This is a genomic window from Neobacillus sp. Soil_C_43, from assembly GCF_057656715.1.
Map to the genome: position 1 here is coordinate 32,166 of NZ_JBDGJV010000002.1, position 57,308 is coordinate 89,473.

Here is a 57,308-nt window from a genome sequence, read left to right on the forward strand (position 1 = left end):
TCTGTATTTTTCGCTAACTCTGTCCAAAGTTCCTTTGCCTTCTGACAATGTTTCTGTATTTTTCGCTTACTCTGTCCAAAGTTCCTTTGCCTTCTGACAATGTTTCTGTATTTTTCGCTTACTCTGTCCAAAGTTCCTTTGCCTTCTGACAATGTTTCTGTATTTTTCGCTTACTCTGTCCGAAGTTCCTTTGCCTTCTGACAATGTTGCTGTCTTTTCCGCTTACTCTGTCCAAAGTTCCTTTGCCTTCTGACAATGTTTCTGTATTTTTCGCTTACTCTGTCCAAAGTTCCTTTGCCTTCTGACAATGTTGCTGTCTTTTCCGCTTACTCTGTCCAAAGTTCCTTTGTCTTCTGACAATGTTTTTGCTTTTTCCGCCAACTCTGTCAGAAGTTGCCCTGCCTTCTGACAATCGTGCTGTTTTTTCTGCTTACTCTGTCCAAAGTTCCTTTGTCTTCTGACAATGTTGCTGTCTTTTCCTCTTACTCTGTCCAAAGTTCCTTTGCCTTTTGACAATGTTGCTGTCTTTTCCTCTTACTCTGTCCAAAGTTCCTTTGCCTTTTGACAATGTTGCTGTCTTTTCCGCTTACTCTGTCCAAAGTTCCTTTGTCTTCTGACAATGTTGCTGTCTTTTCCACCAACTCTGTCCGAAGTTAAAACAGGTTCTATCAGCATCGGATTTAAATTCACTCATATGTCCGCCGTTGCTTTTGAATCAGGAACAAAAGAGTACTGAGAGCAACAAAGTTTACGATAAGAGCCTAATTTATAAACAATAAATAATTTTCAAGAGAATCTATTAGAGGTGCTTATTTTGTTTCGATTAATTTATCAAATCATCCTGGTAGGATTATGTTCCATGCTTTTTGGGTTTGCTTATAACACGTTTCTTATCCCGCATAAATTGGCATCCGGGGGCGTTACCGGGATGGCTTTTTTTATTCATCATTATTTACACGTCAATACAGGTTTGATTGTATTGATAATTAATATTCCGCTTTTGATTTTGGGTATTAAATATCTGGGAAAAAGATTTATCCTGTATACCATATATTCAGTTGTTGTTTTGTCAATCAGTTTGAAAGTAATTCCAATTCACGCAATATCTAATGATATTTTACTCTCATCAATAATCGGCGGTGCTCTATATGGAATTGCCGTCGGACTTGTCATCAAGACTGGCGGTTCAACAGGCGGAACGGATATCGTCAGCCTTATTATTTCTCAAAAAAAGAACATGCAGGTTGGTTTTTTAAGTGCATGTATGAACCTTCTTGTTGTTGGCACTTCAGGCTTTATATTTGGATGGGATATCACTTTATATACAGTCATCGCCATCTATGTAGCAGGTCGAGCAGTCGATATGGTTTACACAAACCAAAACAAATTAACCTTAAGGATTGTCACTGAGAAAGGGGATGAACTAATAGACGCCCTTATCCATTTACACTCCAGAGGGATTACGGTACATAACGCAGAAGGCGCCTACGCCCATAAACCAAAAAAAGTCCTAACAACTGTGATAACAAGATTTGAATTGAATGAAACAAAACATACCATCAAAATCACCGATCCAAATGCTTTTGTAAACATCTCACAAACCCTGGAAGTAATGGGGCGGTTCAGAAAAAATTAGGAAAGCAGTCTGACCGTCCCAACAACTGTCTATGGCGGAGGACATGATTACAGATGGTGCCTGACACCATCTTAGCGAAACGATTGATAATAGAGTCGAGTGATAAGTGTCATTAGGTAAGCGGAATGTTGGGGATTCGGTTTTCTTTTCTTGTTTAGGAAGTTGATGATGGTGCTTGCATTTCTGATTCCGATTCCATGTCCTTGGTATAGGTCATCTCCAAAGTAGATGACGTTTTCTGCACGCCAATGGGGTTCTTTTGGGTTGAAATCTGGATTGTTGAAATGAAGAATGTCACCGGGTAAATAGTCGTCCCCAACTTTTTGATACATTTTCATATCCTCATCAAATTGCCAATCCATTAAATAAAGATTGCTAAAGAGAATGTCAAACCTTGAGCTTCCTATAGAGTAAAGTGTGGCAATGTATAAAACAATGGCAACTGCTGTGGAACATTCGAAGGCATAGAGAGGCCCATTTTTTATGACATCTAAAATAGCTACCGAGGGACTGATGTTGGGTTTTATGAGGAAGCCTCCATTATTCAGACGATTCCAATACTGTTTATTGCAAAAGGCATACTGAAAGGTAGTAAACTTGGCACCGCTTTTATCTTGTTGACGGGCAGCAGTCATAGTATTCGTTCGGAACATCAATTCAAATTTAAGTTGATCTAGTGTGGCATACTCATAATTCCCACTATATTTCTCCATATATTCAATAATTGTTCTTTGTTCTTTATTCGTAATATGAGGAAATAAATCCATTGGTTTCACACGCTGGTGATTAATAATAATCATATTTACCTCCTGTTCTTATTTCCGCCAAACCACTTCCTTTTAAAAATATGAAACTTTGCCACGACAAATGACAGCAATAAATGGCACAACAAAAAAGGGTTGGATTTTATCCAACCCATATCCTTTAATTAGCTTTTTAGTAGTGCATGCTTTTGGTTTTTCATAAATTTGATGTACATAAGTAAAAATACGAATGCACTGATTAGTCGAAGCACAGTGCTAATCTCCATTGATTTCTGCATGCCGGTTGTTTCTAATAGCCATATGCCAATTTGAGGGGCGATAAAGGCAACGAATGACAGGAGAACATTATAGGTGGTAATACAATAGGTTCTCTTTTCCTTTGGCGACTGCTCCAACAAAAGATTGAACAACAGGAGCATTGTACCTGAAACAAAAAATCCAGATGTCATGGCAACAAATGTTAAGTAGTACAAGTTCGTTGACAATACATTTAAAATCGGTGCCGTTGCCATACCGACTGCTACCCAAACGAGCATAAGTGTATTGGATTTTTGTTCGGCCCATTTTTTCCATAAGGGAAACGAAAAGATTTGTACCAATTGGTTCGCCACAGAAAAGATACTGATCCAAAGAATCGTAGCATGAGCGTATTTTACATTATAGATATTGAATAATCCCCAAACCAACTGCCAGGTGAAATTAAAGCACAGGGCAGATACGAGAAACCATTTATACCCGTTATCCTTAAAAATCGACCAATCCATAAACGAATTTTGCTCTTTGTTCTTCTTCGGCTCCGCCTTTTCTTTATGCTTTAGTAAGAAGAACACTTCAAACAGTCCAAAAACAAAAGCAATGAAGAATAAACATTGATAGGCGAGTGCATTGTCTGTTTGCTTTTTCATGACGATACCGATAATTAGGGTGGTAACCATCCCAACAATGGTTAATAGCCGATTTCTGTCACTAAAAAATGAACCTCTTCGTTCTTCGCTAATCATTCCACTTATTAGGGTTTGCCAACCAATGTTAGAAATTGTTCCTGGGATATTCATTAAAGCAACAATAATTAAAAATGCCCAGGCTTGATGGTCAGAAGCAACGAAAGCCACTCCAATCAACAATAAAAACATAATTCTCGCCCAAAAAACGGACATTGCTACCGTTCTTTTTTGCTGCTCCAGGCGATTTAATACAATTGCAGCAGGAATGGTGGTTAATAGGGCAACAAGTGGGGGAAGTGAACTAATCAACCCAACCTGATAATTAGTAGCACCAAGAATAGAAATTGCAAAAATAGGAAAAAAGTTACCCGCAAGATTCACAGCAATGGTTGACACCATTCCATGATAAATACTAATTTTTTCATTATATGTTCGCATGTGTCTTCACCGTTTCATATTTAATTATCTTTGTTATTATACAATCGATCATGGTTAATTTGATGAAAATAATTTAATATTTTAAAATAATTTTATTGAGCAGCGTTGGAAACCTCAAAAGACAATGTTTGTTAGCTTTTTTTATCTAATTTCGAAGTACTATATTTTAAAAAAGTTTATATTCGTTTGCTTTATCCATTTATTTCTGTTATATTTAAGAAGAATTATTTTTGTGGATCGGCAAGAGTGTTAAGTGAACAGCTTTCTGTCTTGAAGATTTGAGCAAGGATAGTACCAAAATGTGTGCACAGCACACAGCAGGAGGATACACAAATGGAACAAGGTAAAGTAAAATGGTTTAATGCAGAAAAAGGTTTTGGATTCATCGAGCGCGAAGGTGGAGACGATGTATTCGTACACTTCTCAGCTATCCAAGGCGAAGGCTTCAAATCTCTTGACGAAGGCCAAACAGTAACTTTTGACGTTGAGCAAGGTCAACGTGGACCACAAGCTTCTAACGTTCGTAAAGCTTAATAAAAGCTTTATATAAATGAAAAAGACTCTCTTGTAGAGTCTTTTTTTTGTATGGCTGTGTTAAAGAACATTGTTGATTTTTATACCCTGTTGATTGGAGCGGAAGACGCGAAGACTCCTGTGGGAGTACGGGTCAGGGGAGACCCCGCAGGCGCTTTTTTGGCCGAGGAGGCTCGCCGAAACGCCCACGGAAAGCGAAGCATCTGGAGCGGAAATCAACAGGCAATTTTAACAGAGACATTTGTATACATATGAAAGTAGTAGAAAGAAATAAAGACAAACAAAAACCCCCGTTCTCATCGAAAGAACAGAGGTCATGAATCAATAAAGCAAATGGTAAAATCAGTATAACATAGAAAATAGAAAAGACCTACTTTTTCAGTGGAAAAATAAAATTCGTCTAAGTCATTTTAAATTATGCCCATATTTGGCATCGCGATTAATGTTTTTCATATGAAATGATATAATCTACACATATACATAACGGAAGGAAGTGTGGAGTGGTGATCGAGCGGCCGCAAATAGAACAATCTGAGCTAACACAATATATTCCGCCAAAGGGTGAGTTCGATACCTTTCGGGATGAGGACCATTATAAGGAAAAGCTCAAGGAATGGGGACTTTCCTCAGCAAAAGAAGCAAAAAGGGAATTCTGGTACAAAGACCGGCACTCCCAGCGTCTTGTATCCATTAAAGGCTATGAAACCTACGGGAGTGCGGCTGAATTAAATACGGTTGTCATTGAATTTAACGATGGCCATTTGAGTTGTATCCACCCAGCCTATTTTAAGGAAATGCAGCAATCAAGCTTTGGAAAAGAAAGCTTGTTGAATCTTGAGGATAAGGACATACCGACAGTAGAGAGTGGGGACAAAGTAGAAAGCAACAATGTAGAAGATAGTTCGCCTGCTGCCAAAGAACTTCCGAAAAAAGAGGACGAGCCAAAGCCGAAGCAAGCAAAAGTGAAAGAAGCAAAGCCGAAAAAAGAGAAGGCTCCCAAGCTCGAGTTGCCGGCTGATAAAGTACACTTTGCTGCAACGGTTAAACAGTTTGCCTTGACTTACAATCCGTTCAATGAAGAAAACGATGAAGTAGTTGTCTTAGAGAATGTAAAAATCATTCAAGACAATCCACTGGAAATTGGTTTTGCGTGGTGCAGTCACAGTAAAACCCTTAAAAAGTTTGAACTGGCTGTTGGAGATCAACTCGAATTCGACGGAAAAGTAGCGGCTAAGAAGTTAGCGAAGGGAAAAGATGTAGAGGAAGAATTTCTTGTCGATGTGCCAGTACTATACAAAGTGAATAATCCTTCAAAAATTGTAAAGAACTAGGTGGGACACTGAGGGTTCCTGTTATATACAATAAAGGAATAGACGTGCGAATGTTGGTGCACGTCTATTTTTTGGGGATATTAAGGTTATTGGTAGGTTTTTGATCTATATTGATTATAGCAGCAGGTGTGAGATCCTCGAAAATTCTATCGCATTTCCTTCGTACGGTGCTGATTCCATTCAAAGTCCTATGGAAAAAGCAAGGTATCACGTCTACGTGCCCGAAAGCGTTGAGTGAATGGGGACACGGTAACGTAGAAGCAGTCTACGTTACCGAAAGTGTTGAGTGAAAGGGGTCCCGGTAACGTATAAGCAGTCTACGTGCCCGAAAGTGTAGTGTGAAAGGGATCCCGGTAACGTAGAAGGAGTCTACGTGCCCGAAATGGCTGTTGGGAAGGGGCTCCGGTAATGTAGAAGGAGTCTACGTGCCCGATAGTGTTGTGGGAGAGTGTCCCCGGTAACGTATAAGCAGTCTACATGCCTGAAGTGACTACAGAAAAGGGAAAGCGGTAACGAAATCAAAAAAGACGCCTAATGGAAGCGTCTTTTTTGCTGAATATAGTACTTGGTCAAACCAAGTCAAGTAAAATAAATCTCCAAGAGATCCTCACCATTCCGCAAAATAAAGAAATTCGGAAACTGGGTATTAATGACAGCAGTTTTGTATTCATATATGGGAACCGATATTGTGCTGCCGTTCTCCTTCAAAAATAGCAGATGCTCGCTTCCAAATTGGATAGAATCAAAGTGAAAGCCCTCTCTTTTCCATAAAAAATCTTCATCCTGATAGTAGTTAAGAATCACTTGTCGATTGCGGTAGCTCTCGAAAATAGACAAATCGGACAATTGTTTTTCCATACGCAGAACCCATCTCCCTTTAACTATATTTTAAAAAAAGCAAGAAGAAGAAGAGGTGATGGGTATCACAGGCGGAAACTTATTTAGAGGAAAATAATTCGAAATAGAGTATAATAAAGGTTCGGATTTTTATTCTCAAGGAGCACACAGTTATGAACCAGACCTTTACAATCAGGGAAAAGACAAAACAAATAATTGTCTTATTAATTCCCATTTTAATTACACAGCTTGGCATGTTTTCGATGGTATTTTTCAATACGATCATGTCAGGAAAATATCATTCTTCCGATTTAGCAGGAGTGGCGATTGGCTCCTCGGTTTGGAGCCCTATTTTTATGGGAATCAGCGGCATTTTACTAGCGGTTTCACCCATTGCGGCACAACGATTCGGTGAAAAACGAAATAATGAAGTATCCACTGTTGTGAAACATGGCATGTATCTTTCCTTTTTAATTGCTATCGTGGTTATTATTCTGGGAGCCTTTTTATTAGATCCCATTTTAGACAAAATGAAACTGCCTAATGATGTCCAAGAAACGGCATTTGATTATTTAGTTGGTCTAAGTTTTGGAATTGTCCCTCTGTTTATTTTTAACGTCCTAAGGTCGTTTATTTACGCTCTTGGGAAAACACGTGTGATTATGGTGATTATGCTAGCGTCTTTGCCGCTTAATTTCTTCTTGAACTACGCGTTTATCTTTGGACATTTTGGTTTTCCAGAGTTAGGGGGCTCTGGGGCAGGGTATGCGACATCGATCACTTATTGGGCCATCATGGGGATGACGATTTTTATTGTAAAAACACAAGACCCATTCTCATCCTATCCGGTTTTCAGTAATAAGAAGGAATTCTCGTGGGAAGAATGTAAGGAAATTTTAAAGATTGGTGTCCCAATGGGGCTTTCCACCTTTTTCGAGACAAGTATGTTTGCAGTGGTCACGATTCTATTAAGTAAATTTAACGTCACAACGATAGCGGCTTATCAATCGGCTTTAAATATCGTGTCATTCTTGTATATGATTCCCATAAGTATCTCCACGGCGCTGACCGTTCTTGTCGGCTTTGAAGTCGGATCACGGCGTTATAAAGATGCCAAACAATACAGCTGGCTTGGTGTATATCTGGCCATTTTCATTGCCCTCTTTACGGGATTGTTAGTGGTTGTGTTCCGTTATCAAGTGGCTGGTTTATATTCGAACGAAACGGCCGTTATCAACTTAACAGCGAACTTTTTAATCTTTGCGCTGTTTTTTCAAATATCTGATGCCATCCAGGCGACAGCACAAGCAGCATTAAGAGGGTATAAGGATGTCAATCTCGCTTTTATCATGACGTTAATTGCCTACTGGCTAATCTGTCTCCCAGTCGGCTTCGTGCTGGCCCATTACACAAACTTAGAGGCAAGGGGCTATTGGATAGGACTAACCGTAGGACTACTTGCAGCAGGAATTGCCTTATCCCTTAGACTTATCTACATTCAGAAAAAGAAATTCGTGACTATAGAGGGGTAGATCCTATTTGGGTGTCAGGCATCCTTGTGGACATTTGTCTTCTTGAGGTGGACAATTTGCTAGTGCTAAATACGATCAAAGATTGGACTGACTTGAGGGTTGGTCCTTTTTTTGTTTTTGTAAAAGGAATGGTTTACTGAATATTCCAGTGGTAAAATAAAGGAAAATGGGTGATCGAAATCCGCTTTTGGGGTGATCTTAGTGGGGAGAAAAGTAAGCTTTACCAAGGATGAATTTGTGCTTAGGTTAAACGGGCTACTAAGTGTGTTTGCACTTAAATGGCAATTGAGAATTCCTTACAAGGCAATTAAACGTGTCTATATAGATGAATTCGATCCACCGATGTGGATGCTTAAAATGCCTGGCACTGCGATTGCGCCACTGAACATTTTTGAAGGTAGTTTTAAGTTCGGAAATGAGTGGTATTTTATATCATGTGAACACAATGTTCCCCTAGTCCACCTGGAAGTAGACGGGTTCGGAAAATATAAATATATTATTTTTGAAATGGAGAACCCGAGAGCCGTAATGATTGAATTACGGAAAAAACTAAGAGAGATAGATGAGTAAACGACGTTACGAATAAGGTCAAGGAGCTTGTTAAATATATAAAAAAGTAATGGCCGGAATCCATTACTTTTTTTCAGCTTTCTTTTTCAGTTTGCGTTTTTTTGCAATTCTTCTAATCAAATAGACTCCAGCAATTAAAGCTAATACATTCAATGAATCTCCAAAGTTAATCGTTAAACTGAAGTTGTTATTTACTGTCACGTCATTTTTATTATTGTTACTTGTTGAACGTGATGGTTTTACTTTATCCTCAATTTCCATTGCCATACCACACACACCTCCGTTGGATAATTATACCATATATTAATAATACCTTTGCTATTAATCGTATAAAATAGCAAATAAATGACGCCATTCTAAATAGAATGGCGTCTAGTCGTTAAAATAAGTTTTTCATGCCTAACCATTTGGAAAATAGACTTTGTTGTTTATCAGTGATTTTTAATTCGTCCATTATTATTTTTTCACGATTAGTAGAAATCCAGTTCTTCAATTCTTGTTTGTCTTTACAACGCGTATAATATGTTTCCCCACCTTTTCCAAGTGCGTTGACAACATACCTACATGTGTTCCCCATAGTGTCCACCTTTAAATGTAATAATGTATTCTATTTGGATTATATCAGGCTTATAAAAATAGTCCACTATTATTTTTCTGCAAAAATCTCCAATTTTCCGCACGTGAACAAAATGAACAAAATGGTTTATAAGTTTTTAATGCTGTTTAAATACATAACCTTTTCAAGGGCAAAAGATTTTGTAAAATTAAGAAAACGTTTACAAAGGGGGAAACAAAATGTTTTCTATTAAAAGAATTTCAGCAGTCATGTGTGCAGGTGCATTGGCATTAAGCCTTGGTGCTTGCAGCAGTAAAGAAACAGCTAGCTCTGGTAAAAAGGAAGAAAGTACAGGCTATCCTACGAATGCCATTACCGTTGTAGCTCCATCGGGTGCTGGTGGTGGTTGGGATCTAACCGCACGTTCCTTTACAAAAGTACTTAGCGAGACAAAACTAGTAACGCAGCCATTGACAGTAGAGAATAAGCCAGGTGGCGGTGGAGCTGTATTTATGGCGGAATACGCAACCCAACATGTGGCAAACAACGACATGCTCTTTGTTAGTTCACCGCCGATCATTATTAACAACCTGAAAAAGGAAGGAAACAGCCCTTACGGCTACAAAAACACCACTCCATTAGCGCAGTTGACGAAGGATTTTGGTGCCATTGTCGTAAAAGCCGATTCAAAATATAAGGATCTGAAATCCGTCTTAGAAGACGTGAAAAAGGACCCTACTAAACTAACATTTGCAGGTGGTTCCGCACCAGGTTCGATGGACCACTTGATCTCCATACTTCCAGCGTATAAATACGGTGTGGATCCTACGAAAATTAAATATGTCTCCTATGATGGCGGCGGGGAAGCGATTACTGCACTTCTTGGAGGAAATGCAGATGTGATTGGGACTGACGCTTCTAGTGTAAAGGAATTTTTAAAGGCAGGTAAAATTAGAGTGCTGGCTGTTACTTCAACTGATCGCTTAACAGGTGATTTCAAAGATGTACCGACTGCAAAGGAACAAGGAGTTGACGCCGAATTTACCATTTGGCGCGGAGTATTCGGTCCTGAAAAGATGTCTAAGGAAGCAAAAACATATTGGGAAAATACGATTGATAAGCTAGTCAAGACACCTGATTGGAAGAAGGAAGTAGAAACTCAAGGCTGGGAGTTACAGTACAAAAACAGTGGCGATTTCAAAAAGTTTTTAGAAGAACAAGATAAACAAGTCCAGCAATTATTAGAAGCATTGGGTATGCAAAAGTAATAGTGTGGGAAGGAGTGGTCTCTCTCCTTCCCCTATTAGTTAAGGAGGGGGTATGAAGATGGATATCAAATTCGATCGTGTTGCATCAGTCATGTTTCTTGCGGTTGGTGTGTTATTTATAGTTGGTAGTAAGCAGCTATCAAGCTCGTCATACGGTAGTGTAGTAGGTCCTGATATTTTCCCATTTATTCTTGGTATTATCCTTGTATTATTAAGTATTCGCTTGTTTTATGAAACCATCATCTCAAAGGGAGAGCATAGTGCAAAGGGAAAATTAGAATATAAGCCGTTTTTAATCATTTTCGTTGCTACATTGGCTTATATCTTAACCTTGGAAACAATAGGGTATGTGATTACTACTTTTGTCTTTTTATTTATTTGCTTTCAAACAATGGAACGTTCGAAGTGGGTGTCATCCCTTATCATATCTGCTGCTTTTTCAGGAATCGTTTACTATTTATTTGTTGAAGTGTTAAAGGGAACACTTCCAGGTTGGCCTGTTTGGTTTTAACCACAGTAATAGAAGAAAGGAGGAAAGATCATGAGTACATTAGATTATTTAATTCAAGGTTTTGGAACGGCCCTTATTTGGTATAATATCATTTTTGCTTTTGTTGGGGTTTTGATAGGGACCGCTGTTGGCGTATTGCCAGGTATTGGCCCAATGAGTGGTGTAGCTCTTCTTATTCCGGTAACGGCATCCATTACAGGCGGACTGCCGCCAGAACAGGCTGCAACAAGCGCAATCATTTTATTAGCAGGAGTTTACTATGGAGCAATGTATGGGGGGTCTACCACTTCTATTCTATTAAATACACCAGGAGAATCGTCCTCTGTCGTCACAACATTGGACGGATATCAAATGGCAAAGAAAGGAAGGGCCGGCAGCGCACTATCCATCGCAGCAATTGGATCGTTTGTAGCTGGAATCGTGACACTGATAGCCTTGATTGCCCTAGCAAAGCCGTTATCCGACGTAGCCCTAAAATTTGGTCCGGCAGAATATTTTTCCTTAATGCTATTAGGACTGGGTGCCGTTAGCGGTTTAGCTGGAAAGTCAGTAACAAAAGCCTTAATCATGACTGTTTGTGGGTTGTTACTCGGAACAATTGGAATTGACAGTGTTTCCGGGATTGCTAGATTTACATTCGATGTGCCATGGCTTTTCCAAGGAATTGAGTTTCTAACTTTAGCGGTAGGATTGTTTGCGCTCGGTGAAGTATTCAAGACCATTCTAGAAAAAGAAGAAGAAGAGGTGGATATTGCAAAAATTAATAACTTGCTGCCATCCAAAGAGGAATTAAAAGAATCGGCTGGACCGATTGCCCGCGGAAGTATCCTTGGCTTCTTTGTTGGAATCTTACCGGGAGCTGGGGCAACACTTGCATCCTTCTTCTCTTATATTCTTGAAAAAAAGATTTCCAAAACTCCTTCGAAATTTGGAACAGGAACGATCGCAGGGGTGGCGGCACCAGAATCAGCGAATAATGCGGCGTCTGGCGGTGCTATGATTCCATTATTAACATTAGGGATACCAGGTTCTGGCACCACAGCTATCCTAATGGGTGCTCTGATGATGTACAATGTTCAACCAGGTCCATTGTTATTTGAAGACCATCCACAGGTTGCCTGGGGATTAATCGCCAGCATGTTCATAGGTAACATCATGCTTTTAGTCTTGAATCTTCCATTAGTGAAGGTATTTGCAAAAATCATTCAAACACCGAAGAAATACTTAATACCGATCATTATTGCCATTTCCATTTTTGGCGTCTATGCTGTTCAAGTATCGACCAACGATCTTCTACTATTATTGGGCTGTGGAGTCCTGGGGTATTTTTTTAATAAAAATGATTACCCCATTGCCCCGATAGTTCTTGGTCTAGTCCTCGGACCGATGATCGAAAATAACCTAAGAAGAGCCCTAACCATATCGAATGGTGATTACAGTGTATTTTTTACACGGCCAATTTCTTTAGCATTCCTTCTTATCACAGTCCTTTGGCTGGTAGTTCCGTTCATGATGAAACGAAGAGGGAAAGAAGTAATCATAAATGTAGAAGGGTAAAATTCTGAAGATTGAGAAAAAACTCCTTTTTAATAGGAGTTTTTTTTTATATGATAGAGTTAGAGGTGTTTGAATGCGACTACATACAAAGCTAATGCTGGGAATTTCCATACTTATCATTGTACTTGGAACAATTATAGAATTTACCTTTAAAAATATTATGGAATCAAATTTGAAGCATGAAATCGGGTCAAAGGCGTTATCAGTTGCTCAATCAATTGCCAATATGCCGGAAATTCAGGCAGCCTTTCGGACCAACAATCCTTCAACGATTATCCAGCCTATTGCAGAAAATATTAGAAAACAGGTGGGGGCAGAATTTATCGTCATAGGGAACAGGAACGAAATCCGCTACTCGCATCCCAACCCGGCTCGTTTGGGCCAAAAAATGGTAGGGGGGGACAATGGTCAAGTATTTAAAGGAGAGTCTGTTATTTCCGAATCGACGGGGACGTTAGGTCCTTCCTTGAGGGGAAAAGCCCCCATTTTTAGTAACGGCGAAGTCATTGGCGTCGTTTCTGTTGGGTATCTGCAAACGGATATTGAAAAAGAGATTTCGAAGTTACAGAAGAAAATTTTTGTTGCCACATTAATTATATTAATAGGAGGGTTATTGGCAGCTCTATTAATCTCGTTAAATATAAAAAGAGCTATTTTTGGACTAGAACCAAAAGAAATCGCATGGATGTACCAAGAGAAACATGCGATATTGGAATCTATTCATGAGGGAATCATTGCCATCGATACCGAGGGAAGAATTACGGTCGTGAATGAAACCGCTCATACAATCCTGAAGGTGCCCAATCATATCCTGCTTAGGGGAAAAAGAATTGAAGAAGTGCTGGTTAATACCCATCTACTTGAAGTGGTGCGGACGGGACAAGCCGAGTATGACCAGGAAATTATCATTATGGACGAGGTGTATTTAGCCAATCGTATTCCTATTTTTAATAATAAAAGGGAAGTGGTTGGCGCTGTTGCCAGTTTTCGAAATAAGTCGGAGCTCACCCAGCTACTACAGGAATTATCCCATGTTAAAGCCTATGCAGAGGGATTGCGCGCACAAACCCATGAATATTCAAATCGTCTCTATACATTACTTGGTCTGATTCAACTGGGGTCCTACCAGGAAGCCATTGATTTTATTTCAAAAGAAGTGGATGTTGCCCAGGGGTTCATTCAATTCTTAATGAAAGAAGTACCAGATCCTATTATTGCAGGGTTTATCTTAGGAAAAGTTAGTTTAGCAAGCGAGTTAAAAATACATTTTACAATCGATAGAGAAAGCAGTTTCAAAGATATTCTACCTGAGTTAAGCAGAGAGGCATTAGTAACGGTTATAGGAAACCTCATCAATAATGCCTTTGAAGCCGTAAAAGAAAATGAAAAGCAAGAAAAGAATGTTTCCTTATTTCTGACCGATTTGGGTAAAGAACTGATTATTGAAGTAGAAGACAACGGCATAGGGATGAATCCAGACACGAGTGAACAGATTTTTCAAGCAGGTTTTACCACAAAGAATACAGGCAGTAATGCTGGAATCGGACTTAGTTTAGTACAAAAAGCGCTAAATGAATTAGGAGGAACGATTACATTTTCTTCGAATGCGGGAGAAGGCTCCATTTTCACAGTAGCAATACCAAAAAGCAGGGGGAATATGTATGAACAGGGGTCAAACAATCACCGTATTAATTGTGGAGGATGACTTACGAGTAGCGGAAATCCAAAAGCGGTTTCTTGAACAAATAGAGGGGTTTGAGACAGTTGGGATTGCCGCCAGTTATATTGAGGCAAAAACGTTAATCGAGATCCTCCAGCCAGACTTACTTATACTAGATGTGTATTTTCCAGATATGAATGGATTAGACTTACTAAAGGAAACAAAACAGCAGACCAAACAAATGGATGTCATCATGATAACGGCAACAAAAGAGATTCACAAAGTTCAGGAAGCCATTAGTATTGGTGTATTTGATTATATTATTAAACCCGTCGTGTTTGAACGGTTCAAACAATCATTGTTACGATATAAAGAGTATCATACCAAACTGATCCAATTAGGCAAAGAAAGTCTTCATGTCACACAGCAGCAGGTGGATAAGCTGTTGCGTAAAGAGAATGAAAATGGAGGGAACGAAAGGGTGTATCTACCTAAAGGAATCGATCCACTGACACTCGAAAAGGTATTGGAGGTCCTTGGCAGGGAAGGTAGGGGGCTAACGGCCGAGCTGGTGGCTAAGGAAATTGGTGTTAGCCGAACGACTGCAAGACGATACTTAGAACATTTGGTGTCAGAAGAAAAAATTGAGGCTGATCTCTCATATGGGACAGTTGGCCGCCCTGAGCGGGTCTACCTAGTGCATTAATAAAGGATGGACATGGTTAATTCCAATACGAGCCACATATAGTATCACTAACAAAAAAATTTTTTGACCCCGTATCTTTTCACCCTCCTTGAATCGTTTATAGGGTAGAGAGTGCAAAGGAGTGAAATCAATGTCACACAAACTTAGACAGGACAGCGTAGAAAATTCAGAGGACGAAAATAGGTTTGACGATGCCTTTTGGAGGGAGTATTATCCGAAACTTCAGCGATATTGTCACTTTTTAACCCAAAATAAATGGGATGGAGAGGATGTCGCCCAAGACACGTATCTTAAGGCATTAAGATATTCGAATCAACCGCAAAAGATGACTTCGGCTTTGTTAAATAAAATGGCTTACAATCATTGGATTGATGTGCTTCGTAAAAGAAAGAAGGAAACACTAGAATCAGATTCTGATTGTGCAAGTCATGCTATTACTAATCAACTGGATGGTCTAAATGATTCAGTGGAATTGCTTTTGAAAAAATTCACTCCAAAGCAAGCGGTTATCTTTCTTTTAAAAGAGTCTTTTCAATACCAACTGAAGGAAATAGCCGATATCCTTGATGTAACAGAAATAGCGGTGAAGTCCAATCTCCACCGAGCTAAAAAGCGCCTGGAAAAAGCAATCGAAGAGGAACAGTCCTTTGATTTAGAATCCTTTTGGGATGTAGAGGAGCAGGAACAGCTCTCGGAACTTTTTTATGAGGCATTGAAAAATCAAGACCCAACCATCCTAATTGATGTGATTCCTTCGTTAAGAAGTATTCGAACTGAACCTACGCTTATTTCTAGAAGCTTCCAAAAGGCCCGTCCCAACATCTCTCCTTCAAGCACTCTCTGTATGGCTGCATAGCCAATCATCGCTTCAAGGAGGAATAAAGAATGAGTACAATACCATATGTAATAGAGCAGTCAAATCGAGGAGAACGTTCCTATGATATTTATTCACGTTTATTAAAGGACAGAATTATTATCATTGGAGATGAAATAAACGACCATACGGCGAATAGTGTGGTAGCCCAATTATTATTTTTAGCAGCCGATGCTCCTGATAAAGAAATCTCACTTTATATTAATAGCCCCGGTGGTTCTACCTCTGCAGGCTTTGCCATTTTTGATACGATGCAATACATTAAGCCTGACATTCGAACCATTTGCACGGGGATGGCGGCCTCATTTGGAGCTATGTTGCTTCTCGCAGGGACCAAGGGAAAACGGTACGCTCTGCCAAACAGTGAAATCATGATCCATCAGCCTCTAGGTGGAGCGCGAGGGCAGGCTACGGAAATAGAAATATCCGCACGAAGAATCTTAAAACTCAGAGAGCATATTAATGAAATCATTTCAGAACGTACCGGCCAACTGATTGAAAAAGTCGCGAAGGATACAGACCGAGATTATTTTATGAGTGCAGAAGAAGCAAAAGAGTATGGGATTATTGATGAAATACTGTATCCGAAGTGAAAATTGGTGTAAAAGAGCAATGTGAGTCCAATCGCATTGTTCTTTTTTAATGGCTATGTAAAAGCCTGTTTAATTTAGTGAATATTTGTAGAAAACTACAAATAAATCTTTTTTATATTGATACGAGGTGTATGTATGGGGATTATTTCACTAATTAAGCCTTTAAGGAATTATGAAGACTTTGTAAATAGAGCTAGTACGTATGAAAATTTTTTCTTAAGAAATAAGGCAATTCAAATTATGACTTCAGCAATAAAACAACAACACTTTAGGAAAGAAGAAATTTCAAGTGGATACTTTTATCTGGGCTTACTATATTCCAAATCAAAAGAATCCAAATTAGCTTCGGGCAGCTTTCATCGATGTCTAGAATTAATGAAAGATGAAAATTTTCGATACAATAGCAATCTTAAAAAAGCCATTGAAGCATTTATAAAAATAGGGGATAAAGAAAAGGCAAAGTTCTGGCTTAATAATCTACTTGAGCGACAAAGTTATGATAAAAGATTTAAGAAATTAGCTATATTAAAAAGCAAAATTGGGTAAAAACACCTATTTTAGTACAAAGGCGATTCTTTAATAAACGTAAATTGAATAGGCCCTTGTAGGTATGTGACATGCGCTCATCTCATACATATTATCTTACAGATGAATAAGTTAAAGGCATCATTAGCTACTAGCTTTATCAGTACAATGCACCTGCTGCAGAGATCCAAAGAGAACCTTGAAAAAACAGGAGGGGCTGAGTATGAAATTTACGATACAGTATATACCATTGAACAAAATTAAACCTGATCTATCGCTAAAAATTACGGAGCATATTAAGAAACTCCAGAGAATAATGTGGGACTGCATGTTTGTTTTAGTTGTTAAAAAAAACCGGAAGGATGGAAGCTACATTATAGTAAGTGGGCAGGATCGATTCGAATCCTTAAAAAAACATACTAAAAATATTTATGCCCCGTGTATAGTCGATAAAAGTAGTTCAACCGGAATGATATCGTGGTTTCATCGTTTACGGAATAAACAACCCCTTGATGACTTTCCTTTAATGCCACCCAGCTGGTCAATCGTCCGTTCCTTTTTGAAACAAGAGCCTCGTTTTAAAAATTTATCCCGATCCGAACAAATAAGAGTGCTGCTTATAGCCGCATGCTACAAGAAAACGGTCATTTATTCCATGAGATCAACCGTGAACGAGATTCTAAGTAGTCAAAAATAATAATTAGATAAATATAAAACATAGAAAAATGGCTTGGGATTCCCAAGCCATTAACTAATTAGATTGCTTCATGAATGAAGGCATAGTCTCTTAGATAAACCGGAAGCTGTAAAAGGGATTCGAGTTCGGCGAAGGTTCCATTTGGTTCAATTTCTAAATCAATGATATTATAACTCCATTCAAAATCTGACGGTATATGAATCGCATTGATGCCTAACTCGATAGCAGGTTTTACATCCGTTTTGAGTGAATTTCCAACCATCCAGGTAGATTTTTTTTCACACTCTATTCGATTTAGTACTTTTTTCAACGTAGTAGAATTTTTATGTTCATGGATAAACACCCGGTCCTCAAAGTAGCAATCTAATCCTAACTGATTAATTTTCCTTCTTTGATTTTTTTTATCTCCGCCTGTAAAAAGGTACAACCTATGACCATCCTCTAGAAGACTATCCAAGACATCATATACATAAGGAAAGGGCTGTACTTCAAGTTCAAACACTTCTTGACCCATTCTACGTACAAGCTCGATTTCACTTTTCTTTAAGGCTCTACCATATTTGACGCTAAAATATTTGTAGGTTAATACGAATGATTCTGGGTAAAGGGAAGAATGTAAACCGTGTTTATCCACATTTTTAACGTCAATTTCTAATTGTTTTTGTAAGATTTCATCCTTTGAAAGGAAATCGAACCAGTCTTGCATCTGTTCAGCAAATTGGTTTTTTGATCTGATAAAATACTTGCTGCAGTGGATGAGGGTATCATCTAAATCCAATATTAAAGTTTGTTGATTCATATAATCAATTCCCCCTTTAATATGGTGTAAAATAATTATATGGGTAAATACTGTTACAATGCTAAAAAAACAATGTCCATAGGTAAATTACGCCTTAGGTAGTAATCCACTATACTTGTTCTCAAAAATAATCGTGCCGTTACACCTAGTAATAAATAAAGGTTCTTTTCATAAACTTTGTTGTTCTCTGTCCCTTTTGTTCCTGATTAAAAAGCAACGTCGGACAGGTTGAGTGAATTTAAATGCAATCCTATCTTACCCTGATGCAACTTCGGACAGTGTAGGCAGAAAAGAAATAAACATTGTCAGAAGGCAGGGGAACTTCGGACAGAGTAGGCGGGAAAAACAGAAACAGTGTCAGAAGGTAAGGCAACTTTGGACAGTGTAGGCGGTAAAAACAGAAACATTGTCAGAAGGCAAAGGAACTTCGGACAGTGTAGGCAGAAAAGAAATAAACATTGTCAGAAGGCAGGGGAACTTCGGACAGAGTAAGCGGAAAAAACAGAAACATTGTCAGAAGGTAAGGCAACTTCGGATAGTGTAGGAGGAAAAAACAGAAACATTGTCAGAAGATAAGGCAACTTCGGACAGTTTAGGCAGAAAAAACAGAAACATTGTCAGAAGGCAAAGGAACTTCGGACAGTGTAGCCGAAAAAAACAGTAACATTGTCAGAAGGCAAAGGAACTTCGGACAGTGTAGGCAGAAAAGAAAGAAACATTGTCAGAAGGTAAGGCAACTTCGGACAGTTTAGGCAGAAAAAACAGAAACATTGTCAGAAGGCAAAGGAACTTCGGACAGTGTAGCCGAAAAAAACAGTAACATTGTCAGAAGGCAAAGGAACTTCGGACAGTGTAGGAGGAAAAAACAAAAACATTGTCAGAAGGCAAAATAACTTCGAACAACTTGGATGATTTCAAAGTGTACTACTGTCAGAACCTGAGGTAAGGTTGGACAGTATGGATGAAATTAATTGTAATCAAGTCAAAAGATGTGAGACTTTATTGGGAAAAATAAGTATAAATAACAACAATCTTTGTGAAAACAGCAAAATAAAAGACATACATTTGGGGAACTAAATAATTTATTCACAAAATAACAAGCTCAAGATGGGCTCGACTTTTATTAAGAAAGAAGGAATATCATGAAAAATGCGGGAGCAAAGATAAATGCCATATTAATAGCGGATCAACCAGAATCATTTTTGACTAGAAGGATTGCTAATACCGCACTTGAGTTTGGCGGGATAAGAGGGGATCGTCATTTCGGTATGGTCGTACCATCCGATTCACGGCAGCCGATGTATCCAAAAGAGACGGACATTTTTAATCGTCGTCAAATTACCATTGTTTCGGAAGAAGAACTTGTAGAGATAGCTGAAGGCCTCGGAGTAGAATATGTTCTACCGGAATGGTTAGGTGCGAACCTCTTATTGAACGGATACCCTGAACTAACGAAGCTTACGATGGGCTCACGAATTCTCTTTCCAAGTGGTGCCGGTTTGATCTGTATGGGAGAAAATCAACCTTGTATATTTCCTGGTGAGATGATCCAAAAACATTACGAAAACCACCCAAAACTGGCCGCGAAATTTGTCAAAGCCGCCTACAAACGCCGTGGAATCGTCTGCGCCGTCGAACGCCCGGGAGAAATGAATGAAGGCGACGAAGTTCAAATCCTAATAAACGACTTCATCAATCCCATGCAATAAAAGTAAAAGTGGTGTCAGGCACCATAAAAAGACAGTATCCACCTTAGACGGACACTGTCTTTTTATGAAAAATATTATTTAGACTAAATAGTCTTTTTTAAATAGGCCATCTATGTTTTAATTAAATTTAAGAAACTTGTAAATGTTTTCATTTAATTTTTTTAGAACGGAGGTAAATAAATGCCGCCAATTGTTTCAGACTCACATAAAGAGAAGAAAAAAAAGGAAATTTTGGCAAGTGCTCTAGTTTGTTTTGCAAAAAAGGGTTTCCAAGTGGCAACAATCGATGATATTGTGGGACATTCAGGTATAAGCAAAGGGGCAATCTATAACTATTTTAAAAGTAAAGATGAGATATACTTAGAATTAATGAATACAGACACTAAAGAAACGTATGAAAGTTTAGTGAAAGATCTTGTAACTTACGGTAGTGCCATTGAAAAAATCGACTTTTTATTTAACTTATATTTATTGGTTGACTTTTCTAATAAAGAAATTAAGGGGAAATTTATCGTTCATGATGAATTTAAGCTCCATGCCTCAAGACACCCCGAATTAGCAGAAAAATTAACGGACCGTAGAAAACAATATTTTGTCGACCTGCTTGCTGGGATTATTAAAGAGGGCCAAGAATCAGGTGAAATCAAAGAAGACCTTCAGCCCGAAGTGATGGCAGACTTATTTTGGTCAATGATTAATGGAGTCACGGTACAGTCCGTTTATACTGATTACCCTTTTAAACAAGTGTTAACCGAAATGAAACAAATGTTTTTAGAAAAAATAAAAGCATAAAATTAGAAAAGACAAGAAACCTATCTTGTCTTTTCTTCGTCTAAAGCAATGGAATTCCATCATGGGGTTCTAAAATTCAGTAAATAGTAAAAATATTTTTCAATTGTAGGCTATTAAATTGACAATTATACAAGAAGGTAAATATAATAAAATAAACTGACTGGTCGTTTTAAAATTGCGACTAAAGACTGAAAATAAATGGGTCTAAGATTGTAGGGAATTTTCGGCTTGCGTATGATTAAATTTTTCCAAAGTTTTTCTATACTAAGGACATTAAATAAAAGAAAACAATTTTAGAGTAGAGGAGTGATAGAAATGACCATCAATATTTTATTCCTTTCGATAACCATAAAAAAACGGACGCTCAGTATACAAGAAGCTTGTCATCAAGAAGAAGTTGAAAAGCTCTACGACAAAAATAGAGACCAACAAATTTCCATGCATCGTTTTTTTAGATAAATTTTTACAAAAAGGTCTGGTTTAAATGACCAAACAAATTAAGGTCGAGGTGACAATACATGAAAAAAAGACAAGAAAACTCTTCCGATAAGAAAAAATCCGTTAGCCTCAACCTTGAGTGTTGGATGTGGGAATTAGTTGAGGAGCTAGAGACCAATAGATCTAAGTTTTTTAGAGATTTATTCCTAGAAAAGATAAAGGTCGAATTGATTAACGAGAAATTAATGTCTGAAACAGATACCGTTTCTGAACTGTTAGGTGAGGTATACCTAAACATCATCCAATACAAGCGCCAATTAATGACTGCTACCACAGACCGTAAACCAATAAGAAGGTTAGGTATGAAGAATGTTTCGGAAGATTTAAGAAAAAAAGCAATCAGTATTCATATGGAGAATTGGTTATGGGACATAGCGGCTAAAATAGCTCCAAATCGATCGGTTCTGTTTAAAGACTTACTTTTGCAAAAAATGAAAAAGGACTTACTCATTGCGGGAATGGTAAAAGAAAATGTGATTATTGGTCGAGAACATGCTGAACAAATTGTTAAACTCACGGCATCAAGAAAGATTAATAAGAAGGTTAGTTAATATAAATGTATAGTTCGAAAGGATTAACCAACACTACCTTTTAAAGGATGGTGTTAATATGAATAAGGATGAAAAAATGTTACCACAAGAACTCCATAATAAGGTGAAGGAAAGCACGGCTAGTAAAACGGCCAACAAGGTAGAAGCAAACCTGGAAGATAATGATATTCAGACGGAAAGTTCGATTATTGTCGGGAAAGGCGACCCAAATCTTTCGCCAGATGCAGGGAAACCATTGCTTTAATCACCTAGGTCCATTCTCCCGTAAATCACAAAGTGAAAATCTAGTCATTAAGACATTCATAATAAGCGTCCAAAACGGTGTAAGATCGGATTTGGATGCTTATTTTTTTTTAGTTTTTGACTTCAATTACAAGGGGTAAAAAGGTGCAAAAATAAATATACAAAAAATTAAATTTTTTCATTTACATAAAACCTATAGGTATGGTAGGATTAATTTCAATAAATTATAAAATTATTAAATCAACAGGCAAGTTTAACAGAGCCAATTAATAAAATCTTCCTGGATTGATAAAGGGGGGCGAACCAACTGAAAGAAAACGAAAAGGAAGAACTCTTCGCTCAGCTTGAGAAAATGCTCGAAACCTTACAATTTGGTTCAATTACACTGGTTGTCCAGGATGGCAAGATTGTGCAACTTGAAAAAATTGAAAAGGTTCGTATCCAATCGAATAAAAATCGCTGACTAGACAAACTAGAGGCGGTCTCCACTATTTCTTAAAAGGAGACCGCCTTTTCCTATTGAAAAAGGCGGAGCAAAAAAGGATCAACTTATTTTTATGAATGAAAAGGAGGCCTGTAGCGATGACGACTACAGTAACTTATCAAAATTGGCGTGAACAATCAGATACATTTTCATATGAGGATGAAACCAAAGGAGCGCGTTCCGTTTTAGAGTGGGCATACAGCAGCTATCCTGAACAAGAACTTGTGTATGCATCAAGCTTTGGGGCAGAAGCCATCGTGTTAATTGACTTAATCCAGCAGATTAAGCCCGACGCCCATATCGTTTTTTTAGATACAGGTTTACACTTCCCGGAAACCTATGAAGTCATTGACAAGATAGAAGCCCGATTTCCTAGCTTGAAAATTGAGCGAAAACTCCCAAACCTTACGCTTGATGAACAAGCAGCACAATATGGATCAGCCTTATGGAAACGAGATCCCGGCCAATGCTGCAATATTCGGAAGGTCATTCCGTTACGAGAAACATTAACAGCAAAGCAAGCATGGATATCGGGGCTTCGCAGAGAGCAATCACCAACAAGAGCAAATACAGAGTTTATCAATAAGGATGACAAATTTCAAAATATTAAAATCTGCCCATTAATCCATTGGACTTGGGAGGAAGTTTGGAGCTACATCAAAGAAAAAGACTTGCCGTACAACACCCTGCATGATCATGGATATCCAAGTATCGGATGTTTTCCATGTACACAGCCGACTGGGACGGATGGAGATTCACGTGCTGGCCGCTGGGCGGGAAGCAGCAAGACTGAGTGTGGATTACACACGAAATAGGGAGGGCTTATCATTTGCTCACAATCATTGCCATTACTATTGGATTATTTTTCGCAATTAATATAGGGGCTAGCGGGGCTGCCGCTTCGATGGGAATTGCCTACGGAGCTGGAGTAGTTAAAAAGAGGCTAGCATTACTGCTTTGTGCCATTGCAGTGTTCTTTGGCGCCTGGCTTGGCGGTGGTGAAGTGGTCAAAATGATTGGCAGCGGAATTGTTCCCAATAGCACATTTACGGTTCCGATCGCCTTAATCGTTTTAACATCAGCTGCCTTGTCATTGTTCTTGGCAAATATATTTGGCATTCCACTTTCTACGAGTGAAGTGGCCGTTGGTTCAGTGGTCGGTGCTGGGATTGTTTATCAATCAGTATTCGTAAGTCACCTTTTTTGGATTATGTTGTTTTGGCTCCTGACACCATTTGCTGCCTTTCTTATCGCCATTATTGCTTCTTACGTGTTGAAAATTAAACAGCTGAAAAAATGGCTGGAAGCATCCAAAGCAGTTCCCGTTCTGTCTGTCCTTGTATTAATCATGGGTATGTTTGAGGCTTTTTCTGCAGGGATGAACAATGTGGCGAATGCGGTTGGACCGCTTGTAGGTGCCAATATCCTTTCAACAGGGGATGGTATTCTCTGGGGTGGCATCTTTGTCGCACTGGGTTCCTTACTATTAGGTCATCGGGTTCTTGAAACAAACGGAAAAAAAATTACCACACTCAGACTGGAGGAAGGCTGCGTTATCTCTGGTACAGGTGCAACAATTGTGACGATTGCATCCATGTTTGGAATCCCCGTGCCGCTTACGCAAATCACGACCTCTTCCATTATTGGAATTGGCTTTGCGAAACACGGTAAAGCAGTACTTAAAAAAGATATTGTAGTTCAATTGCTAACAGTCTGGATCGTTTCACCGGTTTTATCAATGGTCCTTTCGTACACGCTGATTCAGTTAATCATTGAACATAATTTTTACCCCATTATCGCCATGGGTGGTGCGTTAATTTCTGTGTTTGGGGTCCTATCATTAATGAAAAAGCAGAAAACTACTATTCCCGTTAGACATGAAGTTGCTAAAGACTAAGCATTTTTCATTAGAATCTTAGTTTAATAAATAAAATAATTGTAGCCGAAAAAACGGCTAACTAAAGAAAGGATTTGATTTTGTGTCATTTTTACCAAAACCGCATGGAGGGAAATTAATCCAAGCATACAACCCAATTCTTGACCTATCCCTTATTGAAAAAGAACTAGAAATTGATGCTATTGCCTTGAGTGACCTCGAGTTAATAGGTGTTGGACTATTCAGCCCGCTTACTGGGTTCCTTGGAAAAGCAGATTATGAATCAGTTGTTTCGAACATGCGCCTAGCTGACAATACGATTTGGTCAATTCCTGTCACACTACCTGTTTCCACGGAAACGGCTGCCACATTAAAGGTAGGCGAGGAAATGAAGTTGATTTTTAACAATGAGGTTTATGGAGTCATTAAGGTATCCGAATGGTATGAACCGGACTTAGATAAAGAAGCACTAAAAGTATATAAAACACTTGAACTGGCTCACCCAGGTGTGAGACGTCTTTATGAAAGAGGTCCCGTTTACGTAGCAGGGGAAGTAACTCTCCTTAAAAAACCGGAAAAGGGCGTCTTTACAGATGTATGGTTGGAGCCGAGAGAAACACGGACCTTGTTTGAAGAAAAAGGCTGGAAAACAGTTGTGGGCTTCCAAACAAGAAATCCGATCCACCGCGCACATGAATACATCCAAAAGGCGGCATTAGAAACAGTTGATGGACTTTTTGTTAATCCATTAGTTGGGGAAACAAAATCTGACGACATCCCTGCCGACGTTCGATTAAAAAGCTATCGTGTGTTACTAGAAAACTACTACCCTACTGAACGGGTTCAGCTAGGTGTGTATCCGGCAGCGATGCGTTACGCAGGACCACGTGAGGCCATTTTTCATGCGATTGCCCGTAAAAACTTTGGTTGCACACACTTCATCGTTGGACGCGATCATGCAGGTGTAGGCAATTATTATGGAACCTACGATGCCCAACTGATCTTTAGTGAATTTGAAGAAGGAGAACTTGGCATTAAACCATTGTTCTTTGAACATAGTTTTTATTGCAACAAATGTGAAGGTATGGCTTCAGATAAAACATGCCCACACAGCAACGAAGACCGTGTCATTCTTTCAGGAACAAAGGTGAGAGAAATGCTTCGTTCAGGTACACTGCCTCCATCTACTTTTAGTAGAAAAGAAGTTGTGGAAGTGCTGATTGAGGGAATGAAAGAAACGACGACGGTCTAAGGAGGTAGAACAATGACTAAAGCGACAAATATTACATGGCATGCAACAACGATTACTAAGGAAGACCGCCGTTTGAAAAAGGGACATGGCAGCTGTGTTCTATGGTTTACGGGTCTCTCAGGTTCTGGGAAATCGACCATTGCTAATGCTGTATCTAGCGAATTGTTTCGTCAAGGAATAACGGAATACGTTTTGGACGGTGATAATATCCGCCATGGTTTAAATAAAGACCTGGGCTTTTCCGACCATGATCGAACAGAGAATATTAGGAGAATTGGAGAAGTGGCGAAATTGTTTGTAGACAGTGGAGCCCTGGTGACAACTGCGTTTATTTCTCCCTTCCGTTCGGACCGTGCTCAGGTTCGCGAACTGTTTCAAGATGGTGAGTTTATTGAGGTTTATATTGATTGCCCTCTTGAAGAATGTGAAAGACGTGACCCCAAACAGTTATATGTGAAGGCGCGTCGTGGTGAAATTAAAGATTTTACAGGGATCAACTCACCATATGAGGCACCGGAACGTCCAGAAATAACGGTTAGGTCCGATCAATTAACAGTCGAAGAAGCAGTAAAACAAATATTTGGATATTTGCAGGATAAGAACATTATTTAACTGGTAATATAGAAAGGATGAATAGCCGTGGTTGGAAAGGTGTATTTAGTAGGTGCGGGTCCAGGAGATCCAGAATTAATTACAGTAAAAGGATTAAGGTACCTACAGCAAGCAGATGTCATCCTTTATGACCGGCTGGTAAATCCTGAACTTTTAAAGCATTCAAAACTAGGTGCCCAACTGGTATACTGTGGTAAACTTCCACATTACCATACAATGAAGCAGGAAACGATCAATCATTTTTTAGTAAAATATGCGAAAAAGGGTCTTCAGGTCGTTCGTTTAAAGGGAGGGGATCCCTTTGTGTTCGGCCGTGGAGGAGAAGAAGCCGAGGAATGCTTGAGGAATGAAGTTCCTTTTGAGGTTGTTCCAGGGATCACGGCAGGCATTGCCGCTTCTGCTTATGCCGGAATTCCTGTCACCCATCGTTTTTTGAGCAGAAGTTTTGCCTTTATTACTGGTCATCAAGCAGGGGACCTAGCGGCGGAGCACCAGTGGTCACACCTGGCAAAAGGGGTTGATACCCTCTGTGTCTATATGGGAGTTTCACATCTTTCGACGATTATTAATCAACTAATACAACACGGTAAATCACCTCAGACACCTATCGCTCTGATTCAATGGGGAACATTAAGTGACCAAAGAACGGTTGTTGGAACACTTGAAACGATCGAAGAACGGGTGAAGGTAGCAGGTGTGTCAAATCCGAGCATGATTGTGATAGGAGAGGTTGTTCGCCTTCATAAGGAGTTAAATTGGTTCCATGAAGAAATAATGCCTAGTTTACCAATACGGCATGGATAATCTTAGTTACGTAGGAAGCAGTCTGTGAGCCCGGACAGAGGAAAGTAAGAGGAACGGGATGTAAATTAAGCTGAAATAAAGTATTCCTATTGGGCTTGGAGTAGTTTAAAATAAATAATAGTAATCCTATTGGATTTAATAATTGTGTAAATTGATTTTTAAAAATAGTCTTTAGCTATTGAGTGGTCGAAGATTTCGATCCCTAAAAGAGAGGAATTCTATGAAAGCAATACTTTACATTGGTCATGGGACGCGTTCAAAAAAAGGAGCGGAGGAAGCGAAAGCTTTTATCCAAAGGGTAATGAAGCGAGTGGATATTCCGATACAGGAAATCAGTTTTCTTGAACTGACTCCTCCTTTGATTGAAGAAGGCTTTCAGCGTTGTGTGGAAAGGGGAGCGACAGAAATTACTGTCGTCCCTTTGTTCCTTTTAGCGGCAGGACATATAAAGCAGGATATTCCGGAGGCACTTTCTTCATTGAAGGTCAAATACCCACATATTGAGGTAAATGTGAAGGATCCTTTCGGTGTCCAGGGGACGATTCTGGATGGAATAGCAGAGCTGGTTCATTCTACGGCCGGCGACATAGGACTGGAAGACCGATTATTGATTGTTGGAAGAGGTAGCAGTGATCCGGTTGTTCACGATGATTTTGCACGGATTGCTAAGGGAATTCGTGAGCGGCTGGGAATCAAGCATGTGTCTGTTTGTTATATGGCTGCAGCAGAGCCTAGGCTGAGTGAAGGGTTAGAGATGATTACAGAAGGTGCAGCTGGCCGAGTGCTGGTCGTCCCCTATTTATTATTCTCAGGGCTCCTTACCGCTGAAGTGAATCAAGAGGTTCGGATGCGGCAAAAGGAAGGCCAGCAAATCCTTCATACGGGTCCTTTAAGTGGTCATCAGGTGATTGAGGATATTGTTGTAAATCGGGCGATAAGGGAATAAGCTGCTGGCAGGTCGATAAGAACAATTCATAAAGCCTATTCACCAGAAAAATGAGGTCTACAGTCTTTAATAAAGATTTATAGTGCCCGTCCAGAGAAAAAAACTAGGTCCATGGGCACTATAAGAGGTCCACAGTGCCCGTCCAACGAAAAAACAGAGGTCCATGGGCACTATAAGAGGTCCACAGTGCCTGTCCAACGAAAAAACTGAGGTCCATGGGCACTGTAAGAGGTCCACAGTGCCCGTCCAACGAAAAAACTGAGGTCCATGGGCACTATAAGAGGTCCACAGTGCCCGTCCAACGAAAAAACCGAGGTCCATGGGCACTATAAGAGGTCCGCAGTGCCCGTCCAACGAAAAAACTGAGATCCATGGGCACTATAAGAGGTCTACAGTGCCCGTCCAACGAAAAAACCGAGTTCCACGGGCACAATAAAGTGTCTATAGTTCCCGTCGTAATGAAAAACCGAGGTCCACGAGCAATAAAAGCTCAATTCAAGTCCTACCCAATGTAAAATAACAGATTCATAGTTTAATAACACAAAAACACATAACGATCGCCAAAAAATACGACCAAAATAACAAAAAGTTTATTCCTTAGTGAGGTGGATATCGTTGCAACTTCAGGTAATCAACAGTCCGTTTAATCAAGAGCAGGCAGAACTACTTAACCGCCTTTTGCCAACCTTAACAGATGCACAAAAAGTTTGGCTGAGCGGCTATCTTGCTGCAACCCCATTTATTGTTCTTGGAGCTGCCAACAACCAGGGGGCAGTCCTTCCTGTCCAAAGCAGTGATTCAAAAGCGACAAAAGAAATAACAATCCTTTATGGTTCACAAACGGGCAATGCTCGGGGACTAGCAAAGAAAACGGGCAAAAAATTAGAGGAAAAAGGGTTCCAAGTAACTGTCTCTTCTATGAATGATTTTAAAACAAATAATGTAAAAAAAGTCCAAAACCTTCTTATTATAGTCAGTACCCATGGTGAAGGTGAGCCACCGGATAGTGCACTCACATTCCATGAGTTTTTACACAGCAAAAGAGCACCAAAGCTGACGGACCTTCATTTCTCCGTGCTAGCACTTGGAGACAGCTCATATGAATTCTTCTGTCAAACAGGAAAAGAATTCGATTCTCGCCTCGAAGAACTAGGCGGCACACGCCTATATCCACGCTTCGACTGCGATGTGGATTATGATGAGCCAGCATCTGAGTGGCTCGAAGGAATCCTTGGCAGCTTAAGTACCGAACTAGAAGGAACTTCTGCTACAAGCGCAAGTCCAGTAGCGGCGGCAGCTCAGTCTACTGAATCCGAGTACTCAAGAAGCAATCCATTTAAAGCCGAAGTACTTGAAAATATCAACCTCAATGGGCGTGGCTCCAATAAAGAAACACGTCACCTTGAACTATCACTTGAGGGCTCAGGAATGACCTTTGAACCTGGTGATAGTCTAGGAATCTATCCGGAGAACGATCCTGCACTTGTTGAACAACTCCTTGCTGAATTGCCATGGAGTAGTGAAGAAACAGTGATCGTTAACAAACAGGGGGACGCTTTATCACTACAAAAAGCGCTCACTTCTTATTATGAGATTACTGTTTTATCAAAACCGTTCCTTGAAAAAGTGGCAAAGCTTGCTAATAATGAGGACATTCAAGACCTGATTGCACCGGGTAACGAAGAGAAAATGAAATCCTATATCCATGGACGTGACCTACTTGACCTGGTTCGTGATTTTGGTCCTTGGGGAGAATCGGCTCAAGAATTTATTTCGGTCCTTCGTAAAATCCCTGCCCGTCTATACTCGATTGCGAGCAGCTTAGCAGCTAATCCGGATGAAGTCCATTTAACAATCGGTGCTGTACGCTATGATACCCATGGACGTGAGCGAAAGGGAGTTTGCTCCATTTTAACAGCTGAACGCTTGCAACCTGGAGATACACTGTCTGTATTTATACAGCAAAATGAAAACTTTAAGCTGCCAACAAACCCGGAAACTCCAATTATCATGGTTGGACCCGGAACCGGGGTGGCACCATTCCGTTCGTTCATTCAGGAACGAGAAGAAACAGGTGCAGAAGGAAAGTCATGGCTATTTTTCGGAGACCAGCATTTTGTAACTGATTTCCTTTACCAAACAGAATGGCAAAAGTGGTTAAAAGAAGGCGTCCTGTCAAAAGTAGATGTGGCGTTTTCACGTGATACAGATGAGAAAGTATATGTTCAACACCGCATGCTTGAGCAAAGCAAAGAATTATTTGAGTGGCTACAAGAAGGAGCACACCTATATATTTGCGGTGATGAGAAACACATGGCACATGACGTCCATCACACACTTCTTTCAATTATTGAAAAAGAAGGCAATATGAGCCGTGAACAAGCAGAAGCCTATCTTGCCGAGTTGCAGCAGCAAAAACGATACCAACGGGATGTATATTGATGGGATGGAAAGGAGAAATTTCAACATGGTGAAACAAATCTTAAAAGCACCGGACGGCCCGCCAAGTGATGTTGAGGACATCAAAGAACGAAGCAACTATTTGCGTGGTACATTAAAAGAAGTCATGGGCGACAGGATCAGCGCCGGCATTCCTGAGGATGACAACCGTCTCATGAAGCATCATGGTAGCTACCTTCAAGATGACCGTGATCTTCGCAATGAACGACAAAAACAAAAACTTGAGCCAGCATATCAGTTCATGCTACGGGTTCGATTACCTGGTGGGGTGGCTTCTCCAGCCCAGTGGCTGGTTATGGATGAACTTGCTGATAAATACGGAAATGGCACGTTGAAACTGACAACACGTGAGACGTTCCAAATGCACGGCATTTTAAAATGGAATATGAAAAAGACAATTCAGGAAATCCATGCTTCCCTTTTAGACACTATTGCCGCTTGTGGGGATGTCAATCGTAACGTCATGTGTGCCTCAAACCCATATCAGTCTGAAATTCATGCAGAAGTCTATGAATGGTCCAAAAAATTAAGTGATGACCTCTTACCACGTACAAGAGCCTATCATGAAGTTTGGCTGGACGAAGAAAAAGTAGCTGGCACACCGGATGTGGAGGAAGTAGAACCAATGTATGGTCCGCTTTATTTACCGCGGAAATTTAAAATTGGAATTGCAGTTCCTCCATCAAATGATATCGATGTCTTTTCACAGGATCTTGGATTTATTGCCATTGTGGAAGATGGAAAGCTAATCGGATTCAATGTAGCAATTGGCGGCGGTATGGGTATGAGTCATGGTGATACAGCAACCTACCCGCAGCTTGCGAAGGTTATCGGCTTCTGTAAGCCAGACCAGTTGTATGAAGTGGCGGAAAAAACAATTACCATTCAACGTGACTATGGAAACCGTTCTGTTCGAAAAAATGCACGTTTTAAATATACGGTTGACCGATTAGGTTTAGAGACAGTTAAGACGGAACTAGAAAATCGTCTTGGCTGGAAATTGAATGAAGCTAAATCCTATCATTTTGACCATAACGGAGATCGGTACGGCTGGGTAAAGGGTATACAAGGTAAATGGAATCTAACCTTATTTATTGAGGGTGGTCGTGTTGCAGATTTTGCGGACTATAAGCTAAAAACGGCTCTTCGCGAAATTGCAGAAATCCATACAGGTGATTTCCATTTAACACCGAATCAAAATGTAATTATCGCCAATGTATCTAGTCAGAAAAAGAAACAAATTAATGCTCTAATGGAACAATACGGTTTGACGGATGGAAGCCATTTTTCAGCTCTCCGTCGTAATTCGATGGCGTGTGTGGCGCTGCCAACATGCGGATTAGCGATGGCGGAAGCGGAACGTTATTTACCGAATCTAATTGATAAAATTGAAACTATTGTAGATGAGAACGGCCTTCGCAACGAAGAAATCACCATTCGTATGACAGGCTGTCCAAACGGCTGTGCCCGACATGCACTTGGAGAGATTGGCTTCATCGGTAAAGCGCCAGGTAAATACAATATGTATCTAGGTGCAGCACACGACGGCAGCCGTCTAAGCAAAATGTACCGGGAAAATATTGGTGAAGAGGAAATCTTGAAGGAACTAAACGTGGTTCTTTCCCGCTATGCAAAAGAACGCAACGAAGGGGAGCACTTTGGAGATTTCACCATTCGTGCAGGGATTGTCAAGCCAACAACTGATGGAACGAATTTTCACGAATAAAAGGTTTCTATCGCAGACATTAAATAGTTAATTAAAAGAGTGCCAAATTTAATATTTGACACTCTTTTTTTATTGGTAAAAAGGGGATAAAACTTTTATTAACTGGTTCAGTTTTTTCAGATTCCTACTTGAGGTTCATTTTCAACTTCAATTATGGCAAGTCCGTGTGGAGTTGAAGGATTTAAACAAAGTTCCGGTATTTTTCTAACCTCAAACTAATATAATGACTTAGTTAGCTTATCCAAGAGGTGAATATTATGGAGATTTTTGGATTATCCTATACGGTTCTTTTAGAGGTTATTTTAATCAATATTGTTTTAAGTGGGGATAACGCAGTTGTAATCGCAATGGCATCACGGAATGTTCCAAAGAGGCAACAAAAGAAAGCAATCTTTTGGGGAACATGTGGTGCTATTATTTTACGTTTACTATTTGCAGTAGCAATTGTTTACCTTTTAGACTTACCTTTTGTAACTTTTATAGGTGGTCTTCTTCTAGTGTATATTGCCATAAAACTTCTACTAGGTGAAGATGAAAACTATCATAGAGAAGCAGGTTCAAGTTTAATTTCCGCTGTAAAAACAATTATTATTGCTGATGCAATCATGTCCCTTGATAATGTCCTAGCTATTGCTGGTGCGGTTGAAGGTAATATAGCTGGTATATTTATTGGAGTTATAGTTAGCATTCCTCTAGTTGTTTTTGGCAGCCAATTAATATTAAAAGCAATGGAAAAGTACCCATTAATCTCTTATGCTGGTGCAGGAATATTAGCTTGGACAGCAGGTGAAATGATGGTAGCAGAACCAAAATTCGAGTATATTCTTCCACAGGATTTACATTTATTGATTCCTACTGCTATTACAGTTCTTGTCATTGGTTTGGGATATTTAACGAATAAGATAAAAACAGCTAAAGAAAGCTAAGCAAAATTGAAATCGAATGGATCTATTTCAATTTTGCTTAATTAATAAAATATTAGGGTAATTCTATGAATCATGGAACAATTTCAAAAACAGTACCCTTGTTAAAATCAGTCACTTTCATAGAGTCATAAACCCCTAAATATAATCTCGTTTGATCCAGATTTGTTCCCAAATTAACATAATAAGCGGATTGAGACCCAAAATTATAATCGGTTTCAATCACACTAAAATCATTGAGTTTACCATCTGTTCTTACCTTGGTATAAGCTAAAACCCCTCTAGCCGTCGTTTGAGATTCTTCTTTTCTAGCAATATCGGTAAACACAACACTTCCCGTTAAATCAGGAATTCCAGTCCCCATAAAGGCTTGCACTCCTGTAAGTGCAGTTCCTCCAAATTTATCGGGCCTTTGATCTTTATGATAATAACTAGTAAGCGGCTGAAGACGCTTCACTGAAGTTTCTATTGTTTCATTGAAATAAGCAATTGTTTTCTCATCCAAAGTCGGATTTGAAGAGCAGCCCCTTATAATCGAAGTAGGAAAAGAACCTTCCCACCCTCGCCAGCCAAAGTTAATGAATCCTTCTTGGTCAGGTTCAGTGTTTCTTAAAGAAGCTTGAACAAGCTGAGTAACCGGTACGGGTTTATATTGAACGAAAGAAAAAATCGACTCCACTAAATCCTGTCCGACCTGTCCTACATATTTCATATACTGATTATAAAACCTTTGAAATGAAATGCCTGGGATATTGCGAACCCCTTTGGCCATTACCGTAAGTGTTTCCTGAATAGGTACGGGAAGTTCATTAAAACGTGTGACTATGGGTGGGTTATCGATAAATGTATTCTTAGCTACATCCATTTCAATGATTTTACCGGCAATCTCCATATCATCCTGGCTTAAATTAAATGGATCATAGCCTGATCCACCATCTCCGGTTGTTAAAACAAGTTTCCCTGTTTCAGGTGAAAAGGTTAAGCTATTGACACCGTTATGATTAAAAAAGGGTCTTCTTAAGTTAAGTAATGTCCGTCGTTTTTGAGGTTGACCATTCGATTGTACAACCCATTCTTCCACGGTATCAATATGATCATATTGGGTTTCTCGATTTATCCATCTTAGGTTTAACGTTTTGGGATCACACGGATTAGGATTGAAAGGTTCAGGAAGGGCACCTGGACCTTGTGTTCCAGCTACGGAATAGTGAAGATAAAACAGACCGTTATAATAAAATTGGGGATGAAACGCCAGCCCTAGCAATCCCCGTTCATCATATCCACCACCAGGATCACCTAGCTTGATGATTCGCGGGCGAATATCCAAAAAAGTTCGTACAGCTCCGTTTCCTATGTAAAAGATTTCTCCTACCTGGGTTGCAATAAATAATCTTTCAATGGAGTCACCCGGAAGTATAGTAGTCTTCAAAACAGTGGGCAAATTAAACATACTTACAATGGGCCGTAAACGAACCTTAACTTTTTTCAAGTAATTTTTACACCCCTTCTTATGGATTTCTATTATAAAGAATATGATTAGAAATGTTCATATAGTCCAAGTGAGGGCCTGGGAATCTGGCAGCAGATTATACTATAAATGACACTTAGTTATTATTTGAACTCATTTTTAAATGATAATTTTTAAGGATTTGGAAAAAAATAGTATCAAAGAAAGGAGGGATTACGAATGTTTGTGAAAAAGTGGTTAACTCGATTAGTCGTTTTGCTTGCAATGATTTTGGGTGTGACAAGTGCAGGCACACACAGTGTATTTGCTGAATCCGGAGTCGCACCACAGAATTTTGAGTCAGTGAAAGCGATTGAGGTTAAGTTGTACGATGATGCCTTTAATCCGAAAGTCATCACTATTCCGACGGGAAGAACGACATCAGTGATATTGAAAAATGAAGGTAAGAAAAAGCATACCTTCACAGTGGAAAAGCTTAATATTGACGAAGAAGTTCAGCCGGGAAAAGAAAAAACCATTACCGTGAATCCGAAAACTTCCGGTACATATGAACTGATATGCCGGTACCATTTCCAAGAAGGAATGGTTGGAAAGGTAATAGCCAAATAACAAGCAGGGCAAAGGGGCCTTGCTTGTTTAATAGGCATCAGGTATGTTGCTGCATTCCTTATTTGAAGGATTAATGTAGGAATTCACCTTCTCAGCGTCTTTATTTTATGTAAAAAGCAATATGATAGGAATAGGAAAATTAGTGAGACGAAAAACAAATAGTTGTACTTATTAAAATTGAGAGTGGCAAAAATGATTGTGTTTATGTTTTCTTGCAAATCCTTTTATAAAATGTTAAACTAAAAAAGAATTATTTTTGTTCGGTGTAAAGGATAGTATAAGATTAACTTTTCGTCTTGATGATCACTGAGTGCAAGGATAGTAACACATTGTGTGCAAAGCACACAGCAGGAGGAAACAAAATGGAACAAGGTAAAGTAAAATGGTTTAACGCAGAAAAAGGTTTCGGATTCATCGAGCGTGAAGGCGGAGAAGACGTATTCGTTCATTTCTCAGCGATCCAAGGCGAAGGTTTCAAATCTTTAGACGAAGGTCAAACAGTTACTTTCGACGTTGAGCAAGGTCAACGTGGAGCTCAAGCAGCTAACGTGCGTAAAGCTTAATAATAAGAACAAAATAAAGCAGACTCTTCATAGAGTCTGTTTTTTATTTTTTCTTTTTAAAAAAAAGCTGTGTTAAAGAACATTGTTGATTTTTAACCCTGTTGATTGAAGCACCTGGAGCGGAGATCAACAGACAAGTTTAACAGAGCCTAAAAAAAAGGAGCCCTACTCACGAATGAATAGGGCACAAGTAAATCAAATGGTAAACAAAGTGTATCACAAGATCAAAATTTCTCCTAATTATCTTTGAATAAAAATTTTAAAGTACTTTTGTAGAGATTGGCTAAAATTGTTACTCTTTTTTGGTGTATGCTGCTTATCCCCAATAAAAATAAGCATCCGATTATTCGGATGCATACTTAATTATTCCATGTAAATAAACTGAGTATTCTCTCTGTACGTATTCTCTTAATTTAATTTTTCCTTCTGTTTCTAAAACTCTAACCAATTCTTGAATCTTATTTTCATCTTCTTTTGTAGTAGGAATCTCTAATGAAAACATATTCCCTCGACTAGCATTTAATAATCTTTTTAATAACTCCACTTTATTCATTGGGTCATCCCCTTTAGCTAATATATTCGACATAAAGTGGACTTTTTCCTTGGAAAATCTTATATTTTTTTAAAGTTTTACCGGGTTTCCACTAAAAGCATCTGATTCCAGGTACCATGACAGAAACGGGTAGCTTTTTTTATTTGATTTTTTTATATCCACTTTCTACCAATCTAATCATATCCCGCCCTGAGGTCTTTTCTGTTTCATGATAACCTTCCTCATCACGCAAACTCAAGTACCAGTTACTATCGCCATCTTCATTTAGCCTATATAACTTATTGGTAATAACATTAGTATAAAAATCTCCATTTCTAAGCCTCATAATATCCCACCTTTAATGTAGATAAATATTATTATGCCCAAGATAATCAACTGGAGTCATTAGACTTATTTAAGGTTAAACTGATTTTGTTTTTCCACGATCGCCCATCTTAAAAAACAATCTAAGCAACGGTGGCACGGCAAAATAAATAAAAAACAACCGAAATAGCTGATACCCCGTTACCATTGATAAATCAGCGTGCACCTCATGTGCGAGTATACCCATTTGATCCATACCACCGGGTGCCAAGCTCAAGAAACTAGTGGAAGGCGCAATATGGTAAAAAGACACTAGAAGCATGCTTAAACCAATCGACCCCAAAATCATAACCATTCCACTAACAAGGGCTAGTGAAATGATTTTCACCTTATGTTGTAATTTTTCAGGCTTCAATAACAGTCCAATGTAACCGCCAATCAAAAACTGTGATACATCCAAAACCACAGGTGATAATGAAGGACCGTGGAAACCAGAAATCGTAGCAATAGCTGTTCCAAGAATCGGCCCTAACAAAAATGGGGTAGGAAACTTAAGCCTTTTTGCTAAAAATGCACACAAAATACAGAGTACAGCAAACATGATCACTGTTGGAAAAATAGGTCCAGTGAATGTCATCCCTTTTTCAACAAAATCAACCCCTGTATGAGCCGGTGAATGTTTAAAATATGACCCCAGGATAAGAAAGGGAACAAAGAAAATAATCATTAACAATCGTGCTACTTGCAGAAAGGTAACAGTAGTTATATCAATTCCCTTGACCTCTTCGGCGAAAATAATCATCTGTGAAAGGCCCCCCGGAATACTCCCAGTCAACACAGTGGGATAATCCACTCCTGAAAGTTTAGACACCACAAAGGCAATCCCAGCACAAAAACTAACAAGTAAAACAGTCATAAGCAACATAGAAGGTAATTTAGCTACAATTTGTAAAAGGGCCGCCTTCGTAAACGAAAGACCAATCGAGTATCCGACGATAATTAAACCCGTATCACGAATATAACTCGGCCAAAAAAACGTAATCTTCCCAAATCTAGCTCCAATTAATACTGCTGTCATCGGACCCAGCAGCCACGGAATCGGGGTATGAAGTACCGTAAACAAGAGGCCACCGATGAATGCCACCGCCAAGGTTACGGAAAATCGAAGCATTTTGTTGTCTTTATTCAATGGAAACCCTTCTGTCTAAAAAATTTATTTCCGCCCTTCCATTAAGGAAACACGGTATTTATGTAATTCACAATTCATGACACCTTCAACAACAGCGGGATCATTCTCCATGATCTTCTGTGCAGCATCCCATGATTCTGAACGTAAGATACAAATTCCCATGGACCCATCAAGGCATGGCCCTGCAAGAATCAGTTTTTCCTGTGCTAAAAGATCCTTTAAATAATCAAAATGCTTCCCCATAATAGCATTTTCCTCATCAGTCATTGTCTCAATAAAATGTTCCCGCTTCGGTCTTATTACATAAACAAACTCTTCCACCGTAATCCCCCTGATAACAATATGATTCCCTTATTTTAACATGGGCGGGCTCTAATGTTAAAAAACTGATTCAGTAATAGCAGGAAAACAGGAAATAAACTAGAAAAATAATAAGATAGTAGCAAAAAGGGGAGTGCAAGAGGTGAAAGTAGAATATTTAAGCCATGAGAGAGTGGCAGATTTTATTGCGTATTGTAAGAAACATAAAATGGAATTAGATGATTCGTTTTTGTATGACGACCAACTTGCAAACTTTCATCCCAATGAGGAAAATCCGACCTATATCATTACTAATCGGGTGGGAGACCTAATCGCTGCTGCCTCACTGATTATTAATGATTATCATCGTCGTGGTAGGAAAGCGCGTTTCAGGATTTTTCATTCAGAAGAGGACAATATCGAAAGATACAACCTATTAATGCAGGAAATGATAAAGCAGACAACCGGCTTGGATGAAGTCTTTTTGTTCGTCCCATTTGCAAATGAAAAATTGGCTAAGTTTATGGAACAATTGAAATTTACGGCGGAACGATACACCTTTTTACTTGTAAGAGGTGATGAAGTGATTCCGGACTTCACCGTGCCTGAGGGGTATGAAATTCGACCCTACCGATTAGGAGTGGATGAAGAAGCATGGTGTACGGTTCGAAACGCTGGCTTCGCCAATTTAAAGGGGAGTGAAACACCACAAACGCCAGATATGGTGGCGAAAATGATGGCAAAGAATGATTATATTGAAGGGGCTTCCTTAATCCTTTATCACAAAGATCGACCTATTGGAGTCATTCGCGGGGCCGTTGATGAATATGAAGATGCACCGATTATGAATATTGGTCCGATTGCAATCCTGCCTGAATACCAGGGAAAAGGGTTGGGACGGATCCTCCTACGTTATTTATTGCACTTTGCCAAACAAATTTCATATGACAGGACAATCCTGTGTGTGAACGCCGAAAATGAAAGGGCCAAAGCATTATATATTCAAGAGGGTTTTAAACAAGTCGAGGGAGTAACCTGTTATACCTTTCAATTGTAATAAAGCAAAATAAAACAAGAGCAGTTGAAAAAGAGTAACTGCTCTTGCTTGGGAATATATTTTTAAAAATCACAGGTATTAATGGTCACTGCTTTCCATTTGGTCATGGCCATGATCATTTTCGTCCTCAAATTCCTCTTGATTAAAGCCAAAAGGACCTCTTCTTTGCATGTGTTCTACACGGAAGAGAGCAACAATGGTTTCAATGCGAATAGCCACTAACGTGGAACGCATCCGGCCCCTTGTCTCCAACACAATAACATCTTGACCAACTTCAAGCAGTCTTCCAGTAAAAGTCCCTTGAAGGGTAACAACCTCAACTTCTCTTTTTAATAGTTCATGAGCAAGTTGATGGAAATTTATCTCTGCCATACCTCATCATCTCCTTCATAAACATTAAATGCAGTTTCCAAAAAAAAGCCTCTGTTTTTTTGAAATTTTTTAAGTGTTTATCTACAATCTTTAGAATGAAGGTTTGTCCAAACCTTGGAGAATTAAAAATTGTGAATATCCAACTTTCGTTAATTTATGTCTTCTTTAGCCTCAGTCTCGTTTTAATCCTTTTATTTCTATATTCATTACATAAGAAGAACCATCCGTATCTCTTGTAATTCGGATTGTTCCTCGCAACAATGGCGATTAACCTATTAGGTGTAGGGAAAGTAAATGAAGCCATAGAATATTCAACCTTATATAGAAGTGTGTTATGCGACCAAATGAATTGAAAAATCATTCAAACGGTCTCGTAGGTAGGTTCTACGCGACCAAACAGATTAAGAAATCGAACAAACGGTCTCATAGGAAGGGTCTATGCGACCAAACAGATTAAGTAATTGACCAAACGGTCTTATAGGAGGGGTCTATGCGACCAAACAGATTAAGAATTCGAACAAACGATCTCATAGAAAGGGTCTATGCGACCAAACAGATTAAGAAATTGAACAAACGGTCTCATAGGAAGGTTCTACGCGACCAAACAGATTAAGAAATCGAACAAACGGTCTCATAGGAGGGGTCTACGCGACCAAACAGATTAAGAAATTGAACAAACGGTCTCATAGGAAGGTTCTACGCGACCAAACAGATTAAGTAATTGAACAAACGGTCTCATAGGAAGGTTCTACGCGACCAAACAGATTAAGAAATCGAACAAACGGTCTCATAGGAAGGTTCTATGCGACCAAACAGATTAAGAAATCGAACAAACGGTCTCATAGGAAGGGTCTATGCGACCAAACAGATTAAGAAATCGAACAAACGGTCTCATAGGAAGGGTCTATGCGACCAAACAGATTAAGTAATTGACCAAACGGTCTCGTAGGAAGGGTCTATGCGACCAAACAGATTAAGTAATTGACCAAACGGTCTCATAGGAAGGGTCTATGCGACCAAACAGATTAAGAAATCGAACAAACGGTCTCGTAGGTTGGTCTATGCGACCAAACAGATTAAGTAATTGAACAAACGGTCTCATAGAAAGGTTCTACGCGACCAAACAGATTAAGAAATCGAACGAACGGTCTCATAGGAAGGTTTTACGCGACCAAACAGATTAAGAAATCGAACAAACGGTCTCATAGGAAGGTTCTATGCGACCAAACAGATTAAGTAATTGAACAAACGGTCTCATAGGAAGGCTCTATGCGACCAAACAGATTAAGAAATCGAACAAACGGTCTCATAGGAAGGGTCTATGCGACCAAATAGATTAAGAAATCGAACAAACGGTCTCATAGGAAGGGTCTATGCGCCCAAACAGATTAAGTAATTGACCAAACGGTCTCATAGGAGGAAGGGTCTACGCACACAGAGGGAACAATTACACTCGTACAAGGGCTAACCGCAACAAAAAGAATGCGCAGCCTCGCAATTTATATCCGCACAACCCGACCTTTAAAAGCATTTTTCCAATATCCTTGTGTCATATCTGCGATGGCAACACCGGTTGAATTTTGAGAACCGATAAACTTCCCATCACCGATATAGATACCGACATGTCCGTCTTTCTTATACGTATCAAAAAACACGAGATCACCTGGCTGCATTTCCTGAGGGGAAATCTGCCTGCCATCATTTCTAATGGCGGATGTAGTACTGCCAATTTTAACCCCAGCCTGCGAAAAAACCCAATGTACAAAGCCAGAGCAATCAAATCTACCCCGAGCAATATCACTAGCACTTCTGCCGCCGCCAAAAACATATTTCGAGTTCCCAATATACCTCTTGCCTGCGTTAATGACCGTACTTATGTAATCATTTGATTTGCTTGGAAAAACATTTATGTAGGTTTGAGCAGCTTCCTTTTTTCTCGCTTCCTCTTTAATCTGTATATTTAACAAACTGTATTCGTTTTTTTGTTTGATCAGGTGAGCCTTTAACGTCTCTAAGTTATTTTTTAGATTGGCCAGTTCAGTAAGTTTTTTTTCTAGAGAAATTTTTTTACTATCCAATTCCTGCTGTTCCTTTTCCTGCTGCTCCAAAAGAGTTCGGTCGGCTTCTGCAATAGCTGCGACTGCACCAACCCGTTCCACAAAATCACTTAAACTCGTAGAACCAAGCAACACGTCAAGGTAGGAGACATGCATATCAGTATGTTGATAGGAAAGAGCACGGTCCCTTAAAATATCCTTCCGTTTTTCCATACTTTCCTTTAAAGCCTTCGTTTCATTTTCAAGTTTTTCCACTTCTGCCTTTGCTAGCTTACTATAGTTTTCGTTCTTGAGGATCTCTACATTATTGGTTTGAAGTGCCTCGTAAACGCGCTTCATTTGTTCCTCTACATTGATTAAGTTTCCTTGAGAGTTGGGAATTTCTGTTTCAACTGTAGTTGGGCTTATAGGAGGAGTTGTCTGCGATGGAATGGATTGATTTTGTTGGTTCGTTAACAATTCGGCATGAACTCTATGTATGGAAAATTCGTTACCAGCTGCTATTAGCACGCTGGCTAAGCTCAGTATAATTAACATCTTTCTAATCAACAAACATCACCACTTTCCTTTAATTCTGTTATTTTTATATAATATTCTAAATGTTCGTACTATTTAATGTATCAATATTTTAACAAATCATTCTATCAACTGTGTTATAAGAATATTACATTTTGTTAACAGAGGATTTAAGAAGATAGAATAATTAAAAGATAATAATTGGGGGTGATGTAGTGAAAATATATACAGAATTAGAAAGATGAACAGTATGTTTGTCCGTTTCCAATTGGTTTATTTTACATACAATAACTTGATTTTATAATGAAAGGAGTGAGAATAATGGGTTTTAAGAAAGCAAAGTTGAAAGATATTTTTTCATCTACTAAACGACTTCAAAAAGCTTTTAAAATTCGTAACGAAACAGCTTTATACTACAAAAAGCTTTCTAAAGTGGATCATCCCAGTAACGGGGATGAAAGGAGATATCCCAATAAAATTGCTAGTTATATTAAAGCATTGCCGCAAAATATTCTCGGTGAAGTGGATCTTTGTGCATATGATAAATATCTAGAAGCAATTGAGACAGGCGAACCTGAAGATTTTGAAAAGATCCCACTTGGAGGTGAAAGAAAGCTAGTTGATCCCCAATCTGCTTATTCATTTGATTTAGTCGGACCAGATAGTCACCAAATGATTTGCCCGCCACCACCGGCCTTTCACAGTGAAGAGTTTGCATCTGAAATGGTTGAGTTATACTGGCAAGCACTAACACGTGATATCCCCTTTAATGACTATCATTTCAATCCTCTTACTATTGCCGCTGCAGAAGAACTTTCTACATTGACAAAATTTCATGGGCCAAAAATTAATGGACAAGTCACTCCTAAGACTCTTTTTAGACAAGATTTCCCTGGAGCTTTAGAGGGGCCATATATTTCGCAGTTTCTATGGAAGGAATTTCCTTTCATTGCCACAAGGATTGTCCAAAAGTATAAAACAACACTAGCAGGGGATGACCATTTAACGAACTATGAGGATTGGCTAGCTGTTCAAACGGGCAAACCACTCCCGAGAAGTAACAATTACGATTCCACCCCTCGATATATTCGAAATGGCCGAGACTTAGGAGAATTTGTACACAAGGATTATTCTTTAGAAAGTGGACTAGCTCCTTGCTTAATTCTTCTTAGTTACGGACCTGGGGCATTGGATGCGAGTAATCCATACCTCAAATCTAAAACTCAAGTTGGATTTTCCAGCTTTGGGGCAGCTCATGTTTTAGACTTTGTCCTAAGAGCTGTTCGACCTGCATTAGATGCCGCTTGGTGCCAAAAATGGCTTGTCCACCGGCGGATCCGTCCGGAGGAGTTCGGTTGCCGAATTCACCACAAAATGACGGGGGACGCTAACTACCCCATTCATCCAGTAGTACTAAAATCAAATGCATTATCAAATACCTTTGAAAAATATAAAACTTACCTGCTGCCTCAAGCTTTTGCCGAAGCTTGTCCTACACATCCTGAATATCCATCTGGCCATGCCACATTTATTGGGGCGATGGTGACTATGTTAAAAGCATTCTTTAACGAATCATTTGTTATTCCTGATCCGGTTGTTGCGAGCAGTGACGGCCTCTCGTTAGAATCGTATGATGGAACACTTACAGTTGGCGGGGAATTGAACAAACTTGCCTATAATATTGCGATTGGTCGAAATACAGCTGGTGTTCACTTCCGGAGTAGTGCGATCAATGGGATGTTGCTCGGAGAAGAGGTAGCAATTGGAATTCTTCGTGACTACCAAAAAACATATAATGAGGAATTCGAAGGATTTAGACTCACGAAATTTGATGGGACAAAGATTACTAATTAAATTTTAAAATAACTAGAAGAGACCCATTCGTATAAGAATAGGTCTCTTCATTTATTTCCGTCGAATTATACAGAGCTTTTTCTAACTTGATGTTTCAGCTGATACAAAATTTGTTCGGAAATCGCGGTATATCCAGCAACATTTGGATGGACACCATCTGCGGAGAGGTTTTGTAAATGGTCTCCATTAATAACCTTTGTTGTTTCAATCACGATGGATCCTGGAATATTGTTAGCTACTTCATAGATATGAAGATTCCATTTGGGCAGCAATTTATCCGCTAGAGGATACATTTGATCATCAGGGGAGATGGGATTATACATTTCTAAAAATACAATGGTAGCTTTCGAATTCAAAGTAGAAATTCGCTCAGTAATATCACTCAAATTTTTTGAAAAAGAGGCTTGTAGCTGGTCATAGTCTTGAATAACCGTACGAAAATTTTGCCCCTTGGCCATTCTGAGAATATCATTGCCGCCAACATTGATGGTGATAATATCAGATTGCTTAATCGATTCGTCAAATCGGCCTTCCTGGACAAGTTGGTTTAATTCACCACTCGTAATTCCATTAATTCCTTGGTTTTCAAAGGTAATCTCTTTGTTCGTCTGCTGAGATAATTTCGTAGAAAACTGACTGACAAAGTTTTCATCCTGTCCAGCACCCACTCCGCGAATAATCGAATCCCCGATGGCCAGTTGGTGCAGACCAGGTGTTTTAGCATTTTGTAAATAATCGAGATAGGTAATTTGGTGGGCTTTATGGCTAACCGCAACTGTAGTTTGTTTTTTCATTTTGTATATTTGGTACTGAGGGTAATAGACCCATGCAGAAATGCCAAGACCAATAATCAAAACAAATATAAAAAGATATTTTACTATTTTCATATGAAACACTCCTTGATTAACACTATTATAACAAGGTTAAAAGGAGAATGGTTTAGGTGGTAATTTCCATAAGTTAAAAACCATCTTCTCTAGAGTAAGAAGATGGTTTTTATAGAAAGCTATTTTGCTAAGGATTGGTCTGCATGTACAGTTGTTGATTCTTTGTCGTCTTTCATTCGGCTGAAGATCGTTGCTAAGATTGGCCCTGAGATATTATGCCATACACTGAAGATGGCACTTGGTACAGCTGCTAGGGGAGAAAAATGTGCCGCTGCAATGGCTGCACCTAAACCAGAATTTTGCATTCCTACCTCAATGGCAACCGCTTTTTTCTTTGATAAATCCATCTTGAACATTTTTCCGAAAGCATAGCCTAATAAATACCCAAGGCAATTATGTAGAACGACTACTGCAAAAATGATTAAGCCTGTCTTAGCGATGGCCTGCTGGCTAACTGAAACTACTGCCGTGACAATCGCGACAATTGCGATAATTGAGACAAGCGGTAGAACCTTTACGCTAGCTTGGGCTTGTTTATTGAATAACCGCTTTACTACTACTCCAAGGATAATAGGGAATAACACGATTTTTACAATTGATAGGAATAAGCCGCCGGGATCGACAGGAATCCATTCGCTTGCTAGTAATAAAATTAGTGCAGGTGTTACAAGTGGAGCAAGAAGGGTTGTGATCGATGTAATGGTAACGCTTAGAGCAACATCTCCCTTAGAGAGAAAGGTCATGACGTTTGAAGCAGTTCCTCCAGGGCAGCAGCCGACTAAAATTACTCCAACAGCAATTTCAGGGGATAAATTCAGGCCCTTTGCTAATAAAAAAGCAAGGAGTGGCATGATTAAAAATTGACCCACCACGCCAATTGCAACATCTTTTGGACGCTTAAATACTTCTTTAAAGTCGTTTCCAGATAGAGTTAAACCCATTCCAAACATGATGATTCCTAATAATAACGAGATGTGGGGAGCGATCCACGTAAAGGCCGCGGGCGAAAAAAATGCTAGCGCAGCAAATAATAGCACCCAGATGGCAAAAGTATTGCCGACAAACTGACTGATTTTTTCTAACGTTTTCATTGTGCTCACCTCTTATAATATTTCGTAATGCAAAGTATTATAGAATATTATTCCAATAAACACAATAGTTTGAATATTATTTTATTTTTTAAATTTACAGCGTTAGTGAATGAAAGCGTTTTCGTATGTATGAAGGACAAAAGTGGTTGGGTCAGCAAGAAGAATGTCTTTCATTTGTTTGATGAAAGACAAAATCAGTTGGAGAGGGAAGGAAACTGTCCTTCATACAGGTGATGAAGGACAAAAGCAGCTGGAGAAGGGTGGAAACTGTCCTTCATACAGGTGATGAAGGACAAAATTAGCTGGAGAAGGGTGGAAACTGTCTTTCATGCAGGCGATGAAGGACAAAATTAGCTGGAGAAGGGTGGAAACTGTCCTTCATAAAGTTGATGAAGGACAAAAGCAGCTGGAGAAGGGTAGGAATTGTCCTTCATACAGGTGATGAAGGACAAAATCAGCTAGAGAATTACGAAAACTGTCTTTCATAAAAACTATGCAAGACATCCAACTGTATTTTTTTTATAAATAGCATTAACACCTTCATTTGTTATTGAATATGAATAATTGAATGGGAAGGGTACCGGAATGAAAAATAACTAATGATTGGAGGAGGACCAATGAACATCACACACGAGTATCGTTTTGGCTTGCCGAGGAACGTTGTTTGGAAGTTAATAAAAAATGAAAAGGTTTTACGAAATGCTTTGCCGGGCTGTAAGTCGTTTGCCGAAACATCAAAAGGAGTGTACCGTGCAGAGTTGGATGTAAACATCGGACCGCTCCAGGATGTAATGATACTTGATATTTGGCTACATGAAAATATGCCTTCAACCTATCAACTCAAAGTAAATGGAAAAGGAAACGTTGGAGAGATTGTAGGGAAAGCTGATCTTGTGATTAGCGATGTTGATGGAGGCTCAAAAATCACCTGTAAGGCTGATGCGGAGGTAACAGGTGCCTTGGCATTAGCGGGTAAACGTATATTAGATTCTGGAGCCAACAAGGGGTTAGACACTTTTTTTCAAAAAGTCGAGAAACAGATTAAACGAAGCATTTATGAAATGAGAAGAAGTCGAAAATGACAATGATGTGCCACTTAAAATAATTCAAAAATTAAAAAGAACGCAGTGGATGCATACTAGAGATCCACTGCTTTTTGCTTTTACAACGGTAATCCGTATGTATTTTTAAAATTTAGCTATGTTAAAGGATAGTGTTGATTTTTGTCCCTTGTTCCATTAAAGCTCCCTTTTAATAGTGTAAATCAATTTATTAATGTCAGTAAAAAAATTGAATACGGTGTAACTAATAGTATCGCAGTATATAAACCCGGTGTATAAGTTCTTAGCATTATCGTCTGTATAATATGTAGGACATTGTGAAATAAAATGAATACTAAGAAAGAAGTATATAAGGGAATACTCCAAGTTTGGTGTAAATTAAAAATAGTAATTACTGTGATAATTGACATAACCATAAAGATAACTACGTCTCTCTTGGCAAATGAATATGAATTAACGTTCCAAAAACTCCAAATCCTTTGATTAATCCAAGTGTTTCTTTCATTTAATTTACTTTTGGTGTTATTCGCCCAATGCTCAACAGAAATAATTTCCTCAAAATCGTGGAGCATAAATATAATCACAAATAACCATATTGCATTGGTAACATCTAAAAATACCATATAATTTCTCCTATCTATTTAGAAGGCTTCATCTTCAATTATCCTGCTCTTTAATGGAATCCACTTTGTTACTTATTCGAAAAAATTATGATAACACTTTGCAATGGTTCATGGATGCGATTTTTTTTATGGTTTATCTGCAACAACTTCTATAAAATTTTTCCGGAAATGATGTTTATCAACGTCCTAAAAAAACACGCTTTTATTTAAAAGCGTGTTTTTTACAGACCTCAACCATAATTTTACAATTTTTTAAAATATAAGTCTACTATTTTTTTGTTTTTACCTTAAAATCAAGATACATAGGGTCTTTATTGAATAAGTTGAAAGGGTGGTTTAATGTTCTTTGATCAATCTCCTTATGAATGTAGAGTGGAATGGGGACGGCGTGGGGCGAGAGAGGCAGCTGATAGAGGGGATATTATTATCATTGTTGATGTCCTAAGTTTTTCATCCACAGTGATCACTGCTTTAAGCAACGGAGCAATCATCTATCCATATCCTCGCACATTAGATGGGAAAAAGTTTGCAGAAAAAATTGGTGGCGAGTTTATCTTAGGCAGGGCAGAGGCGGCACAAATAGGAGCTCCCACTTTATCACCGGTATCTTTTTGCAAAGAGCATGTTAATAAAAAATATGTATTAACCTCACTTAATGGGGCCTATTGCACTTGGATTGCCTCCCAAGTCCCTGCCCTTTTAATTGGTTCCTTACTTAATGCGAAATCAGTGGCAACTGCTGCTAATCAATTACAAAAACAAACAAAAGAAAATATAACTTTGATACCTTGTGGTGAGCAATGGGAGGGCAGTAGAGAATACGAGGATACTTTGCGCCCAGCAATTGAAGACTATTTAGGCGCTGGCGCCATTCTTAGTTATTTAGAAGGAAAAAAATCTCCAGAGGCAGAATTTTGTATGACTTCTTTTCTTCATTCTAAAGAGAAACTTAATAATTTTATCTGGGATTGTGGAAGTGGACGTGAATTACGGGGAAGGGGATACGAAACTGACGTAAAGCACTGTAGCCGTTTAAATGTATATCCAACTGTTCCATTATTAAACAAAGACCATTTTATAGAATATGTGTAAAATCTATTGTAGACCATCAACACTACTTGGCTGATGGTCTACAACTTTATATAAAATATCTATTAAACTTAAAATTTAGTGAAAGTAATGGTTTTATCGGTACTGTTAATTTCTACTTCTCCGCCAATTGGAAAGGTGAAAATAGGTTGAGTATGCCCAAAATTGACATCATATAATACAGGAATTTCCTTTAACATTGGATGTTTATCTAATATAAAAAGTAATTGTTCTTCTGTCACCTTTGAAGCTCGTTGGAATCTACCAATTACCAAAGCTTTTATGTTCACAGCAACTTGTAAAAGGGAGGTCAGATCACGTGCGAACGTTTCAGGAATAGTCAATTCGTCATCTTCAATAAAGAGGACACAGTCCTTTAGGGGAGGCATATAAGGTGTCCCTTGCAATAAATTCAGTGTACATAAATTACCACCATATAATGTACCTTTCGTGGAACCTTCACTATATGTTTTCCAGTTTGCTTCCTCAAATTGTCGATTTTCCTGATCAATATACCAAGCATCGTCACTCCAAATTGGTGAAGCTTCAACTGAATATGCTTCTGATTGCATCAGACATTTCTTAAAGAAAGCAGTTTGATACTCCTGTGCTTTTTCCATTTGAAAACTTGAAAAATGAGGCCCTGAGTATGTAATGAACCCTGATTTTGTTGTAATTGCAGTTCCAATCGCTGTAATATCACTATATCCACAAAAAACTTTTGGATTATTTTTGATTAACTCGTAGTCTAAGTAAGGTAACAATTCATTACTATTAAACCCACCAATTACAGTTAAGATGCCTTTCACGTTTGTGTCATGGAAGGCTTCGTGAATATCCTGAACTCTTTGTTCAATAGATGAAGAGTTTTGTAGATCAGATTCCAAAATGTTTTTTCCAAAGGTTACTTTAAAACCTAAATCTTCTAATCGTTTCTTAGCTTGGTCTAATCCTTCCTTAGATAAAATTCCTGCACTTCTGCTTGGTGCAACAATCCTTATTTCATCGCCAACATCTAATTTCGATGGGATATGCATTAGCCCCACTCCCTAACTTATTTATTTTTTCTAATATATTTCACTGATGCTAGAATTGGCAAGTGAATTTTGTGGTGTTTTTTTGCTAAAAAAACATCCCTAATCGAATTAGAGATGCTTTTCATAGTTATTTTCTTTAGTTGGTGAGAGGAAGTGATTATGAAAATTTTGATATAGGTGTTGAAGCATCCCCAAAAATACGGTAATCCAGGCTGCTATCGCAATATATACCATTATTCTTGGAATTAGGGTCAAAAACGATAAATCTAGAGCTGTTGCCAATTGATAGGTACTCGTTGTATACATCGCAAGCGGGAATGCCATACCCCAAAATTGCGGGTCATAAGTAAGCGGATAGCGATGATAAAGATGGCGCCAAATCATAAGTATAAATAACAACGGAATCCACCAAGTGCCGGTTATCCAGAAAAATAAAGTAAAACCCTTTAAGAACGGTGTAATTTCAGTCAGTAAGGACCAGGATTTCGCATGTAAAATTAATGTGGAACCTGACAAAGTAGTAATAGCGACAGCTCCCATATTAATCCAGTAAGGTGGTGTAAGAGCTGAATGATCCAGCCTTAAAAAGGTAAATCGGTAAAAAATGAGTGTGATGATATTTAGATATAACATACAACCAAGGAAATACATGCACAAAGTAAAAAACAAAATGATTTCCCTTCCAGAGTGTACTTGTGGGGAAAGAAGGGTACCAAGAATGGAAATGGAATGGGTTGCGACTGCTGCAATCAACCAAGCCCCATTAATTCCTTCAACCATCGTAGGTTTATCCCTTCTAACGGTAACTGCTGAAAAGAAGGTATACATGATTATTAGCCATAGTAGAATAGCCAGTGCCCATAAATAAAAGGCAATTGAGTAGGTGTGACCAACAATGATTAGTTGGCTACCAAAAACACAGGTACCAGCGACTAATGTAAAAAATCCTGGTCCAATTGTATGGCTTGTCAAATCAGCTAACATACTAGGAAAATAGAAAAAAATACGTGTAAGAGTTAGTACCCATAAAGAAATATAGGCAATGATATTAATATATAATAATATCTTAGAAATGATTTCCATTCCGAGCAGGTGTGTTCCTATTGATAATGCGCCAGTAGCCATGACTAAGGCAAAATAGCCAGGAAAAAGATTACCTGCTTTTTGTTTTAATAAGGAAAACAATTGCTCACCCCCAAAAATCTATAAATTTACACCTTTCTTATTTTATCATAATAATAATATTAAAAAATTATTGATTAAAGGGATGGATTTTCAAAGAAGGAGAATGACTCCTATCGTTGAATATAACAAAGATGTATCAAACAAAGGAGAAGTGTATGACTCAAAATGGAATCGTTTTAGTGGTTAGTGTATCGATTATTCAAGATAATGAAGTGCTGATAATAAAAGAAAATAAACCAACTGCACAGAATAAGTGGAATTTTCCATCAGGAAGAATAGAACAAGGTGAAGATATTTTGTTTGCTGCCCGTCGTGAAGTGAAGGAAGAAACAGGATTTGATGTTAAGTTAGTAAATTCAACCGGGGTATACAATTTTACTAGTAATACCAATCATCAAGTTATTTTATTCCATTTTATCGGAGAAATTATCGGAGGATCATTAACGATTGACGAGGCTGAAATTATAGACAGCAAATGGATTTCCTTGGATGAACTAAAGGATTTAGATAATGAGAAATTGCGCGATGCATCCGGTATCAAGCAAATAACGGACGCCTTAATAAATGAAATAACCTATCCAATAACTTTCTTTAGGGAGCAATTAATTTAGTAGAGAAAAAATTAAAATATAGGTGATTATACATGACACTATCATCATTAGCAGATTTTAAAGAGTTTTTAGTAGATTATCGAGCTTCTTGGAATAGTCTGGATGCAAGTAGAATTGCTAGTCACTCTTCCAAGGATTTGAAGGTTAGATGGGCGAATCCTGATTCACGTATTGCGGATTGGGGTTACGATGAGGCTGAAGAAGGATGGAAACAAGCATATAAAATGTATGAGGGGAGAAATCCCAAATGGTCCTTTGATGATGTTCTAATTGAAATAAATCAACAGCAAGAAGGTGTTGCGATATTTTGGGTAAGGTTTTCACTTGATGGACAATTACTACAAAATAAATTACTTTTTGTTGAGACCTTCCGTCAAGAAAATGGAGAATGGAAGAAGATTAGAGAATATGTTGAAAATAGTTTTAACAATCCTCTAATTTCTCAGGGGGAATAATACTAACAATGTTTTGGAATGGGGGATTGCATCTAAATCACCCCATTTTATTATGATTACATACTTCCAAAATTATCTTTCTTTTCGGTATTATTTTGCTATTCCGCCTTTTGTGTAAGCGCTTTTATGTGAAGTGATTCACATGTATAATAAGAGTATAACTTGTTCAACAACCATACATGGGAGGAACTAACGATGCTTACTGAATTTTTGTTTGAATTAAAAAACTGGTGGTTTGGAGAAACGATTGACGAGTTTGATGAATTTGAACGGATTGAATCCAAGCATACAAGGGTACACCATGATGAAGATATTTATGAAATTATTCGTGTTCATTAATCGATATTATAGAATAAAGATTTGAAAACCCTAGAGGAATATTAACGGGTTTACTTACAGGGTGCAAAACTGTAAAAAGTAGATCCAAACGCTAATTCATTCTCACATTTTCTCGCAATTTCATTCACAAGAAAAATCATTAGGATTTGTCCTTCATAACTTAGATGAAGGACATTTTTCATGTGGTCCAACCGATTTTTGTCCTTCATTGGTCTTCTGTCAAGAAAGTGGACACAAAAACTTGGGACTTTTTTATATAACCCGGATGAAGGACATTTTTCATGTGATCCAACCGATTTTTGTCCTTCATAACCCGGATGAAGGACATTTTTCATGTAATCCTACCGATTTTTGTCCTTCATAACCCGGATGAAGGACATTTTTCATATTATCCAACCGATTTTTGTCCTTCATAACCCGGATGAAGGACATTTTTCATGTAATCCTACCGATTTTTGTCCTCCATAACCCGGATGAAGGACATTTTTCATATTATCCAACCGATTTTTGTCCTTCATAACCCGGATGAAGGACATTTTTCATATTATCCAACCGATTTTTGTCCTTCATAACCCGGATGAAGGACATTTTTCATATTATCCTACCGATTTTTGTCCTTCATAACCCGGATGAAGGACATTTTTCATGTGATCCTACCGATTTTTGTCCTTCATAACCCGGATAAATACATATTTTATTTAGGTTTAAGTTATCAATTTTAATACACACTTCAAAACACATATATTTCAGACATATTCCAATTATTATTTCAGTCCTGTGAATTGTCTTGTGATTTCATATGTGTAAAGTTTGTAAAAAGCAAATAGATACTTGCCAAACCAACATAAAAACGCATAAGAATTTATATGTGAATTCCAATGCGTTTATATTCCCTATTTACTTGTTTGCAACTTTCAGGTAAACCCGTTAGAGGAATATTCTTGGGTTTTCTTTGTAAAAACAATCAACATTATCTTTCTACTTCAATGTGCTGGTAACCGCTTTGGGTTGCGTACACCTCATACCATTTATAGGTTGGCGTTTTGAACCACTCCAACTGTGGCAAATAAACCAAGTATCTGACATTGCCTTCAGCATCAACCATTGATTTAAATACTTTAACCATTCCAAATCCAAACGTTTGATCCAGGTAACCTTCCATTCCATCTTTTACTGCACTCTTTTTTTCTTCCATTTCTTTTTTATGTAGATCCATTAGCCCTCCAATAAAAATACTTACCAGAACCAAAGTAATTGCGATTAAAACGAAAATCAATAAATTTAACAAAATATTAACCTCCTTTCTTTCAACGAGTTCATATAGATTTTACAATCGTTCGGGAAAGTAAGGTGTGATGCAAATAACAAGTGCACGTATCTTTTTGAACATTTAGTGAAGATTCGGTGGGGAAGGAGATTTTTCCTTCACCCTTCTCATTTAGTCCCATATCATAGGACGGTCTATATGTAACATTCTTAAATATTGTAAAAGTTGTCCTGTATGGACGGCATCATGATATGATTTCCGCTCTAATGTATCTCCCAGAGTTCTACTAATTGGTTTATGAGGCCAGTTAATATATTTTGTTCCAAGATCATTAATATTTAGAGAAGATACATAATTTATAAACTCATCATAATATACCGAAGCTCTGTCTACTTCATTTTGAAGATTCGTATAAGGTTCTTCCCATAAATCACTTTGTTCTTCGTCAGTTGGTAATCTATTATTCTTTAATATCCTTAACCAGGAAAAATCATGAAGCAACACATGACGAATGGTTTCCCCAACTGATAAAGCATCTTTATCAGGTCTCCATGTAAGTAATTCATCTGGAAAAGCAGCAGCAGTGAGTAAGAAACGACGTCTGCATTCTTTATAGTCTAGTAAAAATAATTCAAGTGAATTCATCTTAATTCCCCCTGTGGTAAGTTTCCCCTTTATTGTAAATTATGAAAGAAACGATTATCATCGAAGTATGGATTACATTTTTGGAGGTATAGACATGAATTTTGATCCGCTAGTTTCAGAGGTAGCCACAATAATGAGTGAGCAATCACGTTCAACGATGTTATTAACTTTATTGGATGGAAGAAAATATACAGTTTCAGAGTTGGCAATGGCTTCAAAAATAACTCCTCAAACAGCAAGCTTTCATTTGTCTAAAATGATGGACAAAGGGATTGTAAAATCAGAAAAATTGGGTAGGCATAAATACCTTTCACTTTCTAATGCAGAAGTAGCTAAAGTATTGGAATCGTTACTGTGTTTAACACCAGAAAGAAAACCAAATTCATTTAGAGAAGTATCAAGAAATAAAGAAATACACTTTGCAAGAACTTGTTATGATCATCTAGCTGGTTCGTTAGGGGTTGGAGTAACTAATTCACTATTAAATAATAACTTTATATGTGATACGGGTGAGCAGGATTTCGAGTTAACTGCAACAGGGGAAAGTTTTTTAACTACAATCGGAATAGATATTCAACACATTAGGAAAAAAAGGCGTTCGTTTTCATGTAAGTGTCTTGATTGGAGTGAAAGAAGATTTCATTTAGCAGGCTCTCTAGGAAATGCAATTTTATTATTCACACTTGAAAATAATTGGATTGAGCGAATGCCTTCAACTAGGGCACTTAAGATAACGAATAAGGGAAGAGAAGGGTTCAAAGAAGTTTTTGGATTTAGTATTGATTAGAGAAAAACTTTTTAGAAACTTTTAATATATTAAACTTTAAAAAATAGTATTAAATTAACAAATAAAAGAAGAACGGATTATAAATAATGACACAAAAACAAGCAAATCTGATTCTCGCTTCTGTTTCTATGGGGTGGGGAACATCTTATATCTTCATGAAGCTGTGTGTGGATAACATTTCTCCATTAACAATTATTGCATTGCGATTTGGTATTGCATTTATCGTAATGGGAGCGATTTTCTATAAAAAAGTTATTAAAACAGATGCTAAAACATTGAAATACAGTGCAATTGCTGGAGCTGTCCTAGCCAGTATTTTTATCGCTTTGTTGTATGGGATGAAAAATACCACTGCCTCATCAGCTGGTTTTTTGACTAGCACTACTGTTATCTTAGTTCCGATTCTTCAGACATTCATTACACGAAAATTGCCTAATAAGAAAATCTTTATTGGCGTTTTGGTTGTTACAAGTGGCTTAGCGCTCCTTACTATTAGGGATGATTTTACTCTTGCGTTTAGCTCACTATTTTGTTTAATAGCCGCCTTTCTTTATGCGGTTCATATAATAATCACAAACCACTTTGCTCGAGAGGTAAATACCTTGCAACTTGGGATTTATCAACTTGGATTTGCTGCACTATATGGAACAATTGGCACCTTTATTTTTGATATACCTGTTTTACCAGAAGGAATGATTCATTGGTCTGCGATACTTGGTTTAGCACTTATTAGCTCTGCATATTGCTTTGTCATGCAGCCAATTGCACAAAAGTACACGACACCAGAAAGCACTGGTTTTCTTTTTTCTCTCGAACCGATTTTTTCAGCCATATTTGCTTTCATTTTTCTACATGAAAATATGGGGCTACAAGGTTATGTTGGTGCATTGCTTATTTTAGCAGGCGTATTCATAGCAAACGCAAGATTTAAGAAACAACAAAAATTTAGGATTAGTAAAGGAAAGGGCAGTTTTACGGAAGGAAGATAGTAAAAAAGTGAATAAAATTTTTGTAAAAACAGCGGTTCCCACAGTTGAATATAACTAACTCATTGTGAATATTACATACAATGAATCATTCAAAAGAAAGAGTTTTTTTTTTGAAAATATTAATTACAGGTTCAACCGGGATGTTGGGTACCGCTTTAATAATTCAATTAACAAACCTAAATTATGATGTAAAACTAACATCGAGAAGAAAAGCTGTAACCACCGGACATTTTGAGTGGGTTTATTGCGATCTTTTGTCTGGGGATGGATTTGAAGAAGCAGTAAAGGATGTAGAGGTAGTTATTCACGCAGTATCAAGTCCCGTGAAAAATTCAAGACTCATAGATGTATCAGGTTAGAAAAATTTTTAACGAAGCTTGAGCACATCAAACATTTTATTTATCCCTCAATTGTGGGTATTGAAGAAATCCCGTTCAAATATTAGAAAGCGAAATGCGAAGCGGAAGTTCTGTTAAAAAACAGTTCTATTCCTTATACAATTGAAAGGGCCACACAGTTTCACGATTTTGTTGATCATTTGCTTTTATCTAAACCTCTATTTAAACGATATATCATACCAGGAAGCATTAAATTTCAAAGTGTGGATGTAGGTGATTTCGCTAAACATTTAATAGGATTATTTTAGTTTTCTCTAACTACTTTCCCTTCGTATTAACCACTGATAAAATTTTACGTGAAGAATTAAAAATAGGTAAAAAATAATTGGATATATAATAAAGGAATATAATAAGTTCCAATGGATATGCCAAAGAATACCTAATTTCATTGTCACCCATTCAAAGGCAGTAGAAAAAACGGACCATCCCATAATATAACAAAATCTCTTCGTCATTGAAGATTTATAAGGATACCAATTTATAATCATAACAATTGCTGCTGGATAGATTCCCCATTTAACTAATAATGAAGGGAAATCTGCCGTATCCACTGAAAAAAATCCCCATGCCTTAAAAAAGAACGATGCATAAGAATCAAAATATTGTTGAATACACAACGCAAAAAAAGTTGTTGAATAGATAACAGTAATTGGTAACCTTTTTCTCGTTTTTAATGCAACTATATTAAAAATCAAAATTGAAATGATTAGAAAAATCCATTTCCAATATTTAAAATCAAGGGACATTTTGATCTCCTCTTGTCTCTTTTGGTCGGCTTATACCAAAGTATTCCTT

64 protein-coding genes are annotated in these 57,308 nt (G+C 38.3%); 42 read left to right on the forward strand and 22 right to left on the reverse strand.

What is annotated here, in order from left to right; genetic code table 11:
• Positions 1-222 precede the first annotated feature (222 nt).
• On the reverse strand, positions 223-516 hold the full coding sequence (locus tag AC3A54_RS04790; protein ID WP_487653521.1) for a hypothetical protein: 294 nt from the start codon (positions 514-516) through the stop codon (positions 223-225).
• 298 nt (positions 517-814) lie between these two features.
• On the opposite strand from AC3A54_RS04790, the gene AC3A54_RS04795 reads away from it, so the two are divergent.
• Positions 815-1,636: a YitT family protein gene (locus tag AC3A54_RS04795; protein WP_487653522.1), complete on the forward strand. Its 822-nt coding sequence runs from the start codon at positions 815-817 to the stop codon at positions 1,634-1,636.
• 71 nt (positions 1,637-1,707) lie between these two features.
• Here the strand turns inward: AC3A54_RS04795 and AC3A54_RS04800 are convergent, their stop codons facing one another.
• Together AC3A54_RS04800 and AC3A54_RS04805 are read right to left on the reverse strand one after the other, a co-directional pair.
• Positions 1,708-2,436, reverse strand: coding sequence for a protein-glutamine gamma-glutamyltransferase (locus AC3A54_RS04800; protein ID WP_487653523.1), 729 nt, complete (start codon positions 2,434-2,436; stop codon positions 1,708-1,710).
• 128 nt (positions 2,437-2,564) lie between these two features.
• A complete protein-coding gene (locus tag AC3A54_RS04805) occupies positions 2,565-3,782 on the reverse strand; it encodes an MFS transporter (RefSeq protein ID WP_487653524.1) in 1,218 nt (405 codons plus the stop codon).
• 333 nt (positions 3,783-4,115) lie between these two features.
• Between AC3A54_RS04805 and AC3A54_RS04810 the strand changes: the two genes are divergently transcribed.
• Positions 4,116-4,316, forward strand: coding sequence for a cold-shock protein (locus tag AC3A54_RS04810; protein WP_308079596.1), 201 nt, complete (start codon positions 4,116-4,118; stop codon positions 4,314-4,316).
• Positions 4,317-4,819: 503 nt separating this feature from the next.
• Positions 4,820-5,647, forward strand: a complete 828-nt coding sequence (locus AC3A54_RS04815) for a hypothetical protein (protein ID WP_487653525.1) — start codon at positions 4,820-4,822, stop codon at positions 5,645-5,647.
• Between the two features lie 579 nt (positions 5,648-6,226).
• Here AC3A54_RS04815 and AC3A54_RS04820 read toward each other — a convergent pair.
• Complete coding sequence (locus tag AC3A54_RS04820) at positions 6,227-6,505, reverse strand: hypothetical protein (protein WP_487653526.1); 279 nt, start codon at positions 6,503-6,505, stop codon at positions 6,227-6,229.
• A 152-nt stretch (positions 6,506-6,657) separates the two neighbouring features.
• Here AC3A54_RS04820 and AC3A54_RS04825 point away from each other — a divergent pair, with 152 nt between their 5' ends.
• Both AC3A54_RS04825 and AC3A54_RS04830 read left to right on the forward strand, forming a co-directional pair.
• Positions 6,658-8,016, forward strand: coding sequence for an MATE family efflux transporter (locus tag AC3A54_RS04825; RefSeq protein ID WP_487653527.1), 1,359 nt, complete (start codon positions 6,658-6,660; stop codon positions 8,014-8,016).
• Between the two features lie 201 nt (positions 8,017-8,217).
• Positions 8,218-8,586, forward strand: a complete 369-nt coding sequence (locus AC3A54_RS04830) for a hypothetical protein (RefSeq protein WP_487653528.1) — start codon at positions 8,218-8,220, stop codon at positions 8,584-8,586.
• A 63-nt stretch (positions 8,587-8,649) separates the two neighbouring features.
• Here the strand turns inward: AC3A54_RS04830 and AC3A54_RS04835 are convergent, their stop codons facing one another.
• A complete protein-coding gene (locus AC3A54_RS04835) occupies positions 8,650-8,853 on the reverse strand; it encodes a hypothetical protein (RefSeq protein ID WP_487653529.1) in 204 nt (67 codons plus the stop codon).
• Positions 8,854-8,965: 112 nt separating this feature from the next.
• The gene (locus AC3A54_RS04840; RefSeq protein ID WP_308079591.1) at positions 8,966-9,163 is read right to left on the reverse strand and encodes a hypothetical protein; all 198 of its coding nucleotides are present in this window, start codon (positions 9,161-9,163) and stop codon (positions 8,966-8,968) included.
• A 218-nt stretch (positions 9,164-9,381) separates the two neighbouring features.
• On the opposite strand from AC3A54_RS04840, the gene AC3A54_RS04845 reads away from it, so the two are divergent.
• The 9 genes from AC3A54_RS04845 to AC3A54_RS04885 all read left to right on the forward strand — a co-directional run bounded on the left by AC3A54_RS04845 (position 9,382) and on the right by AC3A54_RS04885 (position 17,533).
• The gene (locus tag AC3A54_RS04845; protein WP_487653530.1) at positions 9,382-10,410 is read left to right on the forward strand and encodes a Bug family tripartite tricarboxylate transporter substrate binding protein; all 1,029 of its coding nucleotides are present in this window, start codon (positions 9,382-9,384) and stop codon (positions 10,408-10,410) included.
• Between the two features lie 58 nt (positions 10,411-10,468).
• Positions 10,469-10,921, forward strand: a complete 453-nt coding sequence (locus AC3A54_RS04850; RefSeq protein ID WP_487653531.1) for a tripartite tricarboxylate transporter TctB family protein — start codon at positions 10,469-10,471, stop codon at positions 10,919-10,921.
• A gap of 30 nt (positions 10,922-10,951) precedes the next feature.
• On the forward strand, positions 10,952-12,478 hold the full coding sequence (locus tag AC3A54_RS04855) for a tripartite tricarboxylate transporter permease (RefSeq protein WP_487653532.1): 1,527 nt from the start codon (positions 10,952-10,954) through the stop codon (positions 12,476-12,478).
• 73 nt (positions 12,479-12,551) lie between these two features.
• Positions 12,552-14,183 (forward strand): ATP-binding protein, encoded by a 1,632-nt coding sequence (locus AC3A54_RS04860; protein ID WP_487653533.1) that lies wholly within the window; start codon positions 12,552-12,554, stop codon positions 14,181-14,183.
• Positions 14,140-14,844, forward strand: coding sequence for a response regulator (locus tag AC3A54_RS04865; RefSeq protein ID WP_487653534.1), 705 nt, complete (start codon positions 14,140-14,142; stop codon positions 14,842-14,844). Before AC3A54_RS04860 ends, AC3A54_RS04865 begins: the two co-directional genes overlap by 44 nt.
• A 130-nt stretch (positions 14,845-14,974) precedes the next feature.
• Entirely contained in the window at positions 14,975-15,700 is a 726-nt protein-coding gene (locus tag AC3A54_RS04870; protein ID WP_487653535.1) for a sigma-70 family RNA polymerase sigma factor, read from the forward strand.
• Between the two features lie 29 nt (positions 15,701-15,729).
• Positions 15,730-16,311, forward strand: coding sequence for an ATP-dependent Clp endopeptidase proteolytic subunit ClpP (gene clpP / locus AC3A54_RS04875; RefSeq protein WP_487653536.1), 582 nt, complete (start codon positions 15,730-15,732; stop codon positions 16,309-16,311).
• 135 nt (positions 16,312-16,446) lie between these two features.
• On the forward strand, positions 16,447-16,857 hold the full coding sequence (locus AC3A54_RS04880) for a hypothetical protein (protein WP_487653537.1): 411 nt from the start codon (positions 16,447-16,449) through the stop codon (positions 16,855-16,857).
• Between the two features lie 202 nt (positions 16,858-17,059).
• Positions 17,060-17,533 (forward strand): hypothetical protein, encoded by a 474-nt coding sequence (locus AC3A54_RS04885; protein ID WP_487653538.1) that lies wholly within the window; start codon positions 17,060-17,062, stop codon positions 17,531-17,533.
• A 58-nt stretch (positions 17,534-17,591) separates the two neighbouring features.
• Here the strand turns inward: AC3A54_RS04885 and AC3A54_RS04890 are convergent, their stop codons facing one another.
• The gene (locus AC3A54_RS04890; RefSeq protein WP_487653539.1) at positions 17,592-18,332 is read right to left on the reverse strand and encodes an HAD family hydrolase; all 741 of its coding nucleotides are present in this window, start codon (positions 18,330-18,332) and stop codon (positions 17,592-17,594) included.
• 1,139 nt (positions 18,333-19,471) lie between these two features.
• Between AC3A54_RS04890 and AC3A54_RS04895 the strand changes: the two genes are divergently transcribed.
• From AC3A54_RS04895 to AC3A54_RS04965, 15 genes are all read left to right on the forward strand, one after another.
• A complete protein-coding gene (locus AC3A54_RS04895) occupies positions 19,472-20,041 on the forward strand; it encodes an MOSC domain-containing protein (protein ID WP_487653784.1) in 570 nt (189 codons plus the stop codon).
• Between the two features lie 180 nt (positions 20,042-20,221).
• Positions 20,222-20,833 carry a TetR/AcrR family transcriptional regulator gene (locus tag AC3A54_RS04900; protein ID WP_487653540.1) on the forward strand — a complete coding sequence of 204 codons (612 nt, stop codon included), beginning with the start codon at positions 20,222-20,224 and terminating at the stop codon, positions 20,831-20,833.
• Between the two features lie 315 nt (positions 20,834-21,148).
• A complete protein-coding gene (locus AC3A54_RS04905) occupies positions 21,149-21,292 on the forward strand; it encodes a YrzI family small protein (RefSeq protein WP_487653541.1) in 144 nt (47 codons plus the stop codon).
• A gap of 59 nt (positions 21,293-21,351) precedes the next feature.
• Positions 21,352-21,882 (forward strand): hypothetical protein, encoded by a 531-nt coding sequence (locus AC3A54_RS04910; RefSeq protein WP_487653542.1) that lies wholly within the window; start codon positions 21,352-21,354, stop codon positions 21,880-21,882.
• 58 nt (positions 21,883-21,940) lie between these two features.
• Complete coding sequence (locus AC3A54_RS04915; protein WP_487653543.1) at positions 21,941-22,126, forward strand: hypothetical protein; 186 nt, start codon at positions 21,941-21,943, stop codon at positions 22,124-22,126.
• Positions 22,127-22,432: 306 nt separating this feature from the next.
• On the forward strand, positions 22,433-22,588 hold the full coding sequence (locus AC3A54_RS04920) for a YezD family protein (protein ID WP_308084189.1): 156 nt from the start codon (positions 22,433-22,435) through the stop codon (positions 22,586-22,588).
• Positions 22,589-22,707: 119 nt separating this feature from the next.
• Positions 22,708-23,424: a phosphoadenylyl-sulfate reductase gene (locus AC3A54_RS04925; RefSeq protein ID WP_487653544.1), complete on the forward strand. Its 717-nt coding sequence runs from the start codon at positions 22,708-22,710 to the stop codon at positions 23,422-23,424.
• 14 nt (positions 23,425-23,438) lie between these two features.
• Entirely contained in the window at positions 23,439-24,506 is a 1,068-nt protein-coding gene (gene cysP / locus AC3A54_RS04930; protein WP_487653545.1) for a sulfate permease, read from the forward strand.
• Between the two features lie 82 nt (positions 24,507-24,588).
• Complete coding sequence (gene sat, locus AC3A54_RS04935; protein ID WP_487653546.1) at positions 24,589-25,737, forward strand: sulfate adenylyltransferase; 1,149 nt, start codon at positions 24,589-24,591, stop codon at positions 25,735-25,737.
• Between the two features lie 12 nt (positions 25,738-25,749).
• On the forward strand, positions 25,750-26,349 hold the full coding sequence (gene cysC, locus AC3A54_RS04940) for an adenylyl-sulfate kinase (protein ID WP_487653547.1): 600 nt from the start codon (positions 25,750-25,752) through the stop codon (positions 26,347-26,349).
• 27 nt (positions 26,350-26,376) lie between these two features.
• Positions 26,377-27,153 carry a uroporphyrinogen-III C-methyltransferase gene (cobA, locus tag AC3A54_RS04945; RefSeq protein ID WP_487653548.1) on the forward strand — a complete coding sequence of 259 codons (777 nt, stop codon included), beginning with the start codon at positions 26,377-26,379 and terminating at the stop codon, positions 27,151-27,153.
• A gap of 220 nt (positions 27,154-27,373) precedes the next feature.
• On the forward strand, positions 27,374-28,099 hold the full coding sequence (locus AC3A54_RS04950) for a sirohydrochlorin chelatase (protein ID WP_487653549.1): 726 nt from the start codon (positions 27,374-27,376) through the stop codon (positions 28,097-28,099).
• Positions 28,100-28,714: 615 nt separating this feature from the next.
• Positions 28,715-30,541, forward strand: a complete 1,827-nt coding sequence (locus AC3A54_RS04955; protein WP_487653550.1) for an assimilatory sulfite reductase (NADPH) flavoprotein subunit — start codon at positions 28,715-28,717, stop codon at positions 30,539-30,541.
• 25 nt (positions 30,542-30,566) lie between these two features.
• Positions 30,567-32,285, forward strand: coding sequence for an assimilatory sulfite reductase (NADPH) hemoprotein subunit (gene cysI, locus AC3A54_RS04960; protein ID WP_487653551.1), 1,719 nt, complete (start codon positions 30,567-30,569; stop codon positions 32,283-32,285).
• Positions 32,286-32,542: 257 nt separating this feature from the next.
• Positions 32,543-33,211, forward strand: a complete 669-nt coding sequence (locus AC3A54_RS04965; protein WP_487653552.1) for a TerC family protein — start codon at positions 32,543-32,545, stop codon at positions 33,209-33,211.
• A 70-nt stretch (positions 33,212-33,281) separates the two neighbouring features.
• On the opposite strand, the gene AC3A54_RS04970 is transcribed toward AC3A54_RS04965, so the two are convergent.
• A complete protein-coding gene (locus AC3A54_RS04970) occupies positions 33,282-34,697 on the reverse strand; it encodes a PQQ-dependent sugar dehydrogenase (protein WP_487653553.1) in 1,416 nt (471 codons plus the stop codon).
• Positions 34,698-34,895: 198 nt separating this feature from the next.
• On the opposite strand from AC3A54_RS04970, the gene AC3A54_RS04975 reads away from it, so the two are divergent.
• Both AC3A54_RS04975 and AC3A54_RS04980 read left to right on the forward strand, forming a co-directional pair.
• Entirely contained in the window at positions 34,896-35,285 is a 390-nt protein-coding gene (locus tag AC3A54_RS04975; protein WP_487653554.1) for a cupredoxin domain-containing protein, read from the forward strand.
• A gap of 362 nt (positions 35,286-35,647) precedes the next feature.
• On the forward strand, positions 35,648-35,848 hold the full coding sequence (locus tag AC3A54_RS04980) for a cold-shock protein (protein WP_042463323.1): 201 nt from the start codon (positions 35,648-35,650) through the stop codon (positions 35,846-35,848).
• A 343-nt stretch (positions 35,849-36,191) separates the two neighbouring features.
• On the opposite strand, the gene AC3A54_RS04985 is transcribed toward AC3A54_RS04980, so the two are convergent.
• From AC3A54_RS04985 to AC3A54_RS05000, 4 genes are all read right to left on the reverse strand, one after another.
• Complete coding sequence (locus AC3A54_RS04985) at positions 36,192-36,401, reverse strand: hypothetical protein (RefSeq protein ID WP_308079558.1); 210 nt, start codon at positions 36,399-36,401, stop codon at positions 36,192-36,194.
• A gap of 139 nt (positions 36,402-36,540) precedes the next feature.
• On the reverse strand, positions 36,541-36,726 hold the full coding sequence (locus AC3A54_RS04990) for a hypothetical protein (RefSeq protein ID WP_308079557.1): 186 nt from the start codon (positions 36,724-36,726) through the stop codon (positions 36,541-36,543).
• A gap of 75 nt (positions 36,727-36,801) precedes the next feature.
• Positions 36,802-37,893 carry an AbrB family transcriptional regulator gene (locus AC3A54_RS04995; RefSeq protein ID WP_487653555.1) on the reverse strand — a complete coding sequence of 364 codons (1,092 nt, stop codon included), beginning with the start codon at positions 37,891-37,893 and terminating at the stop codon, positions 36,802-36,804.
• Positions 37,894-37,917: 24 nt separating this feature from the next.
• Entirely contained in the window at positions 37,918-38,214 is a 297-nt protein-coding gene (locus tag AC3A54_RS05000; protein WP_487653556.1) for a YciI family protein, read from the reverse strand.
• Positions 38,215-38,356: 142 nt separating this feature from the next.
• Here AC3A54_RS05000 and AC3A54_RS05005 point away from each other — a divergent pair, with 142 nt between their 5' ends.
• Complete coding sequence (locus AC3A54_RS05005) at positions 38,357-39,250, forward strand: GNAT family N-acetyltransferase (RefSeq protein WP_487653557.1); 894 nt, start codon at positions 38,357-38,359, stop codon at positions 39,248-39,250.
• A 78-nt stretch (positions 39,251-39,328) separates the two neighbouring features.
• Here the strand turns inward: AC3A54_RS05005 and AC3A54_RS05010 are convergent, their stop codons facing one another.
• Complete coding sequence (locus AC3A54_RS05010; protein WP_430121733.1) at positions 39,329-39,622, reverse strand: hypothetical protein; 294 nt, start codon at positions 39,620-39,622, stop codon at positions 39,329-39,331.
• A gap of 490 nt (positions 39,623-40,112) precedes the next feature.
• Between AC3A54_RS05010 and AC3A54_RS05015 the strand changes: the two genes are divergently transcribed.
• Positions 40,113-40,235, forward strand: coding sequence for a hypothetical protein (locus AC3A54_RS05015; protein ID WP_487653558.1), 123 nt, complete (start codon positions 40,113-40,115; stop codon positions 40,233-40,235).
• A gap of 886 nt (positions 40,236-41,121) precedes the next feature.
• On the opposite strand, the gene AC3A54_RS05020 is transcribed toward AC3A54_RS05015, so the two are convergent.
• Positions 41,122-42,228: a C40 family peptidase gene (locus tag AC3A54_RS05020; protein ID WP_487653559.1), complete on the reverse strand. Its 1,107-nt coding sequence runs from the start codon at positions 42,226-42,228 to the stop codon at positions 41,122-41,124.
• Between the two features lie 288 nt (positions 42,229-42,516).
• Between AC3A54_RS05020 and AC3A54_RS05025 the strand changes: the two genes are divergently transcribed.
• Positions 42,517-44,049 (forward strand): vanadium-dependent haloperoxidase, encoded by a 1,533-nt coding sequence (locus AC3A54_RS05025; RefSeq protein WP_487653560.1) that lies wholly within the window; start codon positions 42,517-42,519, stop codon positions 44,047-44,049.
• 65 nt (positions 44,050-44,114) lie between these two features.
• On the opposite strand, the gene AC3A54_RS05030 is transcribed toward AC3A54_RS05025, so the two are convergent.
• Both AC3A54_RS05030 and AC3A54_RS05035 read right to left on the reverse strand, forming a co-directional pair.
• Positions 44,115-44,936 (reverse strand): GDSL-type esterase/lipase family protein, encoded by an 822-nt coding sequence (locus AC3A54_RS05030; RefSeq protein ID WP_487653561.1) that lies wholly within the window; start codon positions 44,934-44,936, stop codon positions 44,115-44,117.
• 119 nt (positions 44,937-45,055) lie between these two features.
• Positions 45,056-46,027, reverse strand: coding sequence for a bile acid:sodium symporter family protein (locus tag AC3A54_RS05035; RefSeq protein ID WP_487653562.1), 972 nt, complete (start codon positions 46,025-46,027; stop codon positions 45,056-45,058).
• Between the two features lie 617 nt (positions 46,028-46,644).
• On the opposite strand from AC3A54_RS05035, the gene AC3A54_RS05040 reads away from it, so the two are divergent.
• Positions 46,645-47,109: an SRPBCC family protein gene (locus AC3A54_RS05040; protein ID WP_487653563.1), complete on the forward strand. Its 465-nt coding sequence runs from the start codon at positions 46,645-46,647 to the stop codon at positions 47,107-47,109.
• Between the two features lie 182 nt (positions 47,110-47,291).
• Here AC3A54_RS05040 and AC3A54_RS05045 read toward each other — a convergent pair whose 3' ends face one another.
• A complete protein-coding gene (locus AC3A54_RS05045; protein WP_487653564.1) occupies positions 47,292-47,711 on the reverse strand; it encodes an HXXEE domain-containing protein in 420 nt (139 codons plus the stop codon).
• A 339-nt stretch (positions 47,712-48,050) separates the two neighbouring features.
• Between AC3A54_RS05045 and AC3A54_RS05050 the strand changes: the two genes are divergently transcribed.
• Positions 48,051-48,803, forward strand: coding sequence for a 2-phosphosulfolactate phosphatase (locus tag AC3A54_RS05050; protein ID WP_487653565.1), 753 nt, complete (start codon positions 48,051-48,053; stop codon positions 48,801-48,803).
• Positions 48,804-48,871: 68 nt separating this feature from the next.
• Here the strand turns inward: AC3A54_RS05050 and AC3A54_RS05055 are convergent, their stop codons facing one another.
• A complete protein-coding gene (locus AC3A54_RS05055; RefSeq protein ID WP_487653566.1) occupies positions 48,872-49,837 on the reverse strand; it encodes a S66 family peptidase in 966 nt (321 codons plus the stop codon).
• 108 nt (positions 49,838-49,945) lie between these two features.
• On the reverse strand, positions 49,946-51,022 hold the full coding sequence (locus tag AC3A54_RS05060; RefSeq protein WP_487653567.1) for a tellurite resistance/C4-dicarboxylate transporter family protein: 1,077 nt from the start codon (positions 51,020-51,022) through the stop codon (positions 49,946-49,948).
• A gap of 155 nt (positions 51,023-51,177) precedes the next feature.
• Here AC3A54_RS05060 and AC3A54_RS05065 point away from each other — a divergent pair, with 155 nt between their 5' ends.
• The 3 genes from AC3A54_RS05065 to AC3A54_RS05075 all read left to right on the forward strand — a co-directional run bounded on the left by AC3A54_RS05065 (position 51,178) and on the right by AC3A54_RS05075 (position 52,427).
• The gene (locus AC3A54_RS05065) at positions 51,178-51,633 is read left to right on the forward strand and encodes an NUDIX hydrolase (RefSeq protein WP_487653568.1); all 456 of its coding nucleotides are present in this window, start codon (positions 51,178-51,180) and stop codon (positions 51,631-51,633) included.
• 32 nt (positions 51,634-51,665) lie between these two features.
• Positions 51,666-52,088: a hypothetical protein gene (locus AC3A54_RS05070; RefSeq protein WP_487653569.1), complete on the forward strand. Its 423-nt coding sequence runs from the start codon at positions 51,666-51,668 to the stop codon at positions 52,086-52,088.
• A 195-nt stretch (positions 52,089-52,283) separates the two neighbouring features.
• Positions 52,284-52,427, forward strand: a complete 144-nt coding sequence (locus tag AC3A54_RS05075) for a hypothetical protein (protein ID WP_308079538.1) — start codon at positions 52,284-52,286, stop codon at positions 52,425-52,427.
• Between the two features lie 970 nt (positions 52,428-53,397).
• Here AC3A54_RS05075 and AC3A54_RS05080 read toward each other — a convergent pair.
• Positions 53,398-53,715 carry a hypothetical protein gene (locus AC3A54_RS05080; protein WP_487653570.1) on the reverse strand — a complete coding sequence of 106 codons (318 nt, stop codon included), beginning with the start codon at positions 53,713-53,715 and terminating at the stop codon, positions 53,398-53,400.
• Between the two features lie 150 nt (positions 53,716-53,865).
• Positions 53,866-54,339 carry a DinB family protein gene (locus AC3A54_RS05085; RefSeq protein WP_487653571.1) on the reverse strand — a complete coding sequence of 158 codons (474 nt, stop codon included), beginning with the start codon at positions 54,337-54,339 and terminating at the stop codon, positions 53,866-53,868.
• Positions 54,340-54,433: 94 nt separating this feature from the next.
• Here AC3A54_RS05085 and AC3A54_RS05090 point away from each other — a divergent pair, with 94 nt between their 5' ends.
• The 3 genes from AC3A54_RS05090 to AC3A54_RS05100 all read left to right on the forward strand — a co-directional run bounded on the left by AC3A54_RS05090 (position 54,434) and on the right by AC3A54_RS05100 (position 56,474).
• Complete coding sequence (locus tag AC3A54_RS05090) at positions 54,434-55,126, forward strand: helix-turn-helix domain-containing protein (protein ID WP_487653572.1); 693 nt, start codon at positions 54,434-54,436, stop codon at positions 55,124-55,126.
• Between the two features lie 86 nt (positions 55,127-55,212).
• Positions 55,213-56,115 (forward strand): DMT family transporter, encoded by a 903-nt coding sequence (locus tag AC3A54_RS05095; RefSeq protein ID WP_487653573.1) that lies wholly within the window; start codon positions 55,213-55,215, stop codon positions 56,113-56,115.
• A 110-nt stretch (positions 56,116-56,225) separates the two neighbouring features.
• A complete protein-coding gene (locus AC3A54_RS05100; RefSeq protein WP_487653574.1) occupies positions 56,226-56,474 on the forward strand; it encodes an NAD-dependent epimerase/dehydratase family protein in 249 nt (82 codons plus the stop codon).
• Between the two features lie 293 nt (positions 56,475-56,767).
• On the opposite strand, the gene AC3A54_RS05105 is transcribed toward AC3A54_RS05100, so the two are convergent.
• Positions 56,768-57,259, reverse strand: coding sequence for a CBO0543 family protein (locus AC3A54_RS05105; protein WP_487653575.1), 492 nt, complete (start codon positions 57,257-57,259; stop codon positions 56,768-56,770).
• Between the last annotated feature and the right edge of the window lie 49 nt (positions 57,260-57,308).

What these genes read in the sequence shown, in the direction of transcription:
- AC3A54_RS04950 (WP_487653549.1), top strand. Translation starts at nt 27,374, where the DNA reads ATGAAAGCAATACTTTACATTGGTCATGGGACGCGTTCAAAAAAAGGA.
- AC3A54_RS04890 (WP_487653539.1), bottom strand. Translation starts at nt 18,332, where the DNA reads ATGAATCAACAAACTTTAATATTGGATTTAGATGATACCCTCATCCAC.
- AC3A54_RS05065 (WP_487653568.1), top strand. Translation starts at nt 51,178, where the DNA reads ATGACTCAAAATGGAATCGTTTTAGTGGTTAGTGTATCGATTATTCAA.
- AC3A54_RS04820 (WP_487653526.1), bottom strand. Translation starts at nt 6,505, where the DNA reads ATGGAAAAACAATTGTCCGATTTGTCTATTTTCGAGAGCTACCGCAAT.
- AC3A54_RS04805 (WP_487653524.1), bottom strand. Translation starts at nt 3,782, where the DNA reads ATGCGAACATATAATGAAAAAATTAGTATTTATCATGGAATGGTGTCA.
- AC3A54_RS04865 (WP_487653534.1), top strand. Translation starts at nt 14,140, where the DNA reads ATGAACAGGGGTCAAACAATCACCGTATTAATTGTGGAGGATGACTTA.
- AC3A54_RS05075 (WP_308079538.1), top strand. Translation starts at nt 52,284, where the DNA reads ATGCTTACTGAATTTTTGTTTGAATTAAAAAACTGGTGGTTTGGAGAA.
- AC3A54_RS05055 (WP_487653566.1), bottom strand. Translation starts at nt 49,837, where the DNA reads ATGCATATCCCATCGAAATTAGATGTTGGCGATGAAATAAGGATTGTT.
- AC3A54_RS05025 (WP_487653560.1), top strand. Translation starts at nt 42,517, where the DNA reads ATGGGTTTTAAGAAAGCAAAGTTGAAAGATATTTTTTCATCTACTAAA.
- AC3A54_RS04975 (WP_487653554.1), top strand. Translation starts at nt 34,896, where the DNA reads ATGTTTGTGAAAAAGTGGTTAACTCGATTAGTCGTTTTGCTTGCAATG.
- AC3A54_RS05040 (WP_487653563.1), top strand. Translation starts at nt 46,645, where the DNA reads ATGAACATCACACACGAGTATCGTTTTGGCTTGCCGAGGAACGTTGTT.
- AC3A54_RS04870 (WP_487653535.1), top strand. Translation starts at nt 14,975, where the DNA reads ATGTCACACAAACTTAGACAGGACAGCGTAGAAAATTCAGAGGACGAA.
- AC3A54_RS04825 (WP_487653527.1), top strand. Translation starts at nt 6,658, where the DNA reads ATGAACCAGACCTTTACAATCAGGGAAAAGACAAAACAAATAATTGTC.
- AC3A54_RS04850 (WP_487653531.1), top strand. Translation starts at nt 10,469, where the DNA reads ATGGATATCAAATTCGATCGTGTTGCATCAGTCATGTTTCTTGCGGTT.
- AC3A54_RS04880 (WP_487653537.1), top strand. Translation starts at nt 16,447, where the DNA reads ATGGGGATTATTTCACTAATTAAGCCTTTAAGGAATTATGAAGACTTT.
- AC3A54_RS04855 (WP_487653532.1), top strand. Translation starts at nt 10,952, where the DNA reads ATGAGTACATTAGATTATTTAATTCAAGGTTTTGGAACGGCCCTTATT.
- AC3A54_RS04835 (WP_487653529.1), bottom strand. Translation starts at nt 8,853, where the DNA reads ATGGCAATGGAAATTGAGGATAAAGTAAAACCATCACGTTCAACAAGT.
- AC3A54_RS04905 (WP_487653541.1), top strand. Translation starts at nt 21,149, where the DNA reads ATGACCATCAATATTTTATTCCTTTCGATAACCATAAAAAAACGGACG.
- AC3A54_RS04985 (WP_308079558.1), bottom strand. Translation starts at nt 36,401, where the DNA reads ATGAATAAAGTGGAGTTATTAAAAAGATTATTAAATGCTAGTCGAGGG.
- AC3A54_RS05015 (WP_487653558.1), top strand. Translation starts at nt 40,113, where the DNA reads ATGCGACCAAACAGATTAAGAATTCGAACAAACGATCTCATAGAAAGG.
- AC3A54_RS05045 (WP_487653564.1), bottom strand. Translation starts at nt 47,711, where the DNA reads ATGGTATTTTTAGATGTTACCAATGCAATATGGTTATTTGTGATTATA.
- clpP (WP_487653536.1), top strand. Translation starts at nt 15,730, where the DNA reads ATGAGTACAATACCATATGTAATAGAGCAGTCAAATCGAGGAGAACGT.
- cysC (WP_487653547.1), top strand. Translation starts at nt 25,750, where the DNA reads ATGACTAAAGCGACAAATATTACATGGCATGCAACAACGATTACTAAG.
- AC3A54_RS04840 (WP_308079591.1), bottom strand. Translation starts at nt 9,163, where the DNA reads ATGGGGAACACATGTAGGTATGTTGTCAACGCACTTGGAAAAGGTGGG.
- AC3A54_RS04900 (WP_487653540.1), top strand. Translation starts at nt 20,222, where the DNA reads ATGCCGCCAATTGTTTCAGACTCACATAAAGAGAAGAAAAAAAAGGAA.
- AC3A54_RS04980 (WP_042463323.1), top strand. Translation starts at nt 35,648, where the DNA reads ATGGAACAAGGTAAAGTAAAATGGTTTAACGCAGAAAAAGGTTTCGGA.
- AC3A54_RS05090 (WP_487653572.1), top strand. Translation starts at nt 54,434, where the DNA reads ATGAATTTTGATCCGCTAGTTTCAGAGGTAGCCACAATAATGAGTGAG.
- AC3A54_RS04990 (WP_308079557.1), bottom strand. Translation starts at nt 36,726, where the DNA reads ATGAGGCTTAGAAATGGAGATTTTTATACTAATGTTATTACCAATAAG.
- AC3A54_RS04860 (WP_487653533.1), top strand. Translation starts at nt 12,552, where the DNA reads ATGCGACTACATACAAAGCTAATGCTGGGAATTTCCATACTTATCATT.
- AC3A54_RS04885 (WP_487653538.1), top strand. Translation starts at nt 17,060, where the DNA reads ATGAAATTTACGATACAGTATATACCATTGAACAAAATTAAACCTGAT.
- AC3A54_RS04925 (WP_487653544.1), top strand. Translation starts at nt 22,708, where the DNA reads ATGACGACTACAGTAACTTATCAAAATTGGCGTGAACAATCAGATACA.
- AC3A54_RS04915 (WP_487653543.1), top strand. Translation starts at nt 21,941, where the DNA reads ATGAATAAGGATGAAAAAATGTTACCACAAGAACTCCATAATAAGGTG.
- AC3A54_RS04845 (WP_487653530.1), top strand. Translation starts at nt 9,382, where the DNA reads ATGTTTTCTATTAAAAGAATTTCAGCAGTCATGTGTGCAGGTGCATTG.
- AC3A54_RS05010 (WP_430121733.1), bottom strand. Translation starts at nt 39,622, where the DNA reads ATGGCAGAGATAAATTTCCATCAACTTGCTCATGAACTATTAAAAAGA.
- AC3A54_RS04965 (WP_487653552.1), top strand. Translation starts at nt 32,543, where the DNA reads ATGGAGATTTTTGGATTATCCTATACGGTTCTTTTAGAGGTTATTTTA.
- AC3A54_RS05085 (WP_487653571.1), bottom strand. Translation starts at nt 54,339, where the DNA reads ATGAATTCACTTGAATTATTTTTACTAGACTATAAAGAATGCAGACGT.
- cysI (WP_487653551.1), top strand. Translation starts at nt 30,567, where the DNA reads ATGGTGAAACAAATCTTAAAAGCACCGGACGGCCCGCCAAGTGATGTT.
- AC3A54_RS04810 (WP_308079596.1), top strand. Translation starts at nt 4,116, where the DNA reads ATGGAACAAGGTAAAGTAAAATGGTTTAATGCAGAAAAAGGTTTTGGA.
- AC3A54_RS05070 (WP_487653569.1), top strand. Translation starts at nt 51,666, where the DNA reads ATGACACTATCATCATTAGCAGATTTTAAAGAGTTTTTAGTAGATTAT.
- AC3A54_RS05035 (WP_487653562.1), bottom strand. Translation starts at nt 46,027, where the DNA reads ATGAAAACGTTAGAAAAAATCAGTCAGTTTGTCGGCAATACTTTTGCC.
- AC3A54_RS04800 (WP_487653523.1), bottom strand. Translation starts at nt 2,436, where the DNA reads ATGATTATTATTAATCACCAGCGTGTGAAACCAATGGATTTATTTCCT.
- AC3A54_RS05050 (WP_487653565.1), top strand. Translation starts at nt 48,051, where the DNA reads ATGTTCTTTGATCAATCTCCTTATGAATGTAGAGTGGAATGGGGACGG.
- AC3A54_RS04910 (WP_487653542.1), top strand. Translation starts at nt 21,352, where the DNA reads ATGAAAAAAAGACAAGAAAACTCTTCCGATAAGAAAAAATCCGTTAGC.
- AC3A54_RS05095 (WP_487653573.1), top strand. Translation starts at nt 55,213, where the DNA reads ATGACACAAAAACAAGCAAATCTGATTCTCGCTTCTGTTTCTATGGGG.
- AC3A54_RS05105 (WP_487653575.1), bottom strand. Translation starts at nt 57,259, where the DNA reads ATGTCCCTTGATTTTAAATATTGGAAATGGATTTTTCTAATCATTTCA.
- AC3A54_RS05030 (WP_487653561.1), bottom strand. Translation starts at nt 44,936, where the DNA reads ATGAAAATAGTAAAATATCTTTTTATATTTGTTTTGATTATTGGTCTT.